We start from the raw sequence: 57,671 nt of genomic DNA on the forward strand, positions 1-57,671 counted from the left end.
ACAGAAGAGATTCCGCTGAATGTCGTTCGGAATTTCGATGCGATGGATGATGGAGATCCAACCGTACCTCCGCAATTCAGCTGCGAAGAATGTGGAGGAGGCATGTACCCGGAATATTACAAGGGAATTCATGGTTACGAGTACAGGATTAGCGATGTAAGAAAATAGCCGGGTATAAGTTTTTCTCCCACACCCGGCCATTTTACACGTATGAACTCAGTTGAACGAACTTAAAGGACGCCGCCAGGCGTTTTTCTTAATCGCAAGATCTAATCGCAAAGCTCCGTGGCCGTCCGAAGGCGACGATCGCGTTGTTGCTCTCATCCGAGAACAGGCACCGAAATCTTAGGACGCAGGGAGCTGATGAACGATGGATTCGACCGCAAGAAAGGAGCGCCTACCCGAGCTGGACTTGTTCCGGGCCTTCGCCATCCTCGGCGTCGTCCATGTGCACGCGTCTTCCTACGCGGCAGGAATTCAGGCTTCCGCTTCCCCTTATTATTATTTTTTCAACTGGATGAACATCTTTTTCAAATTCGGGACGCCCTGCTTTATTTTCCTCAGCAGCTTCGTCCTGTTCTACAATTACGCCGGCCGACCCGTGGACCGCGGGCTGATCGCCCGCTTTTACAAGAAGCGCCTCCTCTTCATCGTCTTCCCTTACCTTGCCGCCTCGGTCTGCTATTATATCGTCAGTCAAACCGTCAACGGCCGTCTCGGCCTTTCGTTCGGCGAGCATATGGCCAAGCTGGGCGTCGCCCTGGCGACCGGCACGGCTTATACGCATCTGTACTTCGTCTTTATCAATGTGCAGTTCTATGCGCTGTTCCCGCTCGCACTGCTGCTTCTTCAAAGGTACCGGAGGCTGGCGGCCTGGGCCGTGCCGATCGGACTCGCGGTGGAGTGGGGATTCGCCCTGTGGAACAAGTACGACCTGCTGCTGGCGAACAAGGCCAGTTACGCTCCAACGTACATGTCCTATTACATGCTGGGCATGTGTCTGGCCGTTTATTTCGATTCCATCAAGGATTGGCTCGGCAAGACGGTCAAGCTCCGGACGCGGCTGCAGCGATGGGGAAGCGGGGCCTTATGGGGAAGCTGGCTGACGGTGGCCATGCTGCACGTGCAGGCTTATCATAACGGCCGGGCTTACGGGCAGTGGCTTCCTTCTTTGGCCTACGAGCTGCTCTGGAACATTCACTCGCTGTTGTCCGCCTTCGTGCTCCTTCAGGCAGCCTTCTGGGTGTACCGCAAGGGCGGCCCCGCCCTCGTGTCCTTCCTCGCGAGAATGGGGGCGCTATCGTTCGCCATCTATTTGCTGCACCCGGTCTTTCTGCTCGTTTACCGTCGGTTTCGATATACGATCGCTCCGGAATCGGCAGGCTATGTCGTCTGGATTTGGGCCGGCGTGCCGGTCTGCTTGCTGCTGGCGTGGCTGACGGCCGTCTCGGTTTACCGCTGGGTGCCAGGGGCCGCGCTTTTGTTGGGCAGCAAGCCGGCTGGCGTGGGCGGACGCGCTTCGGCGCTTGAGCCGGCTCGGGCGGAAGGAGCGGACCGATCGGCCGCAAACTGACGGTTCGCCCGCGGGCATACATGGGCGCTCGTCCTTTTCCGTTTCTAGCCGGGAGGCTTTTTTGTTATAATAACGGAATCTGCAGGTTCGGGAGAAAGGGCGGGACGAAAGCGGCATGATTCGGGAAATGATCGTCGTCGAAGGCAAAGAGGATACGGCGGCTATAAAGCGCGCGGTAGAAGCGGATACGATCGAGACCGGAGGATCGGCGGTCGGCGAAGCGGTTCTGCGGCGGATCGAGTTGGCGCATCAACGGCGGGGTGTCATTGTGTTTACCGATCCGGACGCCCCGGGGGAGCGGATCCGCAAGATCGTCGCGGCCAGGGTGCCGGATTGCAAGCATGCGTTCCTCACGAAGGACGAGGCGAGGGGCAAGGACGGCATCGGCGTGGAGCATGCAAGGCCGGATTCCATTCGCCGGGCGCTGGAGAAGGTGCGCAGCACAGGCGACGGAGAAGCGGCGGGCGAGCCCGACATCGCCTGGAGCGATCTGCTGGACGCCGGGCTGATCGTGCACGGCGCGGCCGCGAAGCGGCGCGAGCGCATGGGCGAGCTGCTTGGCATCGGTTACGCCAACGGCAAGCAGTTTTATAAGCGCTGCGTCATGTTCCGCATCACGCGGGAGGAGTTTGTGCAGGCGCTCGAACAATTGGAGAGAGAAGGAATCTAACGACATGACGAAACCGGGCGTCTCCGGTGCGGACATCGCCACGCCGAACCGGACGAAGGAGATCATACGCAAACACAACTTTACGTTCAAAAAAAGCCTCGGGCAGAACTTTCTGGTGGACAAGAACATCCTGGACAAAATCGTCGCAGCAGCCAACCTTGACGAGACGAAGGGGGCTCTCGAGATCGGTCCGGGCATCGGCGCGCTAACGGAGCGTCTGGCTCGTGAAGCGGGTCGCGTAACCGCCGTCGAGATCGACAATCGGCTCATTCCGATTCTGCACGACGTCCTGGCCGATTACGGCAATGTAAGCGTCGTGCACGCCGACGTGCTGAAGACGGACCTCCACCGGCTATGGGAAGAGCGCTTCGCCGGCTGCACGGACGTCAGCGTCGTGGCCAATTTGCCGTATTACGTGACGACGCCGATTATTATGAAGCTGCTGGAAGACGGACTGCCTTTGGAGTCGATCGTCGTGATGGTGCAGAAGGAAGTGGCCGAGCGGATGGCGGCCAAACCGGGCACCAAAGATTACGGCACGCTCAGCATCGCGGTGCAGTATTATTGCGAGCCGGAGCTGGTGTGCGTCGTCCCTTCCGGAGCGTTCATTCCGGCTCCGAACGTCGATTCCGCCGTTATCCGGCTCAAGCGCCGCAGCCGGCCGGCTGTAGAGGTTGCCGACGAAGCGAGCTTTTTCCGCGTTGTTCACGCTTCCTTCGCCCAGCGGCGGAAGACGCTCGGCAACAACTTGACGGCGCTGTCGGGCAAGGACCGCAAAGCCGAGCTGGCGGAAGTGCTCAGCGGATGCGGCATTCAGCCCGAGCGCCGCGGCGAGACGCTGTCGCTCCGGGAGTTTGCCGATCTGACCGAAGCGCTTGGCCGCGCCGGAATGTTGGATTGATTGCCGCCCGCTTTGCACCATGCGTCATTCGCCTCCATAGGATACACGAAGAGGTGATTTGCCCATGAAGCAAGGGGACCTGGTCGTCCGCAAATCCTACGGCGGCGATGTTTTGTTCCGAATCTCGTCATTGAACGACAAGATAGCCATTCTTCGCGGGACGGACTATCGTCTGCTGGCCGATTCGAGCATCGACGATCTGGAGTCGGTGCGAAATCCGGACGAGCTGGGTGGGACGCGCCGCGCGCGCATTCAAGCGAACGAGTCGATCAAGCGGATGAAGGAAGAACGCGCCCAGCACGAAGCGGCGTTCGATTCCGCGAGCCATCGGCGTCCTTATTTCGAGATGCCGGGGAAAGTGCTTCACCTGGACGGAGACGTCAATTATTTGCGGAAAAGCATGGCCGTCTACCAGCAGCTCCAAGTTCCCGCGACGGGCGCACACTGCCACGAATCGCAAATGTCCCAGGTGCTCATGCATCTGCTGCCGCAGGTGCGGCCGGATATCGTCGTCATTACGGGCCACGACGGCGTGCTGAAGAGCCGGGAAGATTGGGGTCATCTCGGCAGCTACAAGAACTCCGTCAACTTCGTGCAGGCCGTTCATGTGGCAAGGGAATACGAGAAGCACCGGGACTCGTTGATCGTCATCGCCGGGGCGTGCCAGTCGCATTTCGAAGCGCTGCTGAACGCGGGCTCCAACTTTGCGAGCTCGCCGGGCCGCATTATGATTCACGCGCTCGATCCCGTTTATGTAGCCGTGCGCTCGGCTTTTACGCCTTTTCGCGAGACGATTGACATCACCGACGTGATCGCGCATACGATTAGCGGCGTGCAAGGCGTCGGCGGCGTGGAGACGATGGGCCGGTACCGGATCGGCGTGCCGAACATGAAGGCTCCATCCGCAAATGTGAACATTGTGTGACGGACTTTAGACCCAACTTTAAAAAAACCGCGTCATTCTGCGCAATTCATCGTTGACAGGAAAACGGGATCGCTGATATAATATTTTGCCCAATTGACAAGCCACCTCTTTTTAGTTATAATTTACAGGGAAAGAGGTGGAGTGGATCATGGCTAAGAACGCGCTGACCGAGATCAAGCGAAGCTTGGAACCGCATGTCGGCTCCAAAATCATGCTCCGCGCCAATGGCGGCCGCCGGAAGACCGTCGAACGAACCGGCGTGCTGGAAGAGATTTACCCTTCTGTGTTTATCGTCAAGCTGGATCAGGAACAAAATGCGTTTAAACGGGTTTCGTACAGCTACGCAGACATCCTGACGGAATCCGTTGAAGTGATGGTTTGCAACGAAGAGGGCCAGGTTCGCATTAACTTTCTGTCGCATTGAGACGTTTCCTTTTGACTGCGGGCAGCCGCGCGATTTCGCGCAGGCTGCCTGTTTTGTTTCGCGATCGGCTTGGCATGGTATGCCGTATAGAGCGAACGCTCCGGGGGCAACATAAGACGGACGCCGGGAAAGGCGTAATCTGCGCGAAGGGGGCGGCACGGATGAGTCGCAGAAGAAGCACCATGTCCGAACAATTCAAGGCGGAGCTGGCCAAGGACCTCGGTTTTTACGATACGGTCAAAAACGAAGGCTGGGGCGGCATCAGAGCCAAGGATGCCGGCAACATGGTCAAACGGGCTATCCAAATCGCAGAGCAGAATCTGTCCCGCGATCGGCGTTAAACTTGACGGCGCAACGAGATGACAGGGCTTCTTCCGAGCTGGAAGGCGCCCTTTTTTTGCATATTGGGGCAAAATCGCAATTCCTTCGGGGGTTTGTTATAATATGTAAAGCTTTTTACCCGACAGGTGATGATGATGATTAAAGTATATGAGAAGGCTCCGGCCAAAATTAACTTGCTGCTCGACGTCCTGCGCAAGCGGGAGGACGGCTATCACGAAGTCGAAATGATCATGACAATGGTGGATCTGGCGGACCGTCTGGAGATGTCGGAGCTGCCGCGGGACCAGATCGTCCTGTCGAGCCATGCGGGGTTCATTCCGCTCGACGAGAAGAACCTGGCGTTCCAGGCGGCCAAGCTGCTGAAGGAGCGTTATAACGTCAAGAAGGGCGTTTATATTCACCTGGACAAGAACATTCCCGTGGCCGCCGGCCTTGCCGGAGGAAGCAGCGACGCGGCCGCCGCTCTGCGGGGCTTGAACCGGCTATGGAATTTGGGCCTCGGCCTGGATGAGCTGGAGGCGCTGGGGGCGGAACTCGGCTCCGACGTACCCTTCTGCATCCGGGGAGGGACGGCGGTGGCCCGAGGACGCGGGGAGAAGCTGGAGTCGATCGAGAGTCCGCCGCAATGCTGGGTCGTGCTGGCCAAACCTCCGATCAACGTCTCGACGGCCGACGTCTACGGGAAGCTGCGGGCGAACGAGCTCAAGGAGCATCCGTCCATTCCGGCCATGCTCGACGCCATTCGCCGGAAATCCTTCCCTGATGTATGCGCCCGGCTAGGAAACGTGCTGGAGACGGTGACCCTCGGCCGCTATCCGGAAGTCCGCCAGATCAAGGAAGTGATGACGAGATTGGGAGCCGACGGCGTCCTTATGTCCGGCAGCGGTCCGACCGTGTTCGGGCTCGTCTCCAAGGAATCGAAGGTGTCGAGGCTGTATAACGGCCTGCGGGGCTTCTGCAAGGAGGTTTACGCGGTCAGATTGCTTACATAAATCGTTGATTTCGGGATACTTCGCGGGCAAATAACACTGAATGTCAACTTAAATACCATATCCAATTGCAGAGTTCTTGCCCAAAACCGGATATAGATGTTATGATGTCGTTAAATTATTCGGATTTGGACGGGAGAGAGGATCCGTGAAAAAGTTGAAACGTAGCGCGCGCCTCGTAGAAATGACCCAATACCTGTTAGCCCGTCCCCATACGTTAATTTCGCTGACAGCTTTTGCCGATCGATACCAATCCGCCAAGTCTTCGATCAGCGAAGATCTCGCCATCATCAAGGAAGTGTTCGAAGGCGAGGGCATCGGCGATTTGCATACGCTTGCCGGAGCGGCGGGAGGCGTTCGGTTCATTCCGAAGTGCCGCATGGACCAGGCTTTGGACAAGATCAAGGGGATATGCCGGCAGCTCGAACAGCCCGACCGGCTGCTGCCAGGCGGCTATTTATATATGACCGACCTTCTCGGACAACCCGGCATGCTGCAGGACGTGGGCCAAATGTTCGCCACCGCCTTCGCGGACCGGGATATCGACGCGATCATGACGGTGGAGACCAAGGGCATTCCGCTCGCGCATGCGACGTCGCTCTATTTGAACGTGCCGGTCGTCATCGTCCGCCGCGATCATAAAGTGACCGAGGGCTCGGTCGTCAGCATCAACTACGTCTCCGGCTCCAACAAGCGGATTCAGACGATGTCGCTGGCTCGGCGCGCGTTGAGAGAACAGTCCAGAGTGCTTATCATCGACGACTTCATGAAGGCAGGCGGCACGGTGCAGGGGATGATCGACCTGCTTCACGAATTCCGGGCCGTCGTAGCCGGCGTCGGCGTGTTCGTCGAATCGGGCGAGATCGATAACGAGGAGCGGCTGCTCCATGACTATACGTCGCTTGCCAGGCTGACGGAAGTCGACTTGAAGAGCCGCCAGATCGTCGTGCAGCCCGGCAACTTTTTTAGGGAGGAATCCATATGAGCTTGAAAATCGTATCCACTCCGGAAGCGCCGGCCGCCATCGGCCCATACGCCCAAGCGGTGCGCGTCGGCAATTTGCTGTTTACGTCCGGCCAGATTCCGTTGACGCCCGAAGGCCAACTGGTCGAAGGCGGAATCGAGGAGCAGGCGCATCAAGTGCTGCGCAATTTGAAGGCCGTGCTCGCCGCGGAAGGCGCCAGCTTCCAAGACGTCGTCAAGACGACCTGCTTCCTGAAGGACATGAATCACTTTGCCGCCTTCAATTCGGTGTACAGCTCCTACTTCGGAGACCATACGCCGGCCCGTTCGGCCGTTGAAGTGGCGCGGTTGCCGAGGGATGTTCTTGTCGAAATTGAGCTGATCGCGGCGATCCCTGTCACAAAGAACGCCATTTAAAAAAATTTTTCAATTTCTTATTCGGTTTTTCCAGTTATAAGAAGGAATTTGCACGATAATGTGGAATATTACACCAAGTCTTCCGATGGAGCAAAGGTGGTGAACACAAGTGCAAATTACAGATGTGAGACTCCGCCGCGTCAATTCCGAGGGGCGTATGAAGGCCATTGCATCCATTACCATCGACAACGAATTCGTCGTTCATGACATTCGTGTCATCGACGGCAACAATGGAATGTTTGTGGCCATGCCGAGCAAACGGACTCCCGACGGAGAGTTCCGCGACATTGCTCACCCCATTTCGTCCGGCACGCGCGAGAAAATCCAATCCGCCGTCCTGGCGGAATACGAACGGGCGGCTCAAGACGAAGAAGTATTGGTCGAAGGCGCTTGAGTTCGGCGCCGAAGAGAGAAGCATATGGAATGATTTGAGAGAGAGCCTTCTTGCGGGCTCTCTTTTCATTTGTGCCGGAATAAGCTATCATTTTGTAGGGATTGCAGAACGTGACGCTCGAATGCTGGAAGGAGGTCTAGCGGAACGTGACTAGAATTGCGATTGTTCTTGCTGCCGGACAAGGGAAACGAATGAAATCGAAATTATATAAAGTGCTGCATCCCGTATGCGGCAAGCCGATGGTGAGCCATGTATTGGATGCGGTGAAGAAGGCTTCTTGCGAACGCGCGGTCGTCATTGTGGGCCATGGCGCGGAAGCCGTGCAAGCGCACTTGGGCGATGCGGCGGAGTACGCTCTGCAAGCGGAGCAACTCGGCACCGGTCATGCGGTGCTGCAGGCCAAGGAGCAATTGGGAGAAGTCGACGGGGTGGCCGTCGTCGTCTGCGGCGATACGCCGCTCGTCTCCGCCGAGACGCTGGAGGCGCTGATCGCGCTGCACGAACGGGAAGGCGCGGCGGCTACGATTATGACGGCCGAGCTCGAATCGCCGACCGGGTACGGACGTCTCGTGCGCGGGGCGAACGGCGAGGTGCTGCGCATCGTCGAGCAGAAGGATTGCACCGCCGAGGAAGCCGCCATCCGCGAGATCAACACGGGCACGTACTGCTTCGATAACCGGAAGCTGTTCGCGGCGCTCGCGCAAGTCACGAACGAGAACGCGCAGGGCGAGTATTATTTGACCGATGTCATCGGCATTTTGCAACGGCAGGGAGAGCGGATCTCCGCTTACAAGACGGCCGATCCCGCGGAAGCGATCGGGGTCAACGACCGCGTCGCGCTTGCGGAGGCGGAGAGGCTGATGCGGCGGAGAATCGCCGTCAAGCATCAAACGAACGGGGTCACGATCATCGATCCCGAACATACGTATATCGAGGCTGACGTGACCATCGGAGCGGACACGATCGTTTACCCGGGTACCGTTCTGCGCGGAAACACGTCGATCGGTGAAAATTGCGTCATCGGTCCTTCGTCCGATTTGACCGATACGAAGATCGGGGACGGCTCCACCGTTCGTCAATCGGTCGCCGACCAGGCCGTCGTCGGAGCCCGCTGTTCGGTCGGTCCGTTCGCTTATTTGCGTCCGGGCACGAAGCTGGCCGATCAGGTGAAGGTCGGAGACTTCGTCGAATTGAAGAACGCCGTCGTCGGCGAAGGCAGCAAGATTCCGCATCTCAGCTACGTAGGCGACGCGACCGTCGGGTCGAACGTCAACATCGGCTGCGGCGCGATAACCGCCAATTACGATGGTTATAATAAATCGCAGACTGTCATCGGCGACAACGCGTTCATCGGAAGCAACGCGAACCTGATCGCTCCGGTCACCATCGGCAAAGGAGCCTACGTCGTCGCAGGTTCGACGATCACCCAAGACGTGGGCGACAACGACCTGGCGATCGCCCGCGAACGCCAAGTGAACAAGGAAGGCTATGCGGAGAAAATCCGTGCCCGCGCCCGCGCCAAAAAAGAGCGCGACCAATAACCTTATTTCGACGTACAAAATGGTATATTACTAAAGTTCAAAGGCTGGTGCGTTATGTCTTACCCAGATGCTACATTGAAGCTGTTCGCTGGCAATTCAAACCCTCGGCTCGCCGAAGCGATTGCGCGCAACATCGGCATTAAGCTGGGAGACGCTGAGATGAGAAGATTCAGCGACGGAGAGATCCATATCCGGTTAAATGAGAGCGTTCGGGGAAGCGACGTGTTCGTCGTCCAGTCCACCTCCCAACCGGTCAATGAGCATCTGATGGAGCTGCTCGTCATGGTGGATGCGCTCAAGCGGGCTTCGGCCAAGACGATCAACGTCGTGGTGCCCTACTACGGTTATGCGAGACAGGACCGCAAAGCCCGTTCCCGGGACCCGATCACGGCCAAGCTCGTCGCCAACCTCATCGAGACGGCAGGGGCGCACCGGGTGATCGCTATGGATTTGCATGCGATGCAAATTCAGGGATTCTTCGATATTCCGGTCGATCATCTTCTGGGCGTGCCGATTTTGGGCGATTACTTCCAAAGCAAAGGGCTGCTGGCGCCGGTCGTCGTCTCCCCCGATCACGGCGGGGTCGTCCGGGCCCGCCGGTTGGCCGACGAGCTGCAAGCGCCGCTGGCGATCATCGACAAGCGGCGTCCGGAGCCGAACGTCGTCGAAGTGATGAACATTATCGGCGACGTCTCGGGACGCACGGCCATTCTGATCGACGACATCATCGATACGGCCGGCACGATCTGCCTGGCGGCGCAAGCGCTCAAGGAAGCGGGCGCTCGCGAGCTGTACGCCTGCTGCACGCATCCGGTTCTCTCCGGACATGCGCTGGCCCGGCTGGAAGCGTCACCGATTAAGGAAGTCGTCGTCACCGACACGATTCCGCTGCGCGACCCTTCCGCCTCCACCAAATTGCGGGTGCTGTCCGTAGCGCCGCTCATCGCCGAAGCGATCGTCCGCATCCACGAACAGCAGTCGATCAGCAAATTGTTCGAACCGCATGTCTGATTAGGCTTCCTTGGTAATGGGTACAAATAGGGTATACCGACTGGAGGGATGCCCGAATGAGTACGTCATTGCAAGCGCAAGCGCGGAAGTCAACGACGAAGAGCGATCTGCGCCGGCTTCGGCAGGAAGGCAAGGTTCCCGGCGTCGTGTACGGCAAGGAACTGGGAGCCGCGATCCCCATCGCCATCGACGCGAAGGATTTGTCGGCGCTGCTGCGGAAGCAGCCGCACAGCATTCTCGATCTGGCCGTGCCGGAGCGAGGAAGCCGGTCGGTGCTGCTGACGGACGTTCAGCGGGACCCGTTGAACGGACAAGTTCTGCACGTCGACTTCCATCAGATCAACCTGAACGAGACGATTCAAGCGACCGTCCGCTTGGACATACAGGGCGAGAGCATCGGGGAGAAGGAAGGCGGCATGCTCCAGCTTGTCCTTCACGAGCTGGAAGTGGAATGCGTCGCCAAGGACTTGCCCGCTTCGATTCCGGTCGACGTAAGCGCGCTTGGTATCGGAGATCATGTGACCGTTGCGGATCTGAAGCTTCCGGCCGGCGTTAAGGCGGCCGCCGAGCCCGACATGGTCGTGCTCTCTATTCTGGCGCCGCAGAAGGATCGCGCCGAAGCCGAGAAGGACGCGATGGACGACGCCGCGGAAGAGAATGCACAGCATTCCCGCGAAGCCAAGGCTGTCGAGACCGATGCCTAGGCCGCGCTCTGTAGCCGGGCCGACAATCGTTCGACCTGCATAAAAATAACCGCCGGAAGCCCATTCCGGCGGTTATTTCTTAGTATCCGGGTCTGGACACGAAAATGAACTGCTTGCGGCTGTAGAAAATATTGTTGACCTTCACGAATTCTTTGCCATAATATTCGATGAATCCAATGTCTTTGTGCGAGCGGCCCCGATATACCTGAATCGGCACCTCGGCGTCCATGTGGTCCGAGAAGTGATGGTCGTCGAAAATGATTTGTCCGTTCATGTACATGATCTCACCCTCTTCCGACTGGTTTTTATCCTTTTAATTTGTATGACACGGAAGGCGGGCTTTTCGTTTCAAAGCAAGGATAATTTTTTATACGTAAACGGGAGGACCCAGCATGCGATGGATTGTCGGGCTCGGCAACCCAGGCTCCGATTATGAATCGACGCGGCACAACGCCGGATTCATGGTTGTCGACGAGTTGGCGAGACGGTGGAATATAAGCGTTAATCAGAACAAATGCAAAGCGCTCATCGGAGAAGCGCGCGTGGGCGGGGAGAAAGTGGCGCTGATTAAACCGATGACGTACATGAACCTGTCCGGGGAGTCCGTTCGGGCGTTCATGGATTACTATAAGGCAAAACTTGAAGATATGATCGTCGTCTATGACGATCTGGACACCGAGACGGGAAGAATCCGGCTCCGCTATCAAGGCAGCGCCGGGGGACATAACGGCATCAAATCGATTATTCAGCATACGGGAACGCAGACGTTCAACCGCATTCGTATGGGCATCTCCCGACCGAAGCCGGGCGTGCAAGTCGTCGATTACGTGCTGGCTCCTTTCTCTAAAGCCGAGCAGCCGGAGGTGCGCCGAATGGTGGAGGACGCGTGCGACGCGGTCGAATTCGCCCTCGGTCATCCGTTCGAGGAGACGATGGCCAAGTTCAACGGCAAGTCTTCCGGAAAAGTCTGATCGCACGGAACGCCGACGCTTAAATTCAGCCATTGCCGGGCATAATGAAGGTAAGGCGGCCGCCGCCGCATAACCGTCCTTTAGGAGGCATACATATGGCTGTAAATTACGTTTGCCGGCATTGCCGTATGCCGCTCGGGAGTTTTGAATCGACGGACGTGCCCGAATATAAGCTAGGCTTGCATTTCTTGACCCCCGGGGAGCGAAAGCGTATAATATCGTATAATTCCAACGGGGACGTGACGGTTCGGGTCATCTGCGATTATTGCAGTCAGACGCTGGAGAACAATCCTGAGCTGGCGCTTCTGTCCAATCCGCTCCAATGAGCCCATTTCCGACCAACTCGGAGGCCTTGGCATGAGCCGGGGCTTCTTTTTACGATTCCGCCGAACCCGGCATTCGCTTCGTCTCGCTCCGCACGAGGGGCGGGGCCGTTTGTCTTGATCATTCAGAATTTATCGGCATCTTCGTCGTCGGAAGACGCCGAAGACGTTTTGGCTGTCAGATGAAAGGGGAAACGTCATGAAGGCGCTTATGAATACGTTTGCCTCCGACCCCGATTTCGGTTCGATCCTGGAAGGGATTCGCGGTGGCATGCGGGAACAGCTGGTTGCGGGATTGACCGGCTCCGCCAGGCAGATAATGATTGCCTCCCAATTTCGCGAGCTGCAGCGGCCGATCCTTGTCGTCACCCACAACATGTTCTCGGCGCAGAAGATGGCGGAGGATTTGCAGGAATGTTTGTCCGCCGAGGAAGTTCTCTTATATCCCGCCAACGAGCTGATCGCAGCGGAGACGGCGATCTCCAGTCCCGAGACGTCGGCTCGCCGGATGGACGTTCTGTTGCAACTCGCGGAAGGCTTCCGCGGGGTCGTTGTCGTGCCTTTCTCCGGGGTCAGAAGGTTCCAGCCCGACCGGGAGACGCTCGCGCAAGCCCGCGTCCGTCTGAAAGTCGGCGACACGCTGCCGATGAACGACTTCCTTCAGCGCATGATCGGGCTCGGCTACGAGCGGGTGGACCGCGTCGAGCAGAAAGGGCACCTGAGCGTGCGCGGCGGCATCGCCGATTTCTATCCGCTGACGTCCGCCGAAGCGATCCGCGTCGAATGGTTCGACGACGAGATCGATTCGATCCGCACGTTCGATCCGACCGATCAGCGATCCGTGGACAAGCTGAACGAATATACGGTCCGGCCCTGCCGGGAGATTATCGCCGACGATCGCCGGTTCAAGAACGCCGCGCAGCACGCGAGCGAGCTGCTCGAGCGGCAGCTGGAACGGATGACCGACCGTCAGGCCAAAGAACGGCTGCGCGCCGAGATTTCCCGGGAAATCGATTTCTTGCGGCAAAATGTCTATTTTTCCGAAATCTATAAATATATCTCTCTGCTCTATCCGGAGCGGCAGACGTTGCTCGATTACGTGCCCAAAGATACGCTGCTGCTGATGGACGAACCGAATCGGCTCGCGGAGACGGCGCGCCAGCTGGAACGGGACGAGTCGGAATGGACGACCCATCTGCTGCAGCAGGGCAAGTCTCTCCCCGGATTCGTGCTCGCACTCGAAGCGGAGCAAGCGCTTCATCCGAGGTCGTTCCAAACGATTTACTTGTCGCTGTTCGTCCGCCAGATTCCGCATACGCAGCCGCAAAACATCGTTAACTTCGTATGCCGGGCGATGCAAAATTTCCATGGGCAAATGAACGTGCTCAAAGCGGAGATGGAACGCTGGCGCAAGGGCGGAGCGCACATCTTCATGCTCGCCGGCAACGCCGAGCGGGCCGAACGGATGAAGCGGGTGCTCGAAGATTATCATATCGACCCGCCGGAGATCGTGGAAGGGAACCTGCAGACCGGCTTCGAGATGCCCTCGGTCAAGCTGGTCGTCATCACCGAAGGGGAGATGTTCTCCCAGAAGCAGCGCAAGGCGCGCCGGGTCGACCGCCGGATGGACAACGCCGAGCGGATCAAGAGCTACACCGAGCTGAAGGTCGGCGATTACGTCGTTCACCAGAATCACGGGATCGGCAAATATTTGGGCATCGGCACGCTCGAGATCAACGGCATTCATAAAGATTATCTCCACATCGTTTATGCCGGCGGAGATCGGTTGTCCGTGCCGGTGGAGCAGTTCGACCTCATTCAGAAATACGTCGGCTCCGAGGAGAAGGAGCCGAAGATTAACAAGCTGGGCGGGTCGGAATGGAACCGGGTCAAGTCGAAGGTTCGCTCGTCCGTCAAGGATATCGCCGACGATCTGATCAAGCTTTACGCCGAGAGGCAAGCGACGAGAGGCTACGCTTTCGGCGAAGACACGCCCTATCAGCAGGAGTTCGAGGCGATGTTCCCGTATGAAGAGACGCCGGACCAGCTTAGGGCGATCGAAGAAATTAAGAAGGACATGCAACAACCGCGTCCGATGGACCGTCTGTTGTGTGGAGACGTCGGCTATGGGAAAACGGAAGTGGCCATCCGCGCCGCGTTCAAAGCGGCCATCGAAGGCAAGCAGGTCGCCGTGCTCGTTCCGACGACGATTCTCGCGCAGCAGCATTACGAGACGTTCCGCGAGCGGTTCTCCGGCTATCCGTTCCAGATTCGCGTCCTGAGCCGGTTCCGTTCCCGCAAGGAGCAGAACGAGACGATGAAGGGGCTCAAGGCCGGCACCGTCGACATCGTCATCGGCACGCACCGGCTGCTGTCGCAAGATATCGTGTTCAAGGATCTGGGCCTTCTCATCGTTGACGAAGAGCAGCGGTTCGGCGTCTCGCACAAGGAGAAGCTGAAGCGGCTCAAAACCAATGTAGACGTGCTGACGTTGACGGCAACGCCGATTCCGCGCACGCTGCACATGTCCATGCTCGGCGTGCGGGACTTGTCCGTCATCGAGACGCCGCCGGAGAACCGCTTCCCCGTGCAAACGTACGTGGTGGAGTATAGTCCGACGCTCGTCCGAGAGGCGATCGAACGGGAGCTGGCGCGCGGGGGACAAGTGTATTTCCTGTTCAATCGCGTGCAAGGCATTTACCAAATGGCGGAGCAGATTACGGCGCTCGTGCCGGACGCCAAGGTGGCGGTCGCCCACGGGCAGATGTCGGAGCAGGAGCTGGAGCGGACGATTCTCGACTTCCTGGACGGCGAGTACGACGTGCTGGTCAGCACGAGCATTATCGAGACCGGCGTCGACATTCCGAACGTCAATACGCTGATCGTGCACGATGCGGACAAAATGGGCCTGTCCCAGCTCTATCAGCTGCGCGGCCGCGTCGGCCGTTCGAACCGGATCGCGTATGCCTATTTCAGTTATCAACGGGACAAAGTGCTGACGGAGGTCGCCGAGAAGCGGCTTCAATCGATCAAGGAATTCACCGAGCTCGGTTCGGGCTTCAAGATCGCGATGCGGGACTTGGCCATCCGCGGCGCGGGCAATCTGCTCGGGGCCGAGCAGCACGGATTTATCGCCTCCGTCGGCTTCGATCTGTATTCGCAAATGCTGGCCGAAGAGATTCAGGCGCGCAAGCTGGAGAAGTTCGGGGAGGAAGCGGTACCTCCCGTTCCGGTCAACACCCAGCTCGATCTTGGCGTGGACGCGTATCTTCCGCCGGATTACATTTACGACAGCATTCAGAAGATCGAAATTTACAAAAAGGTGGTTGCGGCCGCTTCCCTCGAAGACGTCAGCGATCTGTTCGAGGAGTTGACCGACCGGTTCGGCGATCCGCCGAAGGCCGTGCTCAATCTGCTGGCCGTCGCCCGTCTGAAAGTATACGGCAGACGCTACGGCATCGAATCGATGTCCCGGCGGGGGGACGAGATTCAAATCAAGTTCGAGGAGCGCCGCGCGGGGGAAGTGGACGAGGCCAAGCTGAAGGCGCTGGAGCTGCGCCTCAAAGGCAAATTGCAGCGCGTCGCCCTGACGCCGCAGCCGATTCTCAAGCTCCATGTGCGAGGGCTGGACGACGACGCCATGTTGGCTTTTGTCGAAGAATTTCTGGTACAATACAAGGAAGTGACCAAAATCAAGGGGGAATTACAGGATGTTGCACCCTAAGCGCGGCCCGTACGGCCGGCTCGCTCTGGCGATGCTGGCGATGGCGCTGCTCGTAGGCCTGCTGGCCGGCTGCGGCAAGAAAGAAAACAAAGTCGTAGCCGAATACGAAGGCGGTCAGGTAACGGCCAAAGATTTCACCGCCTACAAGACGTTTTTGAAAGTGATCAACCCGACCTACGGCAGCCTCGTGGACGAGGACAGCGTACAGGAGAGCATCCTGAAGCAGTTTATCGGCATCCGGATTTTGAGCTCCCGCGCGTCTGACGAAGCGAAGAAGCAGGGGCAAGAAGAGGCGGACAAGCAGTACGACTCGCTCAAGAAGTCGATCGACGCCTCGGATGCGTCCACCAAGAAACAGGTCGAACAGACGATGAAGGACGGCGGTTTGACCTACGATTTGATGCAGCAATTCGTCCGGGAACAATTCATCATGCTCAAAGACGCCGACCTGAAGGTGACGAATGATCAGATTTCGAGCTATTATGAGAAAAACAAGGACAAATTCAAATACGTAACCGTTCGCCACATTCTGATCGGTTTGACGGACAAGAACAATAAAACCCGTACGGACGCCGACGCGCTGAAGCTGGCGAACGAAGTCAAAGGCAAGCTCGAAGCGGGCGGAGACTGGAAGACCCTCGCCAAGCAATATTCGGACGATCCGGGATCGGCGGACAACGGCGGCTTGTACGAGAAATACGATCCGTCCCAGTGGGTGGAAGAGTTCAAGAACGCGGCCAACACGTTGCCGATCGGCAAAATCAGCGATCCGGTCAAAACGACGTACGGCTATCACGTCATGCAGGTAGAAGCCCGCGGAACGAAGACGCTGGACGAAGCGAAGGAAGACATCCGCTCGACGCTCGCTTCGGACAGCATCGATAAGTTCCTGTCGGACGAGCTTCCGAAGCTGATCAAGAGCATGGACGTGCCGAAGCCATCGGCGTCTCCGTCGGCTTCCCCGACCGCATCGGGATCGGCCTCGCCGTCCGCTTCCGGGCCGGCTTCGCCTTCGGCGTCGGCATCCGCCTCGCCGTCCGCAAGCCCGTCGCCCTCGGCATCGGCTTCTGCTGCCCCGTAACGCAGCTTCCTCCTCTCCCTGGAAGGGAGGGGATTTTTTTATGGACTTTTCTCATAGGAGTCATTGACAAACGAACGCGAATCATCTAAATTAAATAAAAACACATCGACATAGTTGGATATAATTTGGTTGACCGGTTATCTGGAAACCAAGCTGGGCTACCGCGCATTCGGCGCGGCGTTCGGGCTTGGTTTTTTGACGTTGTTTTGAAGGCGGGATCCGATACACAGGGGGAGTGCGGATGATTGTCATTCGGGATTTGAACAAAACTTATCCGACCGCGCGAGGTGCCGTGCAAGCGTTGGAAAATATCAATTTGACCATTCAGAAAGGCGATATATTCGGCATTATCGGCTTTAGCGGGGCGGGCAAATCGACCTTGATCCGTTGTCTCAACCGGTTGGAGGAGCCCGATTCGGGCAGCATCGTTATCGGCGGCCAAGTCGTGACCGATCTGACGGACAAGGAGCTGCGGCTGGCGAGGCGGAAAATCGGCATGATCTTTCAGCAATTCAATCTGCTCGATGCGAAGACGGTGTTCGAGAATGTCGCCTTCCCCTTGCAGGTTGCGGGACGGCCGAAGTCCTACATCCGCGAGCGCGTCCGGGAAATTCTCGAGCTCGTCCAGCTCGCCGACAAGGAGAAGGCTTATCCTTCCCAGCTCAGCGGCGGGCAGAAGCAGCGGGTGGGCATCGCCCGGGCGCTGGCCAATGAACCGGAAGTGCTTCTGAGCGACGAAGCGACATCCGCGCTCGATCCGCAGACGACCTATTCGATTCTGGAGCTGCTGGAAGGAATCAACCGGCAACTTGGGGTCACGATCGTTCTCATCACCCATGAGCTCGACGTTCTCCAGCATATTTGCCGCAACATGGCCGTCCTCGAGCATGGCCGGATTGTGGAGACGGGGCCTGTCGACAAGCTGTTCGTCCATCCGGAGAGCGACACGTCGCGGCGGTTCGTCCGCATTCTCGAGCGATATCGCCTTGGCCGATTCGAGCTGGAAGGAGCGGGGGCCGGCATATGAGAGACGATTTGTTCGATCTGCTCTGGGAAGCTCTGCGCCAGACGCTCTACATGGTGTTCTGGTCGTCGCTGTTCGCTTTGGCGCTGGGATTGGCACTTGGCATCGCCTTGGTTGCGACCGATAAGGGAGGCGTCAAGGAAGCCCCTAAATTGAACAAGCTGCTCAGCCTCGTCATCAATTCCGTGCGGTCTTTGCCTTTTCTCATTTTGATCGTGCTGCTGCTGCCGTTCGCCCGGTGGGTGGTCGGCACGACGCTGGGTCCGACGGCCGCCATCGTCTCGTTGTCCATCGGGGCCGCGCCGTTTCTGGGACGCATTGTCGAGAGTTCCTTGAAGGAGGTCGCCTCCGGCAAAATCGAGGCCGCCCAATCGGTAGGCGCATCCCCTTGGACGATCGTCTGGAGGGTGCTCATCCCCGAATCGCTGCCCGCTCTCGTTCGGGGCGTAACGATCGCCGTCATCGCCATTGTCGAATTGACCGCCGTGGCGGGCGCGATCGGAGCGGGCGGCCTGGGAAGCCTGGCGATCCGTTTCGGATACCAGCGGTTCCGGGAAGACATTATGCTCGCCACCGTGGTCGTCATCATCGCGCTCGTCCAGAGTATTCAGTGGACGGGCGACGGAATCGCCAAGGCCATCCACAGACGGCGGTTCAACCCCGAATAGCGGTTCGGGTTCTCTGCCATGAATGGCGCCCGAGCCGTCTGGTTCCCGGTATTACGGATTCAATCCATAAACATATGAAAGTGGGAGAGAGCATGTTCAAAAAGAGAAGCTTGTCCGTTGCTGTAGCCCTATTCGTCGTACTGGGGGCCGTTCTTGCCGGCTGCGGCTCGAACAACAAGGGGAACGAGGCCGGAAGCTCCCCGGCGCCCGAGAGTCCGAAAGCCTCGACGGCGAACGCCGGCGAATCCGCCAGTCCGTCGGCGTCGTCGTCCGAAGCACCGAAGGAAGAAGTCACTTTGAAGGTCGGTGCGGCGGCCGTTCCTCACGCGGAAATTTTGAATTTCGTGAAGCCCAAGCTGAAGGAGGAAGGCGTGAACTTGGACGTCATCGTCTACGACGACGAAGGACAGCTGAATCCGGCCTTGAAGGACGGACAGATCGACGCCAACTACTTCCAGCACGTTCCTTACCTTGACTCGGTCAAGGAAGAGAAGGGGTACGACTTCGTCGTCACGGCCAAAGTGCACGTGGAGCCGATCGGATTTTATTCCGACAAATACAAATCCAAGGACGAGCTTCCGGAAGGGGCGAAAATCGGCATTCCGAACAACCCTTCGAACGAATACCGGGCGTTGGTGCTGCTTCAGCAGCAAGGGCTGATCAAGCTGAAGGACGGCCTGACGACGTATGAAGCAACCCCGAGGGATATCGTCGACAATCCGAAAAAGCTGAAATTTGTGGAAGCCGATTCGGCTACGCTGCCGCGTTCGTTGCCCGATCTGGACGGGGCTGTCATCAACACGAACCTCGTCCTCGAAGCGAAGCTCGATCCGAACAGCGCCCTGTTCCGCGAGGATGCCAATTCCCCGTACGCCAACGTGATCGTCGTGCGGAGAGGCGACGAGAACAAGGAAGCGATCAAAAAGCTCGACGCCGCTCTGACAAGCCCGGATGTGAAGAAGTTTATCGAAGACAAGTACGGGGTGGCGGTCGTGCCGGCGTTCTGACCCTGCAGATGAACAGCGATGAGGAGCAGTCGCAAATTCACACGCTTCTAAAAACAGCCTGACTGGAGCAACCGCTTGCGGAAGCGGAGCGATTGCCTTCAGGCTGTTTTTTTATTTTCTTCGTCTGCAACTGTTTTCCGTACCGGTTTTAGATGATAGAGAAAGGGGCGGTCGTCTGGGAAAGCGGCAAGGAGCAGTTGGACGATCCGGCCGTCTTGCGGCACTTGACTGTCTAGCATTTTCAAGTGATATTATCTTACATAATACTTGACGAATTCAGCTGAAGGCTGATAAAATAACAGCAAATCCAGCAAAAATGTCATTTAAGTGTGAATAAAATTAACAAACTAAACTGAATACTAACCGTTCTCATGAGGAACGTAGCTGTCTAGGGTTCCGTTGATTGCAAGATCAAGCTGGTCCGAGAGACGGCGTATGGACAGGGGCCGAATATCGTGATCGCTGCGCACCCGCCATATAACACGGAAGGATAAAAGCCTGGGAGACCCTCTCTCTCCTAGGCTTTTTCTTTTTTTATAGCCAATTGAAGGAGTGGGGAGACATGAGAAGGACGACAAGGGGAATTCGATTAACGGCCGTCATGCTGCTCGCGATGGCTTTCGCGGCCGCCACGGCGCTTGCGGGATGCGGCGACAAGAAGGAGGCGGGATCGTCCGAAGAGCCGATCAAGCTGGCGCTCAGTCCGTGGCCGGGCTGGTATTTCTGGTTTCTGGTCGACGAGAAGGGCTTCTTCCAGAAGCACGGCGTCAACGTCAAGCTGGAGTGGTTCCCGGTTTACAGCGATTCGCTCCAGGCTCTGTTCACGGGCAAAGTCGATGCGAACAGCCAGACGCTGTCGGATACGCTTGCGCCGGCATCCAAAGGGATCAAGCTGAAGGCCGTCCTCGTCAACGACAATTCCAACGGGGGAGACGCGATCGTCAGCAAGCCGGACATCGCCTCGGTGAAGGATCTGAAGGGCAAAACCGTCGCGACGGAGCTCGGCACGGTCGATCATCTGCTGCTGCTGACGGCGCTGGAGCAGAACGGCTTGAAGGAGAGCGACGTCAACTACGTCAACATGACGGTCAACGACGCCGGTCCGGCGTTCATCTCGGGCAAGACGGACGCATCCGTCCTCTGGGAGCCGTTCCAGACGACGGCGGTCAAGGAAGGGAAGGGCAAGGTGCTGTTCTCGTCCAAGGATACCCCTGGACTAATCCCGGATCTGCTCGTGTTCCGCGAGAGCGTCGTGAAGAACCGGCCGGACGACGTTCAGAAGATCGTGGACGCCTGGTTCGACGCCCAGAACTACTTCAAGGACCATCCGGACGAAGCGATCGAACTGCTCGCGAAGAAGGCGGAGACGTCGCCGGAAGATTTCAAGCTCGGGCTGGGCAGCATCAAGCTGTTCACCGCCGAGGACAACCTGAACGCGTTCGGCCGGCGGGAAGAGTACACTTCGCTCTCGTACACCGGCAAGAAGACGGCGGAGTTTCTGCGAAATCTCGATATGATCTCCTCCATTCCGGACGTGGACGCCTTATTGGAACCGAAATTCGTGCAGAAAGCAGCGGGAGGGTGATCGGCTATGGCTAACGCGGGTGAAGAGATCGGAACGGCGGCGTTCGGCGGTGCGGCGTCCGAGGCCGCCCGTACGGCGGGAAGTTCGCAAGCGGCCAGACCGGCGCGGCGGCAGCGGATTCGGATTTTCGAAGACATCTCCAGACGGGCTTTTGCCGTAACCGCGGTCGTCTCTTTCGCCGTTCTGCTGCTCGTATGGTCGATTCTTAGCTACGGAAAAATGGTGAACCCGGTGTTCCTGCCGACGCCGGGCGCCGTCGTGAAGACGTTCGCGGATTTGCTGGGGACGCAGGCGTACTGGCATCACATCGGAATCAGCGTGTTCCGCGTGACGTCCGGCTTCGTTCTCGCCTGCCTGGTGGCGATCCCGCTCGGACTGGTCGCCGGCACGTTCCGCATCGGGGAAGCGTTCCTCGAGCCGCCGATGGAATTTATCCGCTACATGCCCGCGGTCGCCTTTATTCCGCTCATCATGGTGTGGGCCGGAATCGGCGAGTGGGCGAAAATCCTGCTTATTTTCATCGGCTGCTTCTTCCAGCTCGTGCTGATGGTCGCTGCGGACACCCGCCAGGTGTCGAAGGAGCTGGTGCAAGCTTCGTTCACGCTTGGGGCGACCCGCTGGCAGGCGATTCAGACGGTCATTATTCCGGCGGTGCAGCCGCGCCTGCTGAACACGATGCGGCTCATGCTCGGCTGGGCGTGGACGTACCTGGTCGTCGCCGAGCTCGTCGCGGTAAACAGCGGCCTCGGCTATGCGATCATGAAGGCGCAGCGGTTCCTGAACACCGATCAGATCTTCGTCGGGATCATCGTCATCGGTCTGCTCGGGCTGATCAGCGACCGGATCTTCGCATTTCTGAACAAACGGATGTACCCTTGGGTCTAGCTTGAAGAGGGTCCAAGCGGCCATCCGCCAATCCAACGGAGGTGGTCTACTATGAGCGGCATCGCGGCGAGCGCGAGGGATGGCGATCGGACGGAGACGGCTCGTGCCGGAGCCGGGGAGATTGCGATTCGGGGCGTAACGAAAAATTACGGAGCGGGCAAAAAGGAATTTCGGGCGCTGGAGGACATACGGCTGACGATCGCGGCGAACGAGTTCGTGACGATTCTCGGGCCTTCGGGCTGCGGCAAATCGACGCTGCTTCGCATCGTCGCCGGGCTGGAGGACGCGAGCGAAGGGGAAGTCGCCGTCGACGGCGCAACCGTCGTCGGTCCGGGCGCGGACCGGGGCATGGTGTTCCAGGGCTATACGCTGTTCCCGTGGCTGACCGTCCGCGAGAACATCGAATACGGCCCGAAGCTGAGAGGGGTCCCGATTCTCGAACGGCGCGCCGTCTCCGACCGCTACCTGCGCGTCACGCGGCTTGAGGCGTTCGCGAATCATCTGCCGAAGCAGCTGTCCGGGGGCATGAAGCAGCGGGTGGCGATCGCCCGGGCGCTGGCCAACGGCCCGAAGGTGCTGCTGATGGACGAACCGTTCGGAGCCCTTGACGCACAGACGAAGCTTGAAATGCAGGAAGCGCTGCTGGACGTCTGGGAGAAGGAGAAGACGACGGTGCTGTTCATCACGCACGATATCGACGAAGCGATCTTCCTGTCGCAGCGCATCGTCGTCATGGGCGCCGGTCCCGGCCGGATCGTCCGCGAGTACGAGGTTTCGCTGCCCGGCGAGCGTTCGCCGGAAGTGCGGGAGCACCCGGCGTTTCTGAGGCTGAAGCGGGAGCTGACGGGGCTTCTGAAGCATAAGGAAGAGGCGTAGGCGGAAGCGGAGCCTACAAGATGGGGCTGTCCTGCCAGGTTTAACACCTGGGGGACGGCTCTTTTTTATGGATATGGGACTATCGGCCGGCAATCGGGGTAGGAAGGAAGAAGCAATTTCTTCGGCGCACGTTCCTACACCCTGAAAATGGAATGCGGATGCGAATATTTGTAGCGGACTGTTGGCTTATTTCTCCACCTGTGGGCAAGCGCATAAGTTAATGGGAGGGGTTGAATACTATGCCCAAGTTCAAGTTCACTTTTTACCGACTGTTCCAGCGTTCGTCATACAAGCGTTCCGCCGCGGGCGGGGAAATCGCATCAAGGTTCAAAACATCCAAGAAAGTGGGGCAACTCCAGCCATGAAAGCAACCGGGATTGTACGTCGCATCGATGACCTCGGCCGGGTCGTTATTCCGAAGGAAATTCGCCGCACGCTCCGCATTCGCGAAGGGGATCCGCTCGAAATATTCGTGGATCGCGACGGAGAGGTGATTCTCAAGAAATATTCGCCGATCGGCGAATTGGGCGACTTCGCCAAGGAATACGCCGAATCGCTGCACGAGAGTACGAACCATACCGCGATCATCTCCGACCGCGACACGGTGATCGCCGTCGCCGGGGCGTCCAAGAAGGAGTTTTTGGACAAGCCGGTCGGAAGCCTCCTCGAGAATTGCATGGAGAACCGCAAAATTCAACTGGAGCGCCAAGGCGGCACCTACGAAATTTTGCGGGACGGCGCCGAATATTTCTCTTCCTTCGCGATCGCTCCGATCGTGGCGGGCGGCGACCCGATTGGCACGGTGCTGCTGCTGAGCAAGGAAGAGGGCGTGTCGATGGGCGAAATGGAGAGCAAGATGGTCGAGACGGCCGCCGGGTTCTTGGCCAAGCAAATGGAGCAATAAGAACGCGTCCGGTCACGAAAAGCTTCCCGAGGGTGGACACACTTGCGGGGAAGCTTTTTTTGTAGGCGGCGGGAAGGCCCGGCCGGATGGGAAAGCGCGTGCGCGATGAAGGGGATTGAATGGGATTATTGGGGGCCATCCATGCTATAATGCGTTCATGGAAGTTTCCCGATGCTTGAAGCTGAGGAAAATGGAAGGAACGCTGGCATGACGACGGATCGAAGGACAAGCGGGGGCTCGCAGCTTTGGCGGGGGGCCGCGTGGCTTGGCGGGGCGGCGCTGCTCTCCAAGCTGATCGGCACCCTGCAGAAGATCCCGCTGCAAAATTTGGCGGGCGACCGCGTGTTCGGCCTTTACAGCGCGGTTTATTCGCTCGCGGTCATGTGGATGACGCTGGCGTCGGCCGGCGTGCCGGTGGCGGTGTCCGTGCTCGTGGCCGAGCGGACGGCGGCGGGCGACGACGACGGAGCCCGGCGGGTACTCCGCTGGTCGATGGGGCTTCTCTCCGCGACCGGGCTCGTCGCGTTCGTTCTGCTGCAATGGGGAGCGAACCTGTTCGCGGGCTGGATGGGCGTTCCGGAGGCGGCGGACGCGATCCGCACGTCGTCGCTCGCGCTTCTGTTCGCGCCGATGACCGCCGCGATGCGCGGCTATTCGCAAGGCAGAATGAATATGCTGCTCCCGGCCGTCTCGCAGCTTATCGAACAGTCGGCGCGAGTGGCGTTCATGCTGATCATGCTGTTCTGGTCGCTGGAAGGATTCTGGTCGGCCGGCGCCACGGCGGCGGCCGTGCACGGCGGGCTGGCTGCCGGCGCGTCCGCCGGGCTCGTCGCGATGCTGTGGATGAACCGGGGCGGCGAACGGGCGGCTGCTTCGGCGGTCTCCGGCTTGCGCGGCAGGGAATCCCGGGCGGCGCTCGTCAAGCGGATCGCGGCCGTGGCGCTCCCCGTGGCCGCCGGCTCGGTCGTCGCGCCGCTGTTCGGCCTGATCGACGCGTTCACGGTGCCCCGGCTGCTGCAAGCTGCGGGCGCGACCTCCGCCGAAGCGATGGTCTCCTTCGGCGAATACAATCGCGGCATCGCGCTGCTCCAGCTCGTCGTCATGGCGGCGGGCGGCGCATCGGCCGCGATCGTTCCCGCGCTCACGGCCGCGCGGACGCGGGGCGACGCCGCAGGCCAGAGCGAGCAGGCGGCCTTCGCGATGCGGCTCGCCTGGTGGTTCGGCGCCGCAGCGTCCGTCGGCCTGGCGCTGCTGGCCGAGCCCGTGAACGTCGCCCTGTTCGCGGACGGCCGCGGCACGCTCGCCATGGCGCTGCTCGCGTTCGCGGCGCTGGGCGGCACGCTGCAGGCGGCCTCCGCCGCGCTGCTTCAAGGGCTGGGCGACTTGCGCTCGCCCGCCCTGCACCTGGCCGCCGCCATCCTGCTCAAGGCGGCCCTCAACGCGGCGCTCGCGCCCGCCTTCGGCATCGCGGGCGCCGCCGTCGCCGCGGTCGCGGCCTACGCGGCGGCGGCCGCGCTGAACGCGCGCGCCCTGCGCCGCCGCTTCGCGCGGGCGCCGGGCCGCGCCGGCGCCGGCATCGCCTGGCGCAGCGGGCTCGCGCTCGCCGCGATGGCGGCCGCGGTCGCGCCGCTCCGGCTGGCGCTCGAAGCGCTGGCCGCCGGCCTGCCCGAGCGCCTGGCCGCGCTTGCTGCCGCGCTGCCGTGCATCGCGGTGGGCGCGCTCGTCTACGCGGCCGCGCTCATTGCGCTCGGCGCGCTCGGGCCGCGCGAATGGCGCGCCCTGCCCGGCCTCGGGCGCGGCTCCGCCGGCGACCGCTGGCTGTCGCGCCTGCGGCCGGGCGCCGCCCGCCGGGAGACCGACCCGGCGCGGGCCGATGACAACGCAACCTTCAACCATACCCCGGAAGGATGATCGACTTATGCCCTCCATTACGATCGTCGGGCTTGGGTCCGGCGGAGAAGACCAATTAACCCTCGGCGCGCTGAAAACGCTGGAAAACGCAAAGCTGCGCTTCGTCCGGACGTCCGACCATCCCGCCGTCGCCGATCTGGCGCGCCGGGGAATCGAATTCGAATCGTTTGACCCGGTGTACGAGAGCCTGAACGACTTCGAGCAAGTGTATGAGACGATCGCGGAGAAGTTGCTCCGGACCGCCGCCGGCCAAGGGGACGGGAATGTCGTTTATGCGGTGCCCGGACACCCGATGGTGGCCGAGCGCACCGTTCAGCTGCTGCGCCGCCGCGCGCCGGAGCTCGGCGTGGAATTACGCCTTATGGGCGGGGAGAGCTTCCTCGACCAGGCGTTTCTGCGGCTCGGCTTCGATCCGATCGAAGGCTTTCAGCTTCTGGATGCCTCGGAGCTGACCCGCGAGCATCTGCGCCCCCGGCTCCATACGGTGATCGGCCAAGTTTACGACGTCTTTACGGCTTCCGACGTGAAGCTGGCGCTGATGAACGTCTATCCGGACGACCATCCGGTGGTCGTCGGGCAGGCGCTGGGCGTTCCCGGCGAGGAGCGGATCGAGACGATCCCCCTGCACGATCTGGACCGGCTCGACGCTTACGGCAACCTGACGCTCGTTTACGTTCCCGCCAGCTTCGACGACCGGCTGCGGCGGCGTTCTTTCGAGCGGCTCCACGAGATCGTCTCCGTGCTGCGCAGTCCCGAAGGCTGTCCTTGGGATCGCGCGCAGACGCACGCCTCCATCCGCAAAAACTTCATCGAGGAGACGTACGAAGCGGTCGAGGCGCTGGACAACGACGATCCGGACGGCATGAAGGAAGAATTCGGCGACGTCATCCTGCAGGTGCTGCTGCACAGCCAGATGGAAGAGGAAGAAGGCACTTTCGACGTTTTCGACGTGCTGGCCGAGCTGAACGACAAGCTGATCTTCCGCCATCCGCACGTGTTCGGCGGGGAGAACGCGCAGGACGCCGAGGAGGCGCTGCGCAATTGGGAAGCGATGAAGGCCGAGGAGAAGCGCCGCAAGGGCGTTCATGAGCGCGAATCGCTGCTGGACGGCATCCCCAAGGACTTGCCTTCTCTCTCCCGGGCCTATAAAATGCAGAAGAAGGCGGCTTCGGTCGGGTTTGACTGGCCGGACGTGGAAGGGGTCTTCGCGAAGATCGAGGAGGAGCTGGCCGAGCTGAGAGCCGCGGTCCGGGAGGAATCTTCCGATCGCCAGCAGGAAGAATTGGGAGATTTGCTGTTCGCCGTCACGAACGCCGCGAGATTCATCAAGGCCGATCCGGAAGCGGCGCTGGCGGGAACCAACCGGAAATTTGCCTCTCGTTTTCGCTATATCGAAGAGAAATTACGTATAAACGGCCGCACATTTGCCGAGACTGATTTAACAGAGATGGAAGATTGGTGGCAGCAGGCGAAAAACCCTAAGCAAAGGGGGTGACCAACCGCGCGAACCCTATTTTTTCATCATTTTTCGAGAAATTTTTTAGCGACAAGGCAGGATTTTTTTAGCAAGGGACAGAATACTATTCTTCGTGCAATGCCAAAAGACGATTTCCATGCGCTAATCGGCGTTGGAGAAGCAAAAATGAAAACAAAATCTAGGAGGAATTTTTGATTATGAACAAGACGGACTTGGTCAACAACATCGCGGAGAAAAGCGGACTTACGAAGAAAGACGTTGAATCCGTACTGAACGGATTTCTGGGCGAAGTATCCGAAGCGCTGGCCAAAGGCGACAAAGTGCAACTGATCGGCTTCGGCACGTTCGAAACTCGCAACCGTTCCGGCCGCGTAGGCCGCAACCCGCAAACGGGCAAAACGATCGAGATCGCAGCCTCCAAAGTTCCGGCGTTCAAAGCCGGCAACAAGCTCAAAGAAGCCGTTAAATAATTCATGCGTCTTGACAAGTACCTGAAGGTGTCGCGCCTCATCAAGCGCCGTACCGTTGCGAAGGACGTGTCCGATCAAGGACGCGTCCTTCTGAACGGTAGGGAAGCCAAACCGGGCAGCGTGGTCCAGGTCGGCGACGTTCTCGAGATCCAGTTCGGCCAGCGCACGCTGACCGTCAAGGTGGAGAGAACCGCGGAATCCGCCCGCAAGGAAGAGGCTGGAGAGATGTACACGATCCTGAAGGATGAGACTCGCAAGAACGATCCGACGTTCCCGTAACAACCCGCCGCTTTGGCGGGTTGTTTTGTTGCTGTAAGCCGACAATATCGGGTTACAGAGCAGCGCGGTGCTACTGTTCTATTTCGCCGGCCTCCCCCATAAGCTAGTCTCAAAAGGAGGGACGTGCCGTGGACCAGGGGAAGAGCGCCAAGCGGCAGGAAATCCGCATGCTCAACCGCAAGGTAATGGATATCTCCGGAGTGAGCAACGTGGAGAGCTTTGACAACGAAGAATTTCTGCTGGAGACGGAATGCGGATTTCTGGCCGTGCGGGGTCAGAATCTGCATATGAAGAACTTGAGCCTGGAGCAGGGAATGGTGACGATCGAAGGGCTCGTCCATTCGCTTGTCTACCTGGACGGGAGCGCCGCCGCCAAATCGAAGGGCTTGTTCGGGAAGCTGTTCAAGTGAACGCAAGCATGCATTGGGCGACCATCGGCGCCATGATTTTGTGCGGGCTGGCGATGGGAACGGCGTTCGACGTTTACCGGGTCGCCTGCTATCGCTTCTCGGTCCGGCGCTGGATGCTTCCGGGATTCGACGTCGTCTATTGGGCGGCGGCGACGATGCTCGTTTACCGGGTGCTGCTCGAGCGCAATTTCGGCGAAGTGCGGCTTTACGTCTTCCTCGGGATCGGAATCGGGATAACGGGCTATTTCGGCTTGTTCAGCAGGACGGCGATCAAGGTCATCTCGATGCTGTTCAGCGTGGCGCAGAATGTAGCGCGCTTCGTGTGGCGGACGGTGCGCATCGTCCTGATCGTTCCGCTGTTCTGGCTCGTCCGGGCGCTGGCCCGTCTGATCGACATCGTCTTCATCGTGATAGCCGCGTTCCTGCTGTGGATCGGCCGGCTGCTGTACAAACCGCTGTCGGGTTTGGGCAGCTGGCTCTGGAAGCTGCTGCTCCCCGTCCGGAGAAGAGCCCGGCCGATCGTCGATTTCTATCGCTCCGCAAGGGATAAATTCCGGGCCATCGTCGAACTGCTCAGGCGCAAGCCCTAATTTCGACAGAATTCTTGCCGGATTTGCGTCGGAAGAAGGATATGGCGCTGCGCCTGATTGTGCTACAATTATACCGTTTAACCATATCGATCCGGCAGGGGACGACCGGCATTGCCTGAGCATAGGGGGGAGCTTCAGACGTGGCATCTCAAACATCGACGGCAACGACGCCCGCATCGGTCGGTGCGCGCAGGCGGTTGAAGCTGCTTCTGATCGTCGTGGTTCTTTTTATGAGCTGGGCCGTCTACACGTTGCTTCTTCAATATCATCAGTCGAACATACGCACCGGCCAGCTTCGGGAAGTCAAGAGCAGGCTGAGCGAAATTCAGGCGAAGAACCAGTCGCTTCAGCAAGAGATCGACCGGTTGAACGATCCCGAATATATCGGACAGATCGCCCGCAAGGAGCAAGGAATGGGTTTGCCGGGAGAGAAGCCCATCCAGGTGGACAAATAAACCCATGAAGCGGCTCGGGACAACGGACGGCAAGGATGAACGTCTGTTGACCTTGCTTTTTGGTATCGGTTATAATCGGCTCATAGCCGGAATTATATAAATTGCTCGGCACACTTATGTTCAGGGAGGAACATCGGTTTTTATGGCCATTGAAGTGGGCACCAAATTGGAGGGCAAAGTCACTGGCATCACGCATTTCGGAGCTTTCGTGGATTTATCCGGGGGCGTAACGGGCCTCGTTCACATCTCCGAGATCGCGGACAGCTATGTCAAGGACGTTCATGAACATCTTAAGATCAATGACGTCGTTACCGTCAAAGTAATTAATGTAGACAAGGACGGTAAGATCGGGCTGTCGATTCGGCAAGCGGTGGACAAACCTCCGGAACTTCAGCAGCAAATGCCGCCCCGCGGGCCTCGCGGTGATCGCGGCGGTCGTCCCTTCAAACCGGGTGGCCCGAGCCGCGCCTCGTTCGAGGATAAAGTATCCCGGTTCCTCAGAGACAGCGAAGAACGCATGTCCAACCTGAAGAAGAACACCGAATCCAAGCGTGGCGGACGCGGCGGACGCCGGTCGTAAGCAGGCGCCGCTCCGATATAGATGAATACGCTCCGGACCCGATGAGGGTCCGTTTTTTTATTTTTTTCTAACGTGACCGAAGAATTCCCGGATATTCGCGTTCATCCGGCAATTGCGCGCAGCCGGACGTTCGCGCTTCCTCGGGTTCCGCCGTCGGATGAGGGCGTTTTCCGTACGCGAAGGGTACCTCACCGACGCTCCGGGAGGCTGTCGAACAGGGCGAATTCCCTTGAGCGGCGAGGGTTCGCGCCCGATCCCGAATGCCGTCGGCGGCAGATCGTGGGAACTGTCGGAAAAAACTTTGGACCAGCCAACGGCTTCTGACAAACTTTGTTTAACCCGGCTCCTATAATTAGAGGCACATTCTTTTAGGAAAATGAGGTGCGCGTAAATGGTCAAGCCGTCCGTCGTTCCGTTCGTGCCGCGTCCGCAGCGGGATTCGCAATTCGAAGAGATGAAAAAAGAAAGGCGATGGTTTCGAAAACGGGAGCGGGAAACCCCGCGAGTAGGAAAGGGAACGAAGGACGTTCCGGGTTGGAGAGACAAATGGGCGCTATGGAGCGAGATGGCGCGCAAACGGCAGTGGCTCGTCGGCATTCTTCTCGTCGGGTTTCTTCTCGGGCGAGCTGTCATGCTGGAAGGGCTGACGCCGTTCGCGCCAGCTTTCTTCGCCGTCGTTCTCTATTTGCGCAGGGAGCATGCCATCTGGGCCGCTCTGGCGCTTATAGGAGGCAGCTTCTGGTCCGCGGATCCGGTTCCTCTAGCCATCGCCGCGGAGATCGGCATCATTTATTTGCTGTTCAGAGGTCTTGAAGCATACGAGCATGCGGATTTGTCGCAAGCGCCCATCGTCGTGTTCTCCGCGACCCTGCTTGTCCGACTGTTCGATACCGTTTTGACGGATCGCATGGAGTGGCTCCCCTACGCCTTGACGTTCGTCGAAGCCGGCTTGGCGGCCGTTCTTACCTTGCTGTTCCTTCATGCGCTGCCCATTCTGTCGAGAACCGCCCGCAAGACGCGGCTTCGGCACGAGGAATGGATCGGCGCCCTCATTCTCATAGCTTCGGTGATGACCGGCGTCGTCGGCTGGGCCGTTCAGGGCGTGGCGGCCGAGAACGTGTTGTCACGGTATATCGTGCTGCTCTTCGCCTTGGCGGCCGGCCCGCTGATGGGAACGGCGGCCGGCGTCGTGGCGGGAATCGTGCTCAGCCTGTCGGACTTGAGCGCCGTCTCGCAGATCGGCCTTCTGGCGTTCGGAGGGCTGATGGCCGGTCTCATTCGCGAAGGCGGCAAGGCGGCCGCCATCTTCGGCCTGCTGCTGGGCACGTCCGTACTTTCTTTATACGGGGGGAACGCGGAAGATACGCTCGCCTCGGCGTGGGCGTCGGTCGCCGCGTCCGTCCTGCTGCTGGCGACGCCCAAATCGATTGTTCGCCATATTGCAAGATATGTGCCCGGCACCGCGGATTATGCCCACAATCAGCAAGATTACGCGAAGAAAGTGCGGGATCTTACCGCGGAGCGGGTCGAGCGCTTCTCCGAAGTGTTCCGGCAGCTGTCCCGAAGCTTCCGGCAGATCACCTATGCCGGGGAGACGGCGCGGCAGACGCAGGATTTCGACCACTTCGTCAATGCGGTCCACGACAACAACTGCGCGAATTGCCACCGCTACGGCCAATGTTGGGACGGGCAGTTCTTCCAGACGTACAAGCTGCTCACGGACATGATGAGCGCGGTGGAAGCCGAACCGGACATGACGCCGTCCAAAATCCCCAAAGCGTGGAACCGCCATTGCGTGAAAACGCCGCAGGTGCTGGACGTGCTGAAGCGGCAGTACGACTTGTACCGCCACGACCTTCATTGGCGCCGCCAGCTGCAGGACAGCCGCCTTCTCGTGGCGGATCAGCTCCACGGCGTCTCGCAGGTCATGGACGACCTGGTGAAGGAAATCCGTAGGGAGGCCAAGGAGCTCAACCATCACGAGGAGCGGATCCGGAAGGAGTTGGATCGTCTCGGGCTGGCCATCCAGAGCATCGACATCATCAGCCTGGAGGAGGGTCACATCGAGATCGAGATCGTGCACGCGTTCCGGCCCGGCTTCGACGAATGCCGGAAAATCATCGCTCCGCTGCTGGCCGACATTCTGGGCGAGACCATCTCGGTCAAGAGCGAGGAGCCGGTAGAGGAGGGCAGCCCGTGGACGACGGTGACGTTTGCCTCCGCGAAAGCCTTCGAGGTGGAGACCGGCGTCGCCGGCGCGGCCAAAGGCGGCGATTGGCTGTCCGGGGACAGCTTCAGCATGGTGGAACTCGGAAGCGGCAAGTTCGCGGTATCGCTTAGCGACGGAATGGGCAACGGAGCGAGAGCGCGCATGGAGAGCAGCGCCGCCTTGTCCATGCTGGAGCAGCTGCTGCAGTCGGGCATCGACGAGAAGCTGGCGGTGAAGTCGGTCAACTCGGTGCTGCTGTTGCGGTCGCCGGAGGAGATGTTCGCGACGGTGGATCTCGCGCTCATCGATCTGTACACCGGACAAGCCACCATGCTGAAAATCGGATCGACGCCAAGCTTCATCAAGCGCGGTCGGGACGTCATTCCCATCTCCGCGGGCAACTTGCCGATCGGCATCCTTCAGGATATCGAGATCGACGTGCTGCAAGTCGAGCTCCAGCCGGGCGACACCCTCATTATGATGACCGACGGCATTCTGGACGCTCCGGACCATGCGGTGAACAAGGAGCTGTGGGTGAAGCGCGTGCTTCAGGAAATCGCGAGCGACGATCCGCAGGAGATCGCCGACAGCCTTCTCGATATGGCGCTGCGCCAATATCCGGGGGGCGGTATTCGCGACGACATGACGGTGATCGCCACCCGCATTACCCGCCATCAGCCGGAATGGTCTTCGTTCCGCTGGCCGGGAATCAGCCGTCTCGAGCGGCCAAGGACGGTGAGCTGAATGCGGCGAACATCGGCAACCGCCAGAGGACCATAAGGAGACAACGATTATGAAGGAGAAGGGAGGGATCGGTTTATCGAGGCCGCGAACGGGTTCATTCAGGGGGAAAAGGAGGCGACAAAGGAGGAGCTCGCATGAGCATGGCCGCGGTTCGATTGATGATGTTCCGGGATGACGCGGAGCGGATCGAGAGCGCGTTCCACCGGCACAATTGGCGCAACAGCTGGACGGGCGGCGTTTACGATTATCATCATTATCATACCAATACGCATGAGGCGCTCGGCGTCGTCCGGGGATCCGCCACGCTCCGGCTCGGGGGAGAGAGCGGACAAGACGTGGAGATCCGGGCCGGCGACGTTCTGGTGCTTCCTGCGGGAACCGGGCACCGGCGGCTGCGCGCAAGCGGCGATTTTCTGGCGGTAGGAGCTTACCCCGACGGCATGAACTGGAATTTGAAGACCGCGGAGGACGGAGGCAGGGACCAAGCGCTGTCCGACATACAGCGCGTTCCGCTTCCGGAGACCGACCCGGTGTACGGGAATCGCGGGCCGTTGCTGGACCATTGGCGGGAAGCCAGTGCCGAGAAGGGATGATATAGATCGACGGGTCGGGACCGCCCATTCGCGTTCCCGATCTTTTTGTGCTTGCAGCCCATTATTCGCGCATTTTTCCTCTATATTCACTTCCAATCCCTCCCTTATATATAAGCGGTAAATCCAAGATGCAGGGCGCGGCACCGCACGACCCGATCGCCAATTCATTCCAGCATAACCGTCCGGCCCGGTGTAGGCAATCCCTCCTACCCGCGGGCTCACAAAAAAGGGGTTGTCTACCCATTCGGAAACGGCGCAAAGATGCCGATAAGATAGACAAAGAAGCGAACATTTTTGGGTCAAAAGCGCTCTCCGTCCGCGGACGGTTAATTCTTCCACCTGTTGGCGACAATGCTAATAGAGTCGAGAGAATGAGGAGCGTGGGATAGATGAATCAAATATTGCTTGTTACCGACGGCGGCTCCAACGTGGGCGAGAGCCCGGTCATCGCAGCCGCTCAGGCGTTCGCTGACGGAATCGTCGTCAACGTGGCGGGCGTCGTCGACGAAGGCAACATCGGCGAGCACGGAGCGACCGAGATTGCCGAGATTGCGAGAGCGGGCGGCGGGATGAGCCGCATCGTAACTTCCCGGCAGCTGTCGCAGACGGTGCAGATGATGACCCGGCAGACGGTGGTCGGCACGATCCGGCAAGCCGTCAATCAGGAGCTGCGCCAGCTGTTCGGCGTCGAGTCGGTCGCGGCGCTGCCCCCGGCGAAGCGGGCGGAAGTCGTGCAAGTGATGGAAGATCTCGGGGAGACGTCCGACTTGCGCGTTGCGCTGCTCATCGACGCGAGCGCCAGCATGAAGCCGAAGCTCGCCGCCGTCGCCGAAGCGATCCGGGATCTGACGCTCAGCTTGCAGGCGCGGGCGGGCCAGAGCTCGGTCGCGGTGTTCCACTTCCCCGGCGATTCCGACCGCGAGCCCTGCGTCATGGACTGCTCGTGGACCGATCAGGCGGCCCGGATCGAGGCGCTGTTCGGACGGCTGCGCATGCGGGGAACGACGCCGACGGGGCCTGCGCTGGCGCGGGTGACCGAGTTTTTCAGAGAGACTTGTGGTAAGATCATGTCAGAACCTGTACAACCGTCCGCGCCGAACCGGCGGGACGATACCGACGGGGTGCGGAGTGATTACGTCGTCTGATAGGCAACTGCCGCCGGGAACGATTTTAAACGGCAAGTGGCACGGCAAAAGCTACCGACTGGAACGATTGCTGGGCGTCGGGGCCAACGGGCAAGTGTATTTGGCGTCGAGCGGACGCTCAACCTGCGCGTTGAAGATCGGCATGGAGACGGAAGAATTGCAGGCGGAGGCGAACGTGCTCGCCTCGCTCGATCGGCGGGAGCGGGGACGCCCGCCTTTTCTGCTGGATGTGGACGATGCCGTGGTGGGCGGCCGGGAGGCGCCCTTCTATGTGATGCAATATGTGCCGGGCGTTCCGGTTCGAAGCTATCTGCGTCAACACGGAGAGCAATGGTTCGGCGTCATCGGCTACAGGCTCCTTAAAAGGCTCGCCGAATTGCACGAGGCCGGCTGGGTGTTCGGCGACGTGAAAAACGACAATGTGCTCGTCAGCAGCTACGGCCGCGTCGCGCTGGTCGACTATGGCGGCATGACGGCGGCCGGCCGAAGCGTGCGTCAATTTACGGAAATTTACGACCGCGGCTATTGGTCGGCCGGGAGCCGTACCGCCGAACCGGCGTACGACTGGTTTGCCGTCGCCGTGCTTTGGATTCACGTTCTGGACGGCAAGCGCCTTATGAACCTGAGCCGCATGCTGCTGCCGCAGAACCGGCACCCCCGGGAGCTGATGGCGCTCGTGCGGTCGAACTTGCTGCTGAAGCCGATGGAACCGTGGATCGACAGGGCGCTGAACGGCCGATTCCGCGATTCCGAGGAGGCTTGCGAGGCTTGGCGGAGCTGCTTGCAAACCGCGCAGGAGGCCAAGCTGGACAAGTCGGCCAAGGTGCCCGGCTGGATGGCCGGCTTGTTCGCGCTGTCGGTGGCGCTGTGCCTGGCGGCCGGGGCTTTCTGGATTTTGAAGTGAAGAAGGAGAGGGAACGAGACAATGGACGAGCTGTTGCTCCGGGTGCGGTCGGAGACCGCGGGGGAGAGCTGGCGCGCCGCAGGCCGGACCGTTGTCGCCGCGGTGTCCGGAGGCCCGGACTCGATGGTTCTCCTCCACCTGCTGAAGGCGATGGCGGAGACGGACGGCTTCCGGGTCGTCGCGGCTCACGTCAATCACCGGTTCCGCGGAGCCGAGGCGGACGCCGAGGAAGAGCTCGTGAAGCGGACGGCGGAAGCATGGGGGGTCCCGTGCGAGACGGCCGCCATCGATGTGCCGGCCTACATAGCGGAGACCGGATTGAATCCGCAGGAGGCGGCGCGGGAGAAGCGGTACGAATTTCTGCGCGATGTCGCCCGCCGGAGCGGCGCGGAAACGATTGCCCTCGGCCATCACGCCGACGACCAGGCGGAGACGGTGCTGATGCGTTTGCTGCGCGGATCGGGCATCGCCGGGCTGGCAGGAATTCCTATGAAACGCAAGGAAAACGAATTGGAACTCATCCGGCCTCTTCTGCGTATAACCAAATACGAGCTGCTTGAATATGGCAAGCGGAATTCGGTTCCTTACGCGTTCGACAGCAGCAACGCCGATCGCCATTATCTTCGCAACGCGATCCGGCTTGATGTGTTGCCGATGCTGGAAAGCTTCAATCCGCAGGTGAGGGCCTCCCTGGTTCGATTGTCCGAGATGGCGAGAATTGAGAACGACTATATGGAATTGGAAGCCCGCAAGGCGCTGGCCAGGACGGCAATTCGCTCAGGGGACGGCTGGGCGGTCGATCGGGGGCGCTTCCGCGGTCTCCACGTCGCTTTACAACGAAGATTGATTAAACTAATATTGAACTATGCTGAGCCGCCGCGCTTCTCCTTCGATTATGAACGGATAGAAGAGGCAGCGGCGGCGATCGTCGCGGAAGCGCCGTCCGTCGTCAAGGTCGATATCGGCAGCGGCTGGATTCTGAGCCGCGAATACGAGACCGCCTATATCGGGCCGGAGCGCCCGGCCGCCGGATCGTTCGCTTACGGGGTGCCCGGACCCGAATGTGGCGTAAACGTGCCGGAGGCGAACGCGGTTTTTCGTTTCAGCCGCATAGTCGGACCCGTCACCTCTCCGCCGGATTCGCGGTGGGAGGCTTTTTTTGACGAAGAATCGCTCGAGTTCCCGCTTGCCGTGCGGAATCGACGTCCCGGAGACCGATTCGAGCCTCTTGGACTAAACGGCTCCAAAAAAGTGCAAGATATGTTCGTTGACTCCAAAGTGCCGAAGTGGCGACGCGACAGACTGCCGCTCCTGGTTGACGCCTCGGGAAGGATTTTGTGGATTCCCGGCTTGCGGCGTTCGCGTTTTGCGCTCCCTTCCGAGAAGGCGGGACCGGTCGTTCGCGTGCGGGTGGATGGAGATTTTCGGGCGGACGGCGACGAAACGGCGACATGTTCCTAGCAACGCCATCATACCGTTTATTAATTCGGACTGGGAGGTCCCCTCTTTGCTTAACGACATTCAAGAAGTGCTCTACTCGGAAGAACAGATCCAATCGAAAGTCCGTGAATTGGGTGCAGCCATCAGCCGCGATTACGAGGGGCGCAACCCGCTCGTCATCTGCGTGCTGAAGGGCGCCTTTATTTTTATGGCCGACCTCGCCAAGAGCATAACCGTGCCGATCGCCCTCGATTTCATGGCGGTCTCCAGTTACGGCAACTCGACCCGTTCGTCCGGCGAAGTCCGCATCGTCAAAGATTTGGACACCTCCGTGGAAGGCCGGGACGTCATCATCGTCGAAGACATCATCGACAGCGGCTTGACGCTCAGCTATATTATCGACGTCCTCGAACGCCGCAACGCCCTGTCCGTGCATGTCGTCGCTTTGTTCGACAAGCCCGGCCGCAGAACCGTCGACCTGAATGCGGACTACACGGGATTCGTCATTCCCGATGCGTTCGTCGTCGGCTACGGATTGGACTACGCCGAGAAATACCGCAATTTACCGTTCGTCGGGGTGCTTAAACCGGAGATCTACTCCAGCTAATTTTGGGGACGATCCGCCATCTTCCGTACGTCGGCCGTTCTATTGTGATGCCAAGACAGGCTATGGTAAAATGATGTAAGCGTGTCGGGAGGAGGTCAGGGATGAATCGGATCATCCGCAACACAGGCTTTTATTTGCTTATATTTTTGGTGACCGTCGGTATCGTTCAATTTTTCATTAAGCAGGGCGAGACGACGGAGGAATTGAATTACAACCAGCTGGTCGCGATCGTGCAGCAGGACAAGGTCAAGGACCTAAGGTTGCAGATCGACAACGGTTCATATTTGATCACCGGGCATTACAAGGACAATGACAAGCCGGCCAACCAGAAGAGCAACACGTTCGGTGGACGGTTCCCTCTCGCCGATTACGCGATCAAGGATTTGACGGATACGGCAATGAACAACGGCGCTCAGGTCCAGTTCCTGAAGATGAAAGGCGAAAGCTTCTGGCTGACGTTCCTGACGTCGATCATCCCGTTCGTGATCATGTTCATCCTGTTCTTCTTCCTGATCAATCAGGCGCAGGGCGGCGGCGGCAAAGTGATGAATTTCGGCAAGAGCCGCGCCCGTCTTTATAATGAAGAGAAAAAACGCGTCACCTTCGAGGACGTCGCCGGAGCGGACGAGGAGAAGCAGGAGCTGGTCGAAGTGGTCGAGTTCCTGAAGGATCCCCGCAAGTTCGCGGCGCTGGGCGCCCGCATTCCGAAGGGCGTACTGCTTGTAGGGCCTCCGGGTACGGGTAAAACGCTTTTGGCTCGCGCGGTAGCGGGCGAAGCCGGCGTTCCTTTCTTTAGCATCTCCGGTTCCGACTTCGTCGAAATGTTCGTAGGCGTCGGCGCCTCCCGCGTCCGTGACCTGTTCGAGAACGCGAAGAAGAACGCGCCCTGCATTATCTTCATCGACGAGATCGACGCCGTCGGCCGTCAGCGGGGCGCAGGCCTCGGCGGCGGACACGACGAGCGCGAGCAGACGCTGAACCAGCTCCTCGTCGAGATGGACGGCTTCGGCGCCAACGAAGGCATCATCATCGTGGCCGCGACGAACCGTCCCGACATTCTCGACCCCGCGCTGCTGCGCCCGGGCCGCTTCGACCGCCAGATTACGGTCGACCGTCCGGACGTCAAAGGCCGCGAAGCGGTGCTGAAGGTGCACGCCCGCAACAAGCCGCTGGCCAAGGATGTCAAGCTGGACACGATCGCCAAGCGGACGACCGGCTTCACCGGCGCGGACCTGGAGAACCTGTTGAACGAAGCCGCGTTGCTGGCCGCCCGCCGCAACAAGAAGGACATCGCGATGCAGGAAGTCGACGAAGCGATCGACCGCGTCATCGTCGGCACGGAGAAGAAGAGCCGCGTCATCAGCGACCGCGAGAAGCGGATCGTCGCTTACCACGAATCCGGCCATACGGTCGTCGGGTACTTCCTGGAGCACGCCGACATGGTGCATAAGGTGACGATCATCCCGCGCGGCCGCGCCGGCGGATACGTCATCATGCTGCCGAAGGAAGACCGCATGCTCGTTACGAAGCAGGAGCTGCTGGATAAAGTCACCGGGCTGCTCGCCGGCCGCGTCGCCGAGGAATTGTTCATCGGCGAGATCGGCACCGGCGCTTACAGCGACTTTAAGCAAGCGACCAGCATCGTCCGCAGCATGATCATGGAATACGGCATGAGCGACAAGCTGGGGCCGATGCAGTTCGGCAACTCGCAAGGGCAAGTGTTCCTCGGCCGCGATCTCGGCCACGAGCAGAACTACTCCGACGCGATCGCCTATGAGATCGACCAGGAGATGCAGTCGATCATCCAGGCCTGCTACGATCGGGCGAAGAAGCTGCTCACCGAGAAGAGCGCGGAAGTGCACCGTCTGGCGAACACGCTCCTCGAAGTGGAGACGCTGGAACTGGAGCAAATCAAGAGCCTGATCGAGAATGGCTCGATCGAAAAAGAGGGCGGAGAAGGCGGTTCCGAAGGATCCGGCGCTACCGCGTCCGAACCGACGTCGCAAGAGCCGACCGTCGACACGATGGGCAACGTGCGGGTCCGCATTCAAACCCGCGACGACGAACCGGTTCCGCCGGTGCCGGACCAACGTTCGGACGACGGCTCCGAAGAACCCAAATAATCTCCGCAGTCCAGATTCGGCTAGCGACCCAACCCCCGGTTCCTGTTGGAGCCTGGGGTTTTTTGCTGCGCGAACGTACTCCGGCAGGTCTTGGTGCCCCCGGGTCGCCCTCGGCCTCCTTTATTCGCTTGTTTGCATCATTGCAGGCTTATCCCTGCTGCTCAGTTAGTGGGATCCATGAGATCGATGAACAGTGGGATAGGGCCGGCGTTATTATCTGAGCTATGGGGATAAGCCCTCTATAACACCCTAAATACGGCCGAATTCGCACAAGCCGTTCAGGCCTCCTTCGCCATGGCGTTTCTTTGGTTTTTTTTCACGGAATTCCCTCGGAAATATCGTCTTCTTTTTGCGAAACATGAATTGACAGGGGGGTACGTCGCGTGTAAATTAATTGTTAAACGACACCGCACAATAAGGTTTTTTGCCCCTACCTTTGTGCTTATATTCACAAACTAAGCTTCATCAAGCAGCATCCTATCAACGTACCCCGGCCCCGACGGCCGCAGGGAGGAGAGCACATCCATGGAAGCATTGGCCTTGGAGCGCAAGGCGGAACAGAACCGCGAACTGCGCGAACGGCTCCTGCAGCTCAAGAAAGAGCGAAATGCCATCATTCTCGCCCATTATTACCAGCGCGACGAAATCCAGGAAGTGGCGGATTTCCGCGGCGATTCGTTCCTGCTCGCGCAGAAGGCGGCGGCGACGGACGCGGACGTTATCGTTTTCTGCGGCGTGCATTTCATGGGGGAGAGCGCGAAGATTCTCGCCCCGAACAAAACCGTTCTCGTACCCGACGAACGCGCGGGCTGTCCGATGGCGGACATGGTCAACCCGGTCGGGCTGCGCGAGCTCAAAGCCAAGCACCCGAACGCCAAAGTCGTCACGTATATCAACTCTTCCGCCGACGTCAAGGCCGAGACCGACATTTGCTGCACCTCGTCCAATGCGATCAAGGTCGTCAACTCGGTCGATGCCGATGAAATCATCTGGTGTCCGGACAAAAACCTCGGGCATTACGTCTCGAAGTTTACCGACAAGAAGATGATCATCTGGGAAGGATACTGCAACACGCATGACATGCTGACGGTGAAGGACGTTGTGGAGATGCGGGCCAAATACCCGAACGCGCAGTTCGTCGTTCACCCGGAGTGCCGACCGGAAGTCGTCGAGATGGCCGATTACGTCGGCAGCACGACCGGCATCTTGAAATATTGCAAGGAATCGGACTGCAAGGAATTTATCGTCGGAACGGAAGACGGTACCGGGTATCAGCTCCGTCTCGACAGTCCGGACAAAACGTTCCATTTCGCTTCGAAGTTTCTCGTCTGCCCCAACATGAAGGTGAACAATCTCAAAAAGGTCGTGCGGGCCCTTGAGACGATGCAACCGGAAATTTACGTTCCCGAAGACGTAGCCGATAAAGCCCGATTGTCGCTGGAGCGCATGCTGCAAGTGAAGTAGCATGCGCTACTCTCTTGGTTAGGAGTCTTCATTCATGATCCCACGTTATTTGGTCGATTTTGAACTGGACGGGCTGCCCGCGGTCGAGACCGACGTCATCGTGATCGGCGCCGGCATCGCCGGCCTGTTCACCGCGCTCAAAGCGAGCAAGAGCAACCGCGTTCTGATGATCACGAAGAAATCGTTGTTCGACAGCAACACCCGCTATGCCCAAGGGGGAATCGCGGCCGTCATCTCCGACGAAGATTCGCCGGAGTTCCACCGGCAGGATACATTAGTCGCCGGTGCGGGGCTGTGCGATCCGGAAGCGGTCGACGTGCTCGTTCATGAAGGGCCCGAAGGCGTTCAGGCGCTCATTCGTTACGGCACGATGTTCGACGAGGAGGACGGGCATTTCGCGCTGACGAAGGAAGGCGCACACAGCCAGCGGCGCATTCTGCACGCCAACGGCGATGCGACCGGCTACGAGATCGTCCGTGCGCTCGCCCAGAAGGTGCAGGATAACTCCGTCATCGAACTGTGGGACGATCATTTCGTGCTGGACCTGCTGACGCAGGATGGCGTGTGCTACGGGGCGCTCGTGCAGAAGCCGAACGGCTCCCGCGTCGTCGTTCGCGGCAAAGCGACGATTCTGTGCACCGGCGGAACCGGCCAGCTCTACCGTTATACGACCAATCCCGAAGTGGCGACCGGAGACGGCATCGCCATGGCTTACCGGGCGGGCGCGGTCATTCGGGATATGGAGTTTATACAGTTCCATCCGACGTCGCTCTGTTATCCGGGGGCGCCGAGATTTCTCATCTCGGAAGCCGTTCGGGGCGAAGGCGCCGTTCTACGGAATATCCGCGGGGAGCGGTTCATGGACAAATACCACCCGCAGCTGGAGCTGGCGCCGCGGGACGTGGTCGCCCGCGCCATCGTCAGCGAGATGGAAGCGACCAAATCGACCTACGTTTACATCGATATTACCCACGAAACGCCCGAGCTTATCAAGCGCCGTTTTCCGACCATCTATGAATATTGCCTGACCTACGGACTCGACATGACGACCGACTGGATTCCTGTTGCGCCCGCGGCTCACTATATGATGGGAGGTGTGCGCACCGATCTGCACGGGGAGACGAATATCAAGCGGCTGTTCGCCTGCGGGGAAGTGTCCTCGACCGGCGTTCACGGCGCGAACCGGCTGGCGAGCAATTCGTTGTCGGAGGCGATCGTGTTCGGCAAGCGCATCGTGGATCGGATCAATACGCTGCCTTCCTTGACGGGGCCGCTGTCGATCGGCTTCCAGAACGGCCGCACCCATCCGCCGATGGGCACGATTGTCGAGCGCAGGCTGAAGCTGCAGAAGACGATGGTTCGTTACGTCGGCCTGCGACGCGATTCGCAGGGGCTGCACAAAGGGCTGGAGGAGCTGAAGCGGCAGCTCCCGCTGCTCCAGTCGCATCTGACCAAGAAGGAAGAGCTCGAATTCGCGAACCTGCTGACCTGCGCGCTGCTGACTACGGAAGCGGCCCTGTCCCGCGAAGAGAGCCGGGGCGCTCATTACCGCGAGGATTTCCCGGAACGGGATGATAGAAACTGGCGGAAGCATACCCTGTTGCAAAGGGAAAAAGCGATTGGCGAGGAGGTCGTCGGCCATGTTTGAACGAGAGAGCGACTGGAACATCGGCGGCCCGGCCGTCGAGGCCGTACGCGCGCAAATTCGCGCCTGGCTGCAGGAAGATATCGGCAGCGGCGACGTCACGACGATGGCCACGGTGCCGGAAGATCATCAATCCCGGGGCATTATCCATGCGAAAGCGTCGGGGATTGTCGCGGGGATGCCGCTGATGCGGATGGTTTTCGGCGTGGTTGACGCTTCCCTGAAGATCGAATCGCAGGTTTCGGACGGCGACTTCGTGGAGAAGGGCAAGGTTCTTGCTGTCGTGGAAGGGTCCACGCACAGCATTCTGACGGGCGAGCGGCTGGCGCTCAACCTGCTGCAGCGGCTGTCCGGCATCGCGACCGTGACGCGGGCCTTCGTCGAAGCCGCCGAAGGCTTCCCGGCGCGAATCGCGGACACGCGCAAGACGACGCCGGGACACCGGACGCTGGAGAAATACGCGGTTCGGATCGGCGGAGGGTCGAACCATCGGTTCGGCTTGTATGATGCAGTCATGATCAAGGACAACCATATCAAGGCGGCGGGGGGGATCGCAGCCGCCGTCGCGGCAGCCAAACGCCGCGTGCCTCATACAATGAAGATCGAAGTGGAGGCGGAATCGCTGGCGCAAGCCGAAGAAGGGGCGCGGGCCGGCGCGGATATCGTCATGTTCGACAATATGTCGCCGGAGAGCATGAAGGAGGCGGTCGTCCGGCTTCGCGCGATCGCTCCGCACGTGCTGCTTGAAGCCTCCGGCGGCATGCGCGTCGAGCGCGTGCGCGAGGTGGCGTCGACCGGCGTCGACATTATCTCCGTCGGCAGCTTGACCCATTCGTTCCAGGCCCTCGACATCAGTCTCGACCTGAACGCCAAGAAAGAGGGGGAGCCGTCGTGATTCTAGTCGTCGATGTCGGGAATACCAACATTGTGCTCGGTTTGTACGACGGCCGGATTCTGAAGCAGCATTGGCGGCTCAGCACGAATCGGTCCGCCACCGTGGACGAGTACGGCATTTTGCTGACTAATTTGTTCCATATCGCGGGCGTCAAAGCCCAGGACATCGAAGGCGTCATTCTGTCCAGCGTCGTCCCTCCGCTCATGCCCACGCTGGAGCAGCTGTTCGTGAAGTACGCCGGGCACGAGCCCATGGTCGTCGGCCCCGGCATCAAGACGGGGCTTAATCTTCGTTACGAGAATCCGAAAGAGATCGGCGCCGACCGGATCGTCAACGCCGTCGCCGGCCTCGAGCGCTATGGGGCGCCGCTGGTCATTGTCGACTTCGGCACGGCCACGACATTCGACTATATCGATCCGACGGGCGCCTACCTCGGCGGCGTTATTATGCCCGGCATCGGCATCTCCGCGGAGGCGCTGTACCAGCGGGCTTCCAAGCTTCCGCGCATCGAGCTGAGCAAGCCGCGCCACGTCATCGGCCGCAACACGGTGGCGGCGATGCAATCGGGGATTATTTACGGCTACGCCGGTCAGGTGGACGGCATCGTCGACCGCATCCGCAAGGAGCATCAGGTCGATCCGAAAGTGATCGCCACCGGAGGGCTGGCCCGGCTGATCGCGGACGAGACGGAGACGATCGACGAGGTCGACGACATGCTGACGCTCGAAGGGCTGCGTATAATTTACGAGCGCAACGTTGACCGATAATAGAAGAGGCGGCTGCGTCCGGTGCTTCGCTTTGCTGTCGCAAAATGCCGGGGCTTCACCGCCTGTTCCATAAGCCGGCCGAAGGGATAAAACGAAAAGGAGCTTTAAACGGATGAACGATCAATTGGTGCGGGGAACCGCATGGAACGGCAGCATCCGCGTGTTCGCCGCTCGCACGACGGCGCTTGTCGGGGAGCTGCAGCGCAGGCACGACACGTATCCGACCGCGACTGCGGCACTCGGCCGGTCGGCCACCGCGGCCGCCATGATGGGCTTTATGCTCAAGGGCGACGAGAAGCTGACGGTGCAGGTCAAGGGAGACGGACCGCTCGGGCAAATCGTCATCGACGCGAACGCGAAGGCGGAAGTCCGCGGGTACGTCGAAGAGCCGCACGTGCATCTTCCCAGCAACGAGCACGGCAAGCTGGATGTGGCGGGCGCCGTCGGGCGTTCGGGTTATTTGCATGTCATTAAGGACCTGGGCCTCAAGGAACCTTACCGCGGAAGCGTGCCTCTGATTTCCGGGGAGCTCGGGGAGGATTTTACGTACTATTTCGCCTTGTCGGAGCAGACGCCGTCGGCCGTCGGCCTGGGCGTTCTCGTCGATACCGACAATTCCGTCCTGCACGCGGGCGGCTTCATCGTGCAAGTGATGCCGGGCATCGAGGAATCCCAGCTCGTCCGGCTGGAGAATGCGGTAGCGGCGATGCCTCACGTCACGGCGCTTCTCGATCAGGGAGAGACGCCCGACAGCATTCTTCGCTTTCTGGTCGGAGACGATCTGGTCATCCACGAGACGATCGAACCGAAGTTCGTCTGCCAATGCTCCCAGGAACGCGTTGAACGAACGCTGATCAGCATGGGAGCCGAGGAGCTTCGCAGACTGATCGAAGAGGACGGCGAGGCGGAAGTGCAATGCCATTTCTGCAACGAAAAATACCGGTTCGGACGAGACCAGCTGTCGGAACTGCTGGAGAGGGCGGCTTCCAAGTGATTAGGGGATGATGAAGGAGATGAGGCGAACGAAACGGCGGTACGGGCCGATCGTTCTGCTCGCCCTTATGTGCATGTTGATCGGCGAGGCGGGCTGCACGTCCGGGCCGGCGACGAAGGCAAGCCCCGGGCCGGGCGCCACAAAAGGAGGGCTGCCTCCCGGCGCGCCTACCGGGAACGGCGACGAGACGGTCGCGACCGTCGGAGGAGAGTCGATTACGAGAGGGCAGCTCGTCGATCAATTGCTCGCGAATTACGGCCCGCAGACGTTGCGGACGCTGATGCTGCGCATTGCAGTCGAGAAGGAAGCGGAAGCAAAGGGGATATCGATAACGGACGAAGAAGTGGAGCAGGAACTGCGCCGAATGAGCGAGGGGTATGACAGCGAAGAGCAGTTCTATGCTTCGATGCGCGAGCAGCTCGGGATGGACCGGGATGAGGTGCGCAGAGACGCCAAGTATCGCCTCCAGCTTGAACAGCTGGCGACTCTTCAGGTCGAGGTGCCGGAGGAAGAGATTGAACGGTATATCAAGGAGCATCCGGACGAGTTTGGTCCCCGGACCGAGCTTCGGTTGTCCCACATTGTGGCGGCGAAGCGTTCGGACGCCGAGCAAATCGTGCATCGGCTCGAGGAAGGGGAAGACTTCGAGGAGCTGGCCCGGGAGAAATCGACCGACGAATTCACCTCGGAGAACGGCGGAGACATGGGGTGGGTGGACGCGGACGATCCGCTGACGGATGCCGCTTTGCTCAAAGCCGCCGTCGCTCTCGACGTCGGACAGACGGCCGGCCCGGTAAGAACGGCAAGCGGTTACGAGATCGTGAAGCTGACGGGCCGGAATACGGAAGCGGGGATGGACGCGGAGGCGGCCAAACGCGAAGCCCGCAGGCAGCTGGCGCTGGATAAGGCCGTTCCGATGGCGGATTTGGAGCAATCGTTGTTGGAGAAATACGGAGCGCAAATTAGCGATCCGTCGCTGAAATCGTAAGCGCAAACGCTTGGGTGGCGAGGGGATGCCGGAGGTGCAGGCGGCCTCGGAGAAGACGGGAACGAATAGGCTCTTTATGGCGCTTTTATTAGCCGGTTCTTTGCCGACCAGCTATTGACAATCTTCCTTCCGGTTGATAAGATGAAAGAAGATGAATACCGACTGAATTAGTCGGATTAACGCAGCCGAGCGGCGAAGACCGCTCCATTATTGGGAGGGAATTCTGTCATGCCAAAGATTGTACAGAACGTCACCGATCTGATCGGGGATACGCCGCTCGTCCGGTTGAACCGCATCGTTCCGGAAGGAAGCGCGGAAATCTACGTGAAGCTTGAGTACCAAAACCCCGGTTCCAGCGTTAAGGACCGGATTGCCATTAGCATGATCGAAGTTGCCGAGAAGGAAGGCAAGCTGAAGCCGGGCGACACGATCGTCGAACCGACGAGCGGCAACACCGGCATCGGCCTGGCGATGGTCGCCGCCGCCAAGGGCTATCGGGCGATCCTCGTGATGCCGGAGACGATGAGCTTGGAACGCCGCAACCTGCTTCGTGCATACGGCGCGGAACTCGTTCTGACGCCGGGTTCGGAAGGCATGAACGGTGCGGTCAAGAAGGCGGAAGAGCTTGCCGCCGAGAACCCGAGCTATTTCCTTCCGCAACAGTTCAAGAATCAGGCCAATGTGAAAATTCACCGCGAGACGACCGGCCCGGAAATCGTGGAAGCGATCAACTCCTACGACGGCAAGCTGGACGCGTTCGTAGCCGGCATCGGCACGGGCGGCACGATCACCGGCGCCGGCGAAGTGCTGAAGAAGAACTTCCCGAACATCAAGATCGTTGCGGTAGAGCCTGCGGCTTCCCCGATTCTGTCGGGCGGCAAGCCGGGCCCGCACAAGATTCAAGGGATCGGCGCGAACTTTATTCCGGAAATTTTGAATCGCGAAATTTACGATCAAGTCATTACGGTCGAGAACGAAGAAGCGTTCGAAACCGCGCGCACCGTTGCCAAGAAGGAAGGCCTTCTTGTGGGCATCTCCTCCGGCGCGGCTATCTTCGCGGCCTTGAAGGTCGCCAAGGAACTGGGTGCCGGCAAGCGCGTCGTGGCGGTCGTTCCGTCCAACGGCGAGCGCTACCTGAGCACGCCGCTGTTCAACTTCGAGAACTAATCGCTACAATAATAATCATAGCATCGCAAGCAAACCCGATCCGTGCGGATCGGGCTTGCTGCGTTTAGTCCGTTCGCAAAGGGCGATAGGTAGCGAATCGCTGCTAAAGGCGGTCGTCCGCTCCTCCCAATCCGGCTTAGCGCGATATTGCAGTGAATCGCTCCTTGCTTGGCCGTCGTGAGGTCCCCCGCGCAACCTGTGCCCGCCCGAGCGTGCCCCTCAACGCTAGTTCAGCCGCTCCAGGTTTTTCTTGGCGGGACCTTCGATCACTTCGCCGCGATACGTGTAGCGGGAGCCGTGACACGGGCAGTCCCACGTTCGGTCGCCGTCGTTCCACTCCACCTCGCAGCCCATGTGCCGGCACGTCGTATCCACGACAATCAGCTCGCCGTCCGGCCCCCGGTAGGCGCCGGCCTTGCGCCCGTCTACGCGCACGAGCCCGCCTTCGTCCGGTCCCAGATCCTCCGGCTTGCGGCGCAGCCACTCCAGCTTGCCGCGGATGAGTTGTCCGGCGACGTTGACGTTCTGCGACACGAGCGTCTTCAGATCCGGGTCGGCATGGAAGCGCGAGGGATCGTACAAGTCCGCGTACCGGTTGCCGCGGCCGACAATCAAATCCGTAAGGAGATGCGCCGCCACGACGGAGGTCGTCATCCCCCATTTGCGGAAGCCGGTCGCGACGTAAATATGCTTTTTGCCGCCGGACACAGGCCCGATGTACGGCATCTTGTCCGTCGCCTCGAAATCCTGGGCCGACCATCGGTAGACGATGTCCGTGGCCCCGAATTCCGTCCGCGCGAACGCCTCCAGCGCTTCGTAATGGCGGAAGCCCGGCTCGCTCTGGCCGACCTTGTGCGATTCCCCGCCGATCAGCAGCAGCTTCTCGCCGCCGTACGTGATCGTTCGAACCGAACGATTCGGTTTTTCCGCACTGATGTACATGCCTTTGGGCAGCTCGCCCGGGGCGCGAACCGCGATGGCGTACGAGCTTTCGGCATGGAGCCGGGCAAAGTAGAAGCCGCTGTCGGGAATCGGAAAGTGGGAGCAGGACACGGCGTCCCGGCAATCGATTCGCCGTCCGTCCGCTGTCGTCACCGTCACCGATCCGCCGTTCTCCTCGACTTTGTCGATCGTCGTATTTTCAAAAATCCTTCCGCCAAGCTTTACGAATTGCTCCGTCAGATGCTTCAAATACGGCACCGGATGGAACCGGGCCTGGTTGTGCATGACGACCGCCAGCCTTGCAGGTACCGGAATCGCAAGTTTCTCCTCCAGAGCCCCGGGGATGCCCAATCTTTTGTAGGCTTCGTATTCCTTCTCGACGGAAGCGATCTTGGACTCCGCATTCGTATAGACGTAAGCATCCTCTTCCACGAGATCGCAGTCGATGTTCGCCTCTTCCGCCAATTGCCGAATGAACGCCAGCCCTTCCATGTTCGCTTCGTAATACCGCTTCGCCCGCTCTTCGCCGAAATGGGCGATATACTCGTCATAAATCAAGTCGTGCTGGGCGGTGAGTTTGGCGGTCGTATACCCCGTTGTGCCACCCAGCAGCTTGCCGGCTGTCGCCAGGACGACGGATTTCCCTTCCTTGGCCAGCAAATAGGCGGTCGTCAGACCGGCGATGCCTCCGCCGACAATGGCGACGTCCGCTTCCAAATCCTTCTCCAGCTTCCCGTAGGACGGCATCCCGACGGTTGCCAGCCAATAGGATTCCGGATAAGTAGGCAATCCCATAACGCGCTTCCTCCATTGTTCTCCGTCTTTTCATGGTTATTATTTCTAATCGATGAAACAGTATGCAGCCTATGGGATTTCGGATTGGTGCCCGGGCCATTATTCGTTATAATAAGAAAAATGCTTGGAACGGAGTCGTTCGGGAGGATTGGCGTGGAAGAAACGTTGACGACGCGGGAGCGGTGGGTGCAGTGGGTGCAGGAAGGGAAGCCGTATACGAAGCTGCCCTATATTAGGAAGTACGGGCTGAAGCCGGGCGAAGACCGCGTTCTGCTCTGGCGAAAAGCGTGGGAAGCCGCAGCGGATCACGCATTCGTGCTGGAGAGCGGCAAGGACGGGCGCTACACGTTCCTCGGCCTGAGGCCGTCGTCGGTCATTCGCGGCAAAGGCAAACGGGCCACGATCGCGACCGAGTGCGGCCCGGCCGAGACGCTGGAAGCCCCTCCGCTACAGGCGGTGCGAAGGTGGATGAGCCGCCACCGCGCACCTCTGGCGGAAGGCGCTCCGGCGTTCGCGGGCGGCTGCGTCGGCTACTGGAGCTACGACGTGGCGCGCTCGCTGGAGCGGCTGCCGGAGCTCGCCGCCGACGATCTGGGGCTGCCGGATTACGCGTTCATGCAGACGGACGAGCTGTGGGCGATCGACCATGAGCTTCAGGCGCTGTTCTGTTGCGTCCATGTGCCGGTTCCTTCGCCGGATGCGCTAAACGACGCCTACGATGCCGCCTCGGCCCAAGCGGACGCGATGAAGCGGCTCTGGGACGAGATCGCTTCCGTCGCCGACGATCCGGGCGGGCGGCAGCTCGTCCGGGCCATGGAGGAAGCTTTGCGCCGGGACTTGCTGCACATGGACGTGGAAGCTTACGAAGGCATACGCACCGCGACTTCCAAAGAAGACTTCATGCGGGCCGTCCGGCGCATCCAGGACTATATCGCGCAAGGCGACGTGTTCCAGGTGAACCTGTCGCTCCGTCAAAGCCGTCCCGTCCGTTCGCGGCCCGAGGATTTGTACGAATGGCTCCGGCGCGTCAATCCTTCCCCTTACATGAGCTTTGTGCGGTTCCCGGACTTTCATCTCGTCTCGGCTTCGCCCGAGCTGCTCGTCAAGCTGAACGGCAACCGGATGAGCACGCGCCCGATCGCCGGCACCCGGCGGCGCGGCCGCACGCCGGAAGAAGACGAGGCGATGGCGGCCGAACTGCTCGCCAGCGAGAAAGAGCGAGCCGAGCACGTCATGCTCGTCGATCTGGAACGCAACGACCTCGGCCGGGTGGCTGTCTACGGAACGGTGAAGGTGCCGGAGCTGCTGACGATCGAGAGGTATTCCCACGTCATGCACCTGGTGTCCCAGGTGGAGGGGACGCTCGCTCCGGGGAAGGACGCCTTCGACGTGTTGGCGGCGACTTTTCCGGGAGGAACGATCACGGGAGCGCCCAAAATCCGCACGATGGAAATTATCGAGGAGCTGGAGCCCGTTCGCCGAGGCCCGTACACCGGTTCGCTCGGATGGATTGACTATGCCGGGAATATGGAATTTAATATTATTATCCGTACCATGGCGGCCAAGGACGGCATCTGTCACATTCAGGCGGGAGCGGGGATCGTCATCGACTCGGACCCGGAACGCGAATTTTACGAATGCTTGAACAAGGCCAAGGCGCTCTGGAAAACGGTGCAGTACGGAGAACGGCAGAGCGGCGAAGCGTAGGAAGCGTTAGACGTCTTCGGCAGGTCTGGCCCGCAGGGAGGAACCGTCATGATTCTGGTGATCGACAATTATGATTCGTTTACGTATAACCTCGTGCAATATTTGGGCGAGCTTGGCCAAGACATTCGGGTATACCGCAACGACGAGATCGATCTGGACGGCATCGCGTCGCTGAAGCCGGACCACATTCTCATCTCGCCGGGGCCGTGCACACCGAACGAAGCCGGCGTCAGTCTCGGGCTTATCGAACGGTTCAAAGGCGAGATTCCGATTTTCGGCGTCTGCCTCGGCCATCAGTCGATCGGACAAGCGTTCGGCGGCGAGGTCGTTCGCGCGGAAGAACTGATGCACGGCAAAACGTCGGAGATCGCGCACGACGGCCGGACGATTTTCGAGGGCATTCCGTCCCCGTTCACGGCGACGCGGTATCATTCGCTCGTGGTGAAGCGGGAGACGCTACCCGATTGCCTCGAGATCAGCGCCGAGACGGCGGACGGGCAAATTATGGGACTCAGGCACAAAGAGTACGTCGTCGAAGGGGTGCAATTCCATCCCGAGTCGATCATGACCGACTACGGCCTTGTCATGCTGCGCAATTTTCTGGCGTACCGGACGGGGATTCGTTCATGAAGCTACTGATCGACGGACAATTGAGAAGCAGCGAGGAAGCCGTGATCTCCGTCTACGATCACGGCTTTCTGTATGGGATGGGGCTGTTCGAGACGTTCCGCACGTACGGCGGGAAGCCGTGGCTCGTGGAGCGGCATGCCCGAAGGCTGGCGGAAGGCTGCCGGATGCTCGGCTTCGCTTATGCGCCCGATGCGGATCGCATGGCGGAATCGTCGGCGCGCCTGCTGGAGGCGAACGGATGGGAGGACGCCTACATCCGCTGGTCGGTATCGGCCGGCGAAGGAGCGGTCGGCTTGCCGGCCGAAGATTACCGGCAGCCGCGCGAGATCGTCTACGCGAAGCCGCTTGCGCCGGACGAGCCTTCTACGCGGGCGGGCAAGACGCTCCGGCTGCTGCGGCTGCGAAGAAGCGGTCCGGAAGGCGAGGTCCGGTTAAAATCTTTCCATTATATGAACAATATTTTGGCCAAGCGGGAATTGGCGGCCGGAGGAGCCGCGCCGGGGACGGAAGGATTGTTCCTGGACGCGAACGGGTATGTATCGGAAGGGCTGGTCAGCAACGTTTTCTGGCTGCGCGATGGCGTGTTATACTCGCCGTCTCCTGAAGCGGGCCCGCTCGCCGGCATTACGGCCGGGTTCGTCCGGGAGCTGGCCCGAACCCGCGGCATTCGATGCGAGGAAGGGCTCTTCGGTTGGGAGCATCTTCTCGGCGCGGACGAGATCTTCCTCACGAACTCCATTCAGGAGATCGTGCCGGTCGCCGCCCTCGAAGCCGAAGACGGTTCGGCGGCGAAGCGGTGGGCGGAAGCCGGCAAGCTGACGCGCCATTTGATGAACGACTACCGGCAAGCGGCCGAGAGGGGGACTTTGAGATGAAGCCGGTTTTTTATAATCGGACGTATAAGTTTGACGATGGATTGACGCTCGAGCTGGGCAAGCGCACTTTGATTATGGGCATTCTCAACGTAACGCCCGATTCGTTCTCGGACGGGGGGCGGTACTTCGACTTGGATGCCGCGGTTGCAAGAGCGAAGGAGATGGCGGAAGAGGGCGCCGATCTGATCGATATCGGAGGCGAATCGACGCGGCCGGGCCACGAACCGGTGTCCGCGGAGGAAGAAATCCGTCGCATCGTGCCCGTCATCCGCGCGGTGCGGGAAGCGGTAAAGCTGCCGATCAGCGTCGATACGTACAAGTCCGAGACGGCGAGGCAGGCGCTGGAAGCCGGGGCCCATGTGCTCAACGACATCTGGGGATTCCGGGGCGATCCGGCCATGGCCGCGTTGGCCGCGGAATACGGATGCCCGGTTATTCTGATGCACAATCGCCAGAAGCGTGATTATTCGGATTTCGTGCCGGATGTGCTGGCAGATTTGCGATTAAGCATCGAGCGGGCGCATGCGGCGGGCGTGGCCGACGAGAATATTTGGCTGGACCCCGGCATCGGGTTCGCGAAGGATTACGGCGAGAACGTGGAGCTGATGGGCCGTCTCGACGAGCTGGTCGGCCTCGGCTATCCGGTGCTGCTCGCAACCTCGCGCAAGACGTTTATCCGGCAGACGCTGGATTTGCCCGCGGACGACGTTGTCGAAGGAACGGCCGCGACGACGGCGGTCGGCATCATGCAAGGCTGCCAGATCGTGCGGGTGCACGACGTGCGGCAGATGAAGCGGGTCGCCGCCATGACGGACGCGATCGCATACCGCCAAGCCGGAACAAGGGGACGATGACGAAGATGGATCGAATGCTGCTCAAACGAATGGTTTTCTACGGCTATCATGGGGTTTACCCCGAGGAAAACAAGCTGGGCCAGCAATTTATCGTCGACCTGGATCTGCGGCTCGATTTGAGCAAGGCGTCCCAAAGCGACGACGTGAACGACACGGTCAATTATGCGGAAATTCACAGACTGGTCAAGGAGATCGTCCAAGGCGCCCCGGTGAAGCTGATCGAAGCGCTCGCCGCAAACATTGCAAGAGCGGTGCTCGGTACGTATACTAGTATCATCGAAGCGACCGTATCGGTCACGAAGCCGCATCCTCCGTTTGACATTACGTTCGACGGGGTGACGGTGGAGCTTCGCAGAACCCGGGATTCCGACGGCAACGTCGTTCCCGTAGAGGATTGAAGCCAACGTGTGGGGAGCATATGCGGCGCTCGGCGCCAATCTGGGCGACCGGGAAGCGTCGCTTCGCGAAGCCATTCGCCGTCTGGGCGATGTCGCCGGCGTCGATGTGCGGCGCATCTCGCATATATACGAGACCGACCCTGTCGGTTATACGGATCAGCCCGCTTTTCTGAATATGGCCGTCGCTCTGGAGACATCTCTCGCTCCGCTGGAACTGCTTCGCGCGATGCTGGCCATCGAGAAGGAGATGGGCCGGGTTCGGGACATTCGTTGGGGACCCCGCGTGATCGACCTGGACTTGTTGCTGTACGACGGCGTGAAGATGAATACGGACGAACTGACGCTCCCGCATCCCCGCATGGGGGAGCGGGCGTTCGTGTTGGTTCCGCTGCGGGATGTATGGCCGGAAGAAGAAGGCGCGTTTCCGTGGGAGGAATGGACGACGCGGGCCGCCATGAAGCGGGAAGGCATTCGAGAATGGGCGCCCTACGAAGGGGAAACCCGCAAGGAAAGGAGCTTGAACGATGCTTAAGATAGGCGATATTCAGATGGACAACAACGTCGTGCTCGCCCCGATGGCAGGCGTGTGCAATCCGGCATTCCGCCTGATCGCGAAGGAATTCGGCTGCGGACTCGTCTGCGCCGAGATGGTCAGCGACAAAGCGATTCTGCACGGCAACACGCGCACGCTTGAGATGCTGTACGTGGACGAGCGCGAGAAGCCGCTTAGCCTGCAAATTTTCGGAGGAGACAAAGAATCGTTGGTGGAAGCGGTCAAGTTCGTCGACAAGAACACGAACGCCGACATCATCGACATCAACATGGGCTGCCCTGTGCCGAAGGTGACGAAGTGCGACGCGGGAGCGAGATGGCTGCTCGATCCGAACAAAATCTACGAGATGGTGTCCTACGCGGTAGACGCGGCGAAGAAGCCGGTGACCGTCAAGATGCGGATCGGCTGGGACGACGAGCATATTTACGCGGTTGAGAACGCGCAAGCGGTCGAACGCGCGGGCGGCGCGGCCGTCAGCGTGCACGGGCGGACCCGGGAACAATTGTATACGGGCAAAGCGAACTGGGATATTATAAGGGACGTTAAACAGGCCGTCTCCATTCCGGTGATCGGCAACGGCGACGTGTTCTCGCCCGAGGATGCCGAGCGGATGCTGAAGCATACCGGCGTCGACGGCGTCATGATCGGCCGCGGCGCGCTGGGCAATCCGTGGATGCTCTATCGCACCGTTCATTACCTGACGCGCGGCGAGATTCTGCCCGAGCCGGAGCCCGCGGAGAAGGTCCGCATCGCGATGCTTCACCTCGACCGGCTGATCAATCTGAAGGGCGAGAACCAGGCCGTCCGCGAAATGCGCAAGCATCTGGCCTGGTACCTGAAGGGTCTGCCGGATGCGGCCCGCGTTAAGAACGAGATTATGGAGATGACGACCCGGTCCGCAGTCGAGAGACGGTTGCTCGAATACGTGGAATCGCTTGCGGAGAACGCTGCGAACGAAGCGGCCGAAGGACTACCGTTGGTGCATTGAGCCGCAGGATCGAAGCGAATGGAGGCTTTTCCGCTAATTGACATTTCCATAGGGTTGAAATATAATCGTTAACAATATTCGCGACCGGATCCCGTATCGGTTGTACGAACAGTCAAGCGCCATGCGTCCGCGGCGAACGCCATATATGAATTAGCAACGGCGACGGGCCGCCCCTGGCGCGGCTCGTTCGGCAACAACATCGATGCAGCGCATTCATGCCTTCGCATGGAAATACCCTCGACAGGAGATCGATGAGATGAGCGACAAAGAAGTCCTTCTGACCCCGGACGGGTTGAAGAAGCTCGAAGAAGAGCTGGAGAACCTCAAATCGGTCAAACGCCGGGAAGTGGCCGAACGGATCAAGATCGCCATCGGATACGGCGATATCAGCGAGAACTCGGAGTACGAAGATGCGAAGAACGAGCAAGCCTTTATCGAGGGGCGGATCATCACGCTCGAGAAGATGCTTCGCAACGCCCGGATCATCAACAACGACGAGATCGACCTGGATACCGTCAGCATCGGTTCGACGGTCGTCGTCGAAGATATGGAATTCGGCGACATCGTGGAATATACGATCGTAGGCACGGCCGAATCGGATCCGCTGCAGAACAAGATCTCCAACGAGAGCCCGGTTGGCCGCACGATTATAGGCAAGAAGAAAGGCGCCATCGTCGAAGTGAACGTTCCAGCGGGCATCATCCAATACAAAATCGTGGATATCAAAAAGTAATCGCGAGAACGACAACGGATGGCGGTCAGCGGGTCGTCATTGAACGGCCGGGCTGGCCGCCTTTTTCCTGAAAAGCTTCCTCCGGAAGCTTTTTTGCACGAGTGCGGCAGATGAGGATGGACTGGAAATAGAGGCTGGAGGGAAAGCATTATGGAACACAATCAACAGACCGAGACGGCGGAGCTTAGCGAGCTTCTGCAAATTCGGCGGAACAAGCTGGACGAACTCAGAGAGCTGGGCATCGACCCGTTCGGGGTCAAATTCGAACGCACGCACCAAGCGGGGCCGATTCTGGAGCAATACGACGGGAAGAGCCAAGAAGAGCTGGACGAGCTGAACGTTCCCGTCGCCGTAGCCGGCCGCATCATGCAGAAGCGGGTGATGGGCAAGGCTTCGTTCGCCCATATTCAGGATTTGACCGGGAAAATTCAAATTTACGTGCGCGCGGACTCGGTTCCGGAAACGAAATACAAAGCGTTCAACCTGCTCGATATCGGCGACGTCATCGGGGTCCGGGGAACCGTGTTCAAGACGAAGACCGGCGAGACTTCCATTAAGGTAAGCGATCTGGAGGTTCTGACGAAGTCGCTGCTTCCGCTGCCGGACAAGTTCCACGGTCTGAAGGACGTGGAGACGCGCTACCGTCAGCGCTATGTCGATTTGATCGTCAACCCGGACGTTCGGAAAACGTTCATTACCCGCTCGCGCATTATCCAATCGATGCGCCGCTATTTGGACAGCCGCGGGTATCTGGAAGTGGAGACGCCTACGCTGCACGCCATCGCAGGCGGGGCGGCCGCCCGTCCGTTCATTACGCATCACAACGCGCTGGACATGCAGCTGTATATGCGGATTGCGATCGAGCTTCATTTGAAGCGGCTGATCGTCGGGGGCCTCGAGAAGGTGTACGAGATCGGCCGCGTTTACCGCAACGAAGGGATCTCGACGCGCCACAATCCGGAATTTACGCTGTTGGAGCTGTATGAGGCTTATGCCGACTACGAAGACATTATGCGGCTGACCGAAGATCTGATCGTTCATCTGGCCAAGGACGTGCTGGGCACGACCCAAATCGTCTATCAAGGTCAAGAGGTCGATCTGTCCGCGCCTTGGCGCCGCGAATCGATGACTTCGCTCATTCAGAAGGCGGTCGGCATCGACTTTACCGCCGAGATGAGCGACGAGGAGGCGCACCGGCTGGCCAAGGAGCATAACGTGCCGGTCGAGCCCCATATGACGTTCGGCCATATCGTGAACGCGTTCTTCGAGACGTTCGTCGAGCATACGCTGATTCAGCCTACGTTCGTAACGGGCCATCCGGTGGCTATCTCGCCGTTGGCGAAGAAGAACGAGAAGGACCCGCGGTTCACGGACCGCTTCGAGCTGTTCATCGTGGCGCGCGAACACGCCAATGCGTTCTCGGAGCTGAACGACCCG

57 protein-coding genes and 1 riboswitch (1 of these 58 running past the window's edge) are annotated in these 57,671 nt (G+C 59.7%); of the genes, 55 read left to right on the forward strand and 2 right to left on the reverse strand.

Annotated features, from left to right (window positions below):
- Positions 1-370: 370 nt before the first annotated feature.
- From G485_RS25570 to G485_RS0108000, 13 genes are all read left to right on the forward strand, one after another.
- Positions 371-1,573 carry an acyltransferase gene (locus G485_RS25570; protein ID WP_035155287.1) on the forward strand — a complete coding sequence of 401 codons (1,203 nt, stop codon included), beginning with the start codon at positions 371-373 and terminating at the stop codon, positions 1,571-1,573.
- A gap of 115 nt (positions 1,574-1,688) precedes the next feature.
- On the forward strand, positions 1,689-2,243 hold the full coding sequence (gene rnmV / locus G485_RS0107945) for a ribonuclease M5 (protein ID WP_027092128.1): 555 nt from the start codon (positions 1,689-1,691) through the stop codon (positions 2,241-2,243).
- A 4-nt stretch (positions 2,244-2,247) separates the two neighbouring features.
- On the forward strand, positions 2,248-3,144 hold the full coding sequence (gene rsmA / locus G485_RS0107950) for a 16S rRNA (adenine(1518)-N(6)/adenine(1519)-N(6))-dimethyltransferase RsmA (protein WP_027092129.1): 897 nt from the start codon (positions 2,248-2,250) through the stop codon (positions 3,142-3,144).
- A 64-nt stretch (positions 3,145-3,208) separates the two neighbouring features.
- A complete protein-coding gene (gene yabG / locus G485_RS0107955; protein ID WP_027092130.1) occupies positions 3,209-4,069 on the forward strand; it encodes a sporulation peptidase YabG in 861 nt (286 codons plus the stop codon).
- Between the two features lie 148 nt (positions 4,070-4,217).
- Positions 4,218-4,493, forward strand: coding sequence for a biofilm formation stimulator Veg (gene veg, locus G485_RS0107960; RefSeq protein ID WP_027092131.1), 276 nt, complete (start codon positions 4,218-4,220; stop codon positions 4,491-4,493).
- A 161-nt stretch (positions 4,494-4,654) separates the two neighbouring features.
- The gene (locus G485_RS0107965) at positions 4,655-4,834 is read left to right on the forward strand and encodes a small, acid-soluble spore protein, alpha/beta type (RefSeq protein ID WP_027092132.1); all 180 of its coding nucleotides are present in this window, start codon (positions 4,655-4,657) and stop codon (positions 4,832-4,834) included.
- A gap of 138 nt (positions 4,835-4,972) precedes the next feature.
- Entirely contained in the window at positions 4,973-5,827 is an 855-nt protein-coding gene (ispE, locus tag G485_RS0107970; protein ID WP_027092133.1) for a 4-(cytidine 5'-diphospho)-2-C-methyl-D-erythritol kinase, read from the forward strand.
- Between the two features lie 145 nt (positions 5,828-5,972).
- On the forward strand, positions 5,973-6,809 hold the full coding sequence (gene purR, locus G485_RS0107975) for a pur operon repressor (protein ID WP_027092134.1): 837 nt from the start codon (positions 5,973-5,975) through the stop codon (positions 6,807-6,809).
- Positions 6,806-7,204: a RidA family protein gene (locus G485_RS0107980; protein WP_027092135.1), complete on the forward strand. Its 399-nt coding sequence runs from the start codon at positions 6,806-6,808 to the stop codon at positions 7,202-7,204. The genes purR and G485_RS0107980 overlap by 4 nt, the downstream gene beginning before the upstream one ends.
- 109 nt (positions 7,205-7,313) lie before the next feature.
- Positions 7,314-7,598 carry a septation regulator SpoVG gene (gene spoVG, locus G485_RS0107985; RefSeq protein ID WP_027092136.1) on the forward strand — a complete coding sequence of 95 codons (285 nt, stop codon included), beginning with the start codon at positions 7,314-7,316 and terminating at the stop codon, positions 7,596-7,598.
- Positions 7,599-7,744: 146 nt separating this feature from the next.
- Positions 7,745-9,139 carry a bifunctional UDP-N-acetylglucosamine diphosphorylase/glucosamine-1-phosphate N-acetyltransferase GlmU gene (gene glmU / locus G485_RS0107990; RefSeq protein WP_027092137.1) on the forward strand — a complete coding sequence of 465 codons (1,395 nt, stop codon included), beginning with the start codon at positions 7,745-7,747 and terminating at the stop codon, positions 9,137-9,139.
- 54 nt (positions 9,140-9,193) lie between these two features.
- Complete coding sequence (locus G485_RS0107995; protein ID WP_027092138.1) at positions 9,194-10,150, forward strand: ribose-phosphate diphosphokinase; 957 nt, start codon at positions 9,194-9,196, stop codon at positions 10,148-10,150.
- Between the two features lie 56 nt (positions 10,151-10,206).
- Complete coding sequence (locus G485_RS0108000; RefSeq protein WP_027092139.1) at positions 10,207-10,854, forward strand: 50S ribosomal protein L25; 648 nt, start codon at positions 10,207-10,209, stop codon at positions 10,852-10,854.
- 79 nt (positions 10,855-10,933) lie between these two features.
- On the opposite strand, the gene G485_RS0108005 is transcribed toward G485_RS0108000, so the two are convergent.
- Positions 10,934-11,134 (reverse strand): hypothetical protein, encoded by a 201-nt coding sequence (locus G485_RS0108005; RefSeq protein ID WP_027092140.1) that lies wholly within the window; start codon positions 11,132-11,134, stop codon positions 10,934-10,936.
- 112 nt (positions 11,135-11,246) lie between these two features.
- Here G485_RS0108005 and pth point away from each other — a divergent pair, with 112 nt between their 5' ends.
- From pth to cysK, 33 genes are all read left to right on the forward strand, one after another.
- A complete protein-coding gene (gene pth, locus G485_RS0108010) occupies positions 11,247-11,825 on the forward strand; it encodes an aminoacyl-tRNA hydrolase (protein ID WP_027092141.1) in 579 nt (192 codons plus the stop codon).
- 95 nt (positions 11,826-11,920) lie between these two features.
- Complete coding sequence (locus G485_RS0108015; RefSeq protein WP_027092142.1) at positions 11,921-12,151, forward strand: anti-sigma-F factor Fin family protein; 231 nt, start codon at positions 11,921-11,923, stop codon at positions 12,149-12,151.
- A 196-nt stretch (positions 12,152-12,347) separates the two neighbouring features.
- Positions 12,348-15,872 (forward strand): transcription-repair coupling factor, encoded by a 3,525-nt coding sequence (mfd, locus tag G485_RS0108020; protein WP_027092143.1) that lies wholly within the window; start codon positions 12,348-12,350, stop codon positions 15,870-15,872.
- On the forward strand, positions 15,859-16,953 hold the full coding sequence (locus G485_RS25575; protein WP_051318100.1) for a peptidylprolyl isomerase: 1,095 nt from the start codon (positions 15,859-15,861) through the stop codon (positions 16,951-16,953). The genes mfd and G485_RS25575 overlap by 14 nt, the downstream gene beginning before the upstream one ends.
- Before the next feature lie 241 nt (positions 16,954-17,194).
- Positions 17,195-17,980 (forward strand): methionine ABC transporter ATP-binding protein, encoded by a 786-nt coding sequence (locus tag G485_RS0108030; protein WP_027092144.1) that lies wholly within the window; start codon positions 17,195-17,197, stop codon positions 17,978-17,980.
- On the forward strand, positions 17,977-18,645 hold the full coding sequence (locus tag G485_RS0108035) for a methionine ABC transporter permease (protein ID WP_027092145.1): 669 nt from the start codon (positions 17,977-17,979) through the stop codon (positions 18,643-18,645). Before G485_RS0108030 ends, G485_RS0108035 begins: the two co-directional genes overlap by 4 nt.
- Positions 18,646-18,737: 92 nt before the next feature.
- Complete coding sequence (locus G485_RS0108040) at positions 18,738-19,652, forward strand: MetQ/NlpA family ABC transporter substrate-binding protein (protein ID WP_027092146.1); 915 nt, start codon at positions 18,738-18,740, stop codon at positions 19,650-19,652.
- 377 nt (positions 19,653-20,029) lie between these two features.
- A riboswitch (guanidine-I (ykkC/yxkD leader) is annotated at positions 20,030-20,159 on the forward strand.
- Positions 20,160-20,214: 55 nt separating this feature from the next.
- On the forward strand, positions 20,215-21,237 hold the full coding sequence (locus G485_RS25580; protein WP_035155291.1) for an ABC transporter substrate-binding protein: 1,023 nt from the start codon (positions 20,215-20,217) through the stop codon (positions 21,235-21,237).
- 6 nt (positions 21,238-21,243) lie between these two features.
- On the forward strand, positions 21,244-22,122 hold the full coding sequence (locus G485_RS0108050) for an ABC transporter permease (RefSeq protein ID WP_084423199.1): 879 nt from the start codon (positions 21,244-21,246) through the stop codon (positions 22,120-22,122).
- Positions 22,123-22,173: 51 nt separating this feature from the next.
- Positions 22,174-22,998, forward strand: a complete 825-nt coding sequence (locus tag G485_RS0108055) for an ABC transporter ATP-binding protein (RefSeq protein WP_084423200.1) — start codon at positions 22,174-22,176, stop codon at positions 22,996-22,998.
- 361 nt (positions 22,999-23,359) lie between these two features.
- Complete coding sequence (spoVT, locus tag G485_RS0108065; protein ID WP_027092149.1) at positions 23,360-23,902, forward strand: stage V sporulation protein T; 543 nt, start codon at positions 23,360-23,362, stop codon at positions 23,900-23,902.
- A 207-nt stretch (positions 23,903-24,109) separates the two neighbouring features.
- Positions 24,110-25,813, forward strand: coding sequence for a polysaccharide biosynthesis protein (locus G485_RS25585; RefSeq protein WP_051318101.1), 1,704 nt, complete (start codon positions 24,110-24,112; stop codon positions 25,811-25,813).
- Positions 25,814-25,820: 7 nt separating this feature from the next.
- On the forward strand, positions 25,821-27,308 hold the full coding sequence (gene yabN, locus G485_RS0108075; protein ID WP_027092150.1) for a bifunctional methyltransferase/pyrophosphohydrolase YabN: 1,488 nt from the start codon (positions 25,821-25,823) through the stop codon (positions 27,306-27,308).
- Between the two features lie 179 nt (positions 27,309-27,487).
- A complete protein-coding gene (locus G485_RS0108080; RefSeq protein ID WP_027092151.1) occupies positions 27,488-27,760 on the forward strand; it encodes an HU family DNA-binding protein in 273 nt (90 codons plus the stop codon).
- A gap of 3 nt (positions 27,761-27,763) precedes the next feature.
- A complete protein-coding gene (locus G485_RS0108085; protein WP_027092152.1) occupies positions 27,764-28,039 on the forward strand; it encodes an RNA-binding S4 domain-containing protein in 276 nt (91 codons plus the stop codon).
- 167 nt (positions 28,040-28,206) lie between these two features.
- Positions 28,207-28,449 carry a sporulation protein YabP gene (gene yabP / locus G485_RS0108090; RefSeq protein ID WP_051318108.1) on the forward strand — a complete coding sequence of 81 codons (243 nt, stop codon included), beginning with the start codon at positions 28,207-28,209 and terminating at the stop codon, positions 28,447-28,449.
- The gene (gene yabQ / locus G485_RS28280) at positions 28,446-29,039 is read left to right on the forward strand and encodes a spore cortex biosynthesis protein YabQ (RefSeq protein WP_051318102.1); all 594 of its coding nucleotides are present in this window, start codon (positions 28,446-28,448) and stop codon (positions 29,037-29,039) included. Before yabP ends, yabQ begins: the two co-directional genes overlap by 4 nt.
- A gap of 140 nt (positions 29,040-29,179) precedes the next feature.
- Complete coding sequence (locus tag G485_RS0108100) at positions 29,180-29,494, forward strand: FtsB family cell division protein (RefSeq protein WP_027092154.1); 315 nt, start codon at positions 29,180-29,182, stop codon at positions 29,492-29,494.
- A 142-nt stretch (positions 29,495-29,636) separates the two neighbouring features.
- Positions 29,637-30,074, forward strand: a complete 438-nt coding sequence (locus G485_RS0108105; protein WP_027092155.1) for a S1 domain-containing RNA-binding protein — start codon at positions 29,637-29,639, stop codon at positions 30,072-30,074.
- A gap of 391 nt (positions 30,075-30,465) precedes the next feature.
- Positions 30,466-33,027: a stage II sporulation protein E gene (gene spoIIE / locus G485_RS0108110; protein WP_027092156.1), complete on the forward strand. Its 2,562-nt coding sequence runs from the start codon at positions 30,466-30,468 to the stop codon at positions 33,025-33,027.
- A gap of 134 nt (positions 33,028-33,161) precedes the next feature.
- Positions 33,162-33,620, forward strand: coding sequence for a cupin domain-containing protein (locus tag G485_RS25595; protein ID WP_051318103.1), 459 nt, complete (start codon positions 33,162-33,164; stop codon positions 33,618-33,620).
- A 389-nt stretch (positions 33,621-34,009) separates the two neighbouring features.
- Positions 34,010-34,765 (forward strand): vWA domain-containing protein, encoded by a 756-nt coding sequence (locus tag G485_RS0108120; RefSeq protein WP_027092157.1) that lies wholly within the window; start codon positions 34,010-34,012, stop codon positions 34,763-34,765.
- Positions 34,749-35,669 (forward strand): serine/threonine protein kinase, encoded by a 921-nt coding sequence (locus G485_RS0108125; protein WP_027092158.1) that lies wholly within the window; start codon positions 34,749-34,751, stop codon positions 35,667-35,669. The genes G485_RS0108120 and G485_RS0108125 overlap by 17 nt, the downstream gene beginning before the upstream one ends.
- A gap of 21 nt (positions 35,670-35,690) precedes the next feature.
- Entirely contained in the window at positions 35,691-37,130 is a 1,440-nt protein-coding gene (gene tilS, locus G485_RS25600; protein WP_051318104.1) for a tRNA lysidine(34) synthetase TilS, read from the forward strand.
- Positions 37,131-37,176: 46 nt separating this feature from the next.
- Positions 37,177-37,716: a hypoxanthine phosphoribosyltransferase gene (hpt, locus tag G485_RS0108135; RefSeq protein WP_027092159.1), complete on the forward strand. Its 540-nt coding sequence runs from the start codon at positions 37,177-37,179 to the stop codon at positions 37,714-37,716.
- A gap of 101 nt (positions 37,717-37,817) precedes the next feature.
- A complete protein-coding gene (ftsH, locus tag G485_RS0108140; protein WP_027092160.1) occupies positions 37,818-39,839 on the forward strand; it encodes an ATP-dependent zinc metalloprotease FtsH in 2,022 nt (673 codons plus the stop codon).
- Between the two features lie 525 nt (positions 39,840-40,364).
- Positions 40,365-41,303 carry a quinolinate synthase NadA gene (gene nadA / locus G485_RS0108145; RefSeq protein WP_027092161.1) on the forward strand — a complete coding sequence of 313 codons (939 nt, stop codon included), beginning with the start codon at positions 40,365-40,367 and terminating at the stop codon, positions 41,301-41,303.
- Between the two features lie 34 nt (positions 41,304-41,337).
- Positions 41,338-42,951, forward strand: coding sequence for an L-aspartate oxidase (nadB, locus tag G485_RS0108150; protein ID WP_027092162.1), 1,614 nt, complete (start codon positions 41,338-41,340; stop codon positions 42,949-42,951).
- Positions 42,944-43,843: a carboxylating nicotinate-nucleotide diphosphorylase gene (gene nadC, locus G485_RS0108155; protein ID WP_084423203.1), complete on the forward strand. Its 900-nt coding sequence runs from the start codon at positions 42,944-42,946 to the stop codon at positions 43,841-43,843. Before nadB ends, nadC begins: the two co-directional genes overlap by 8 nt.
- Positions 43,840-44,610, forward strand: coding sequence for a type III pantothenate kinase (locus G485_RS0108160; protein WP_027092164.1), 771 nt, complete (start codon positions 43,840-43,842; stop codon positions 44,608-44,610). The genes nadC and G485_RS0108160 overlap by 4 nt, the downstream gene beginning before the upstream one ends.
- A gap of 112 nt (positions 44,611-44,722) precedes the next feature.
- Positions 44,723-45,604, forward strand: coding sequence for an Hsp33 family molecular chaperone HslO (hslO, locus tag G485_RS0108165; protein WP_027092165.1), 882 nt, complete (start codon positions 44,723-44,725; stop codon positions 45,602-45,604).
- A gap of 19 nt (positions 45,605-45,623) precedes the next feature.
- Complete coding sequence (locus tag G485_RS25605) at positions 45,624-46,592, forward strand: peptidylprolyl isomerase (protein ID WP_051318105.1); 969 nt, start codon at positions 45,624-45,626, stop codon at positions 46,590-46,592.
- Positions 46,593-46,820: 228 nt separating this feature from the next.
- Complete coding sequence (cysK, locus tag G485_RS0108175; protein ID WP_027092166.1) at positions 46,821-47,759, forward strand: cysteine synthase A; 939 nt, start codon at positions 46,821-46,823, stop codon at positions 47,757-47,759.
- Positions 47,760-47,984: 225 nt separating this feature from the next.
- Here cysK and G485_RS0108180 read toward each other — a convergent pair whose 3' ends face one another.
- Positions 47,985-49,496, reverse strand: a complete 1,512-nt coding sequence (locus tag G485_RS0108180) for an FAD-dependent oxidoreductase (RefSeq protein WP_027092167.1) — start codon at positions 49,494-49,496, stop codon at positions 47,985-47,987.
- Between the two features lie 153 nt (positions 49,497-49,649).
- Between G485_RS0108180 and G485_RS0108185 the strand changes: the two genes are divergently transcribed.
- The 9 genes from G485_RS0108185 to lysS form a co-directional block, all read left to right on the forward strand.
- Positions 49,650-51,203 (forward strand): anthranilate synthase component I family protein, encoded by a 1,554-nt coding sequence (locus tag G485_RS0108185; RefSeq protein WP_027092168.1) that lies wholly within the window; start codon positions 49,650-49,652, stop codon positions 51,201-51,203.
- A gap of 48 nt (positions 51,204-51,251) precedes the next feature.
- Entirely contained in the window at positions 51,252-51,833 is a 582-nt protein-coding gene (gene pabA / locus G485_RS0108190; protein ID WP_027092169.1) for an aminodeoxychorismate/anthranilate synthase component II, read from the forward strand.
- The gene (locus G485_RS0108195) at positions 51,830-52,708 is read left to right on the forward strand and encodes an aminotransferase class IV (protein WP_027092170.1); all 879 of its coding nucleotides are present in this window, start codon (positions 51,830-51,832) and stop codon (positions 52,706-52,708) included. The genes pabA and G485_RS0108195 overlap by 4 nt, the downstream gene beginning before the upstream one ends.
- Positions 52,705-53,562 carry a dihydropteroate synthase gene (gene folP / locus G485_RS0108200; protein ID WP_027092171.1) on the forward strand — a complete coding sequence of 286 codons (858 nt, stop codon included), beginning with the start codon at positions 52,705-52,707 and terminating at the stop codon, positions 53,560-53,562. The genes G485_RS0108195 and folP overlap by 4 nt, the downstream gene beginning before the upstream one ends.
- Positions 53,563-53,567: 5 nt before the next feature.
- The gene (gene folB / locus G485_RS0108205) at positions 53,568-53,960 is read left to right on the forward strand and encodes a dihydroneopterin aldolase (protein WP_027092172.1); all 393 of its coding nucleotides are present in this window, start codon (positions 53,568-53,570) and stop codon (positions 53,958-53,960) included.
- Positions 53,961-53,967: 7 nt separating this feature from the next.
- A complete protein-coding gene (gene folK / locus G485_RS25610; RefSeq protein ID WP_051318107.1) occupies positions 53,968-54,492 on the forward strand; it encodes a 2-amino-4-hydroxy-6-hydroxymethyldihydropteridine diphosphokinase in 525 nt (174 codons plus the stop codon).
- Complete coding sequence (dusB, locus tag G485_RS0108215) at positions 54,485-55,501, forward strand: tRNA dihydrouridine synthase DusB (RefSeq protein ID WP_027092173.1); 1,017 nt, start codon at positions 54,485-54,487, stop codon at positions 55,499-55,501. The genes folK and dusB overlap by 8 nt, the downstream gene beginning before the upstream one ends.
- 256 nt (positions 55,502-55,757) lie before the next feature.
- The gene (gene greA / locus G485_RS0108220; RefSeq protein ID WP_027092174.1) at positions 55,758-56,234 is read left to right on the forward strand and encodes a transcription elongation factor GreA; all 477 of its coding nucleotides are present in this window, start codon (positions 55,758-55,760) and stop codon (positions 56,232-56,234) included.
- 150 nt (positions 56,235-56,384) lie between these two features.
- Positions 56,385-57,671 carry the 5' portion of a lysine--tRNA ligase gene (gene lysS, locus G485_RS0108225; protein ID WP_027092175.1) on the forward strand. 219 nt of this gene lie beyond the right edge of the window, so only the first 1,287 of its 1,506 coding nucleotides appear in the window; its start codon is at positions 56,385-56,387; its stop codon lies off the right edge, out of view.

This window comes from Cohnella thermotolerans DSM 17683, from assembly GCF_000429825.1.
GTDB classification, from domain to species: Bacteria; Bacillota; Bacilli; order Paenibacillales; family Paenibacillaceae; genus Cohnella; species Cohnella thermotolerans.

Coding starts and splice junctions, on each gene's coding strand:
- G485_RS25570 (WP_035155287.1), top strand. CDS start 371: ATGGATTCGACCGCAAGAAAGGAGCGCCTACCCGAGCTGGACTTGTTC.
- rnmV (WP_027092128.1), top strand. CDS start 1,689: ATGATTCGGGAAATGATCGTCGTCGAAGGCAAAGAGGATACGGCGGCT.
- rsmA (WP_027092129.1), top strand. CDS start 2,248: ATGACGAAACCGGGCGTCTCCGGTGCGGACATCGCCACGCCGAACCGG.
- yabG (WP_027092130.1), top strand. CDS start 3,209: ATGAAGCAAGGGGACCTGGTCGTCCGCAAATCCTACGGCGGCGATGTT.
- veg (WP_027092131.1), top strand. CDS start 4,218: ATGGCTAAGAACGCGCTGACCGAGATCAAGCGAAGCTTGGAACCGCAT.
- G485_RS0107965 (WP_027092132.1), top strand. CDS start 4,655: ATGAGTCGCAGAAGAAGCACCATGTCCGAACAATTCAAGGCGGAGCTG.
- G485_RS0107980 (WP_027092135.1), top strand. CDS start 6,806: ATGAGCTTGAAAATCGTATCCACTCCGGAAGCGCCGGCCGCCATCGGC.
- G485_RS0107995 (WP_027092138.1), top strand. CDS start 9,194: ATGTCTTACCCAGATGCTACATTGAAGCTGTTCGCTGGCAATTCAAAC.
- G485_RS0108000 (WP_027092139.1), top strand. CDS start 10,207: ATGAGTACGTCATTGCAAGCGCAAGCGCGGAAGTCAACGACGAAGAGC.
- G485_RS0108005 (WP_027092140.1), bottom strand. CDS start 11,134: ATGTACATGAACGGACAAATCATTTTCGACGACCATCACTTCTCGGAC.
- pth (WP_027092141.1), top strand. CDS start 11,247: ATGCGATGGATTGTCGGGCTCGGCAACCCAGGCTCCGATTATGAATCG.
- G485_RS0108015 (WP_027092142.1), top strand. CDS start 11,921: ATGGCTGTAAATTACGTTTGCCGGCATTGCCGTATGCCGCTCGGGAGT.
- mfd (WP_027092143.1), top strand. CDS start 12,348: ATGAAGGCGCTTATGAATACGTTTGCCTCCGACCCCGATTTCGGTTCG.
- G485_RS25575 (WP_051318100.1), top strand. CDS start 15,859: ATGTTGCACCCTAAGCGCGGCCCGTACGGCCGGCTCGCTCTGGCGATG.
- G485_RS0108030 (WP_027092144.1), top strand. CDS start 17,195: ATGATTGTCATTCGGGATTTGAACAAAACTTATCCGACCGCGCGAGGT.
- G485_RS0108035 (WP_027092145.1), top strand. CDS start 17,977: ATGAGAGACGATTTGTTCGATCTGCTCTGGGAAGCTCTGCGCCAGACG.
- G485_RS0108040 (WP_027092146.1), top strand. CDS start 18,738: ATGTTCAAAAAGAGAAGCTTGTCCGTTGCTGTAGCCCTATTCGTCGTA.
- G485_RS25580 (WP_035155291.1), top strand. CDS start 20,215: ATGAGAAGGACGACAAGGGGAATTCGATTAACGGCCGTCATGCTGCTC.
- G485_RS0108050 (WP_084423199.1), top strand. CDS start 21,244: ATGGCTAACGCGGGTGAAGAGATCGGAACGGCGGCGTTCGGCGGTGCG.
- G485_RS0108055 (WP_084423200.1), top strand. CDS start 22,174: ATGAGCGGCATCGCGGCGAGCGCGAGGGATGGCGATCGGACGGAGACG.
- spoVT (WP_027092149.1), top strand. CDS start 23,360: ATGAAAGCAACCGGGATTGTACGTCGCATCGATGACCTCGGCCGGGTC.
- G485_RS25585 (WP_051318101.1), top strand. CDS start 24,110: ATGACGACGGATCGAAGGACAAGCGGGGGCTCGCAGCTTTGGCGGGGG.
- yabN (WP_027092150.1), top strand. CDS start 25,821: ATGCCCTCCATTACGATCGTCGGGCTTGGGTCCGGCGGAGAAGACCAA.
- G485_RS0108080 (WP_027092151.1), top strand. CDS start 27,488: ATGAACAAGACGGACTTGGTCAACAACATCGCGGAGAAAAGCGGACTT.
- G485_RS0108085 (WP_027092152.1), top strand. CDS start 27,764: ATGCGTCTTGACAAGTACCTGAAGGTGTCGCGCCTCATCAAGCGCCGT.
- yabP (WP_051318108.1), top strand. CDS start 28,207: ATGCTCAACCGCAAGGTAATGGATATCTCCGGAGTGAGCAACGTGGAG.
- G485_RS0108105 (WP_027092155.1), top strand. CDS start 29,637: ATGGCCATTGAAGTGGGCACCAAATTGGAGGGCAAAGTCACTGGCATC.
- spoIIE (WP_027092156.1), top strand. CDS start 30,466: ATGGTCAAGCCGTCCGTCGTTCCGTTCGTGCCGCGTCCGCAGCGGGAT.
- G485_RS25595 (WP_051318103.1), top strand. CDS start 33,162: ATGAGCATGGCCGCGGTTCGATTGATGATGTTCCGGGATGACGCGGAG.
- G485_RS0108120 (WP_027092157.1), top strand. CDS start 34,010: ATGAATCAAATATTGCTTGTTACCGACGGCGGCTCCAACGTGGGCGAG.
- tilS (WP_051318104.1), top strand. CDS start 35,691: ATGGACGAGCTGTTGCTCCGGGTGCGGTCGGAGACCGCGGGGGAGAGC.
- ftsH (WP_027092160.1), top strand. CDS start 37,818: ATGAATCGGATCATCCGCAACACAGGCTTTTATTTGCTTATATTTTTG.
- nadA (WP_027092161.1), top strand. CDS start 40,365: ATGGAAGCATTGGCCTTGGAGCGCAAGGCGGAACAGAACCGCGAACTG.
- nadB (WP_027092162.1), top strand. CDS start 41,338: ATGATCCCACGTTATTTGGTCGATTTTGAACTGGACGGGCTGCCCGCG.
- nadC (WP_084423203.1), top strand. CDS start 42,944: ATGTTTGAACGAGAGAGCGACTGGAACATCGGCGGCCCGGCCGTCGAG.
- hslO (WP_027092165.1), top strand. CDS start 44,723: ATGAACGATCAATTGGTGCGGGGAACCGCATGGAACGGCAGCATCCGC.
- G485_RS25605 (WP_051318105.1), top strand. CDS start 45,624: ATGAGGCGAACGAAACGGCGGTACGGGCCGATCGTTCTGCTCGCCCTT.
- cysK (WP_027092166.1), top strand. CDS start 46,821: ATGCCAAAGATTGTACAGAACGTCACCGATCTGATCGGGGATACGCCG.
- G485_RS0108180 (WP_027092167.1), bottom strand. CDS start 49,496: ATGGGATTGCCTACTTATCCGGAATCCTATTGGCTGGCAACCGTCGGG.
- pabA (WP_027092169.1), top strand. CDS start 51,252: ATGATTCTGGTGATCGACAATTATGATTCGTTTACGTATAACCTCGTG.
- G485_RS0108195 (WP_027092170.1), top strand. CDS start 51,830: ATGAAGCTACTGATCGACGGACAATTGAGAAGCAGCGAGGAAGCCGTG.
- folP (WP_027092171.1), top strand. CDS start 52,705: ATGAAGCCGGTTTTTTATAATCGGACGTATAAGTTTGACGATGGATTG.
- folB (WP_027092172.1), top strand. CDS start 53,568: ATGGATCGAATGCTGCTCAAACGAATGGTTTTCTACGGCTATCATGGG.
- dusB (WP_027092173.1), top strand. CDS start 54,485: ATGCTTAAGATAGGCGATATTCAGATGGACAACAACGTCGTGCTCGCC.
- greA (WP_027092174.1), top strand. CDS start 55,758: ATGAGCGACAAAGAAGTCCTTCTGACCCCGGACGGGTTGAAGAAGCTC.